We start from the raw sequence: 57,671 nt of genomic DNA, 5'->3' as shown, positions 1-57,671 counted from the left end.
GCCAGGATCGGCGCCACCACCGTGTTGAACGTGAAGGAGTTGTTCACGTTGGCGATCCGCTCCGGCCACATGGCCAGGCCGTCGTCGCCGGTGTTGCGGACGAAGGTGTTGGTGACCGTGGAGTTGGTCACGCCCGTGTGGAAGTTCACCCCGTCGGCGATCTGGTCCACGATCCGGCTGTTGCGGATGGTGAAGTTGTCCATCGGGCCGTCCATCCAGGCCCCGACCTTGGTGTTCTCCACGAAGACGTTGTCGATGACCGAGTTGCTCATCGCGCCGCCGAAGGCGTTCACCTGGTCGTTGTCGGAGCGCTCCTGCATCTCGCCGTGGATGTGCAGGTCGCGGACGACCACGTTCCGGCTCGGGCCGCCGGCCTCGTGCGGGCGGATGCCGCCCTGGTAGCCGCCGCCGGCCACGTACTTGCCGTAGATGCCGACCGCGCGGCTGCGGTCGGTGGGGTGGCGGCCGGTGAGCGTGGTGTACCAGGGGCCCGCGCCGCGCAGCGTGACGCCGTCCACCACCACGTGGTCCCAGAGCGTGTACGTGCCCTGCGGGATGTACACCTCGCGCCCCTGGGCCTGGCCGGCGTTGACGGCGGCCTGGAAGGCGGCGGTGGCGTCGGCCGTGCTGCCCGGGGTGGCGCCGAAGTCGGTCACCGACAGGGCGCCCGCGGGCCGGGGGATCGGGTCCGGCGCCACCTCGAAGTCGGCCAGGTCCACGGTGACCGGGGTGGCCGAGACGGTCTGCACCCGGATCTTGGTTCCGACGCCGTAGGTCGAGCCGAGCAGGGTGGAGGTCTCGTCGTAGAAGTGGTGCGGGTTGACGTCGCCCGGGTTGTTGTTGAACGGGTAGCCGCCGTAGTACCAGCCGTACTTGCTGGTCAGCGAGAGGTCCTTGAGCTTGGTGCCGTTCACCCGCAGGTCGGCGTTTACGGTCTGGCCGGCGCCGCCGTTGCCGTCCGGGATGCTGTACCGGACGGTCATCGCGTTGGCGGGGGCGGTGAGGGTGAACTCCACGTACTCGCCGGGGGCGTCCAGGGTGACCGCGCGGCGGCCGGAGGCCTCGGAGGGCAGGGTGCCGTAGATGCGGTTGGGGCCGATGACCGTGCCGTTGGTGACGGCGGCCTCGGCCTCGAACTCCTTGAACGGGACGGTCGCGCCGCGTCCTGGCACGTCCAGCGGGGAGAGGGTGGAGGTGGCCGCGAGCGCGCTGCCGGACAGCAGCGGGACGGCGACGACGCCTCCGGCGACGGTCAGCGCGACCGAGGTCAGGACCGCCGCCGTACGTCGGGCGCGCGCGGAGGGGTGGGCTGGGGGATGGACCGATGGCGTCATCGGCGGGACCCTTCCTGGGAAGAGCCGGGCAAGCCGCGTGACCAGGGACGCTTCTGATGACGCGAACCGGCGGGGGGTGTGACGCCGTCGGCGGGCCGGGCGCGCTCCGACCCGTTCGATGGCATCGAGTTGTCCACACCATAGGATGGCGAACAGAAGTCCGCAATATTTCTACTGGGTTTCGCAAAAGAACTGTCCGTTGGTGTCGTGTTACCTGCCGTTCTCGGCCTCCGGCGGACCCTGTCACCCCTTCACGCCCCTCTTTGCTCGGGGATCGCCCAGTTGTCAGGGTGTTGAGCTGGGCGAACGCCCACAGATGCGGTCAGTTACCGCAAGTTTGCGGAGCGAAAGCCGTAAGTTACGTCACGGTGTCGTCCCCGGCGGCCGCGGCGATCGCCGGAGATGCGACAAGCCGCGCAAGTCCCTGAATTTCCCTGCAAATCCGCGAATAATCGGGACTAGCTGGCAGGTCTTCACTGCCGGTCAAGGTTGCCAGTGCGAAGGAAACCGCCCTCCTTCGCCCAAATCGCCTCCGAGAACGCAAGCGGATTGCGTGAATCTGGCGTATGATTTGCGCTGTGACACGTCGACTTGCTGAAGTGGCGAAGAAAGTCGGGGTCAGCGAGGCCACCGTGAGCCGGGTTCTCAACGGCAAGCCCGGGGTCTCCGACGCGACCCGGGCCGCGGTGCTGACCGCCCTGGACGTGCTCGGCTACGAGCGCCCGACCCAACTGCGCGGCGAGCGCGCCCGCCTGGTCGGCCTGGTGCTCCCCGAGCTGGGCAACCCGATCTTCCCTGCGCTGGCCGAGATCGTCGGGGGCGCGCTGGCCCAGCGCGGCTTCACCCCCGTGCTCTGCACCCGGACGGCCGGCGGGCTGTCCGAGGCCGACTACGTGGAGATGCTGCTGGAGCAGCAGGTCTCCGGCGTGGTCTTCGCCGGAGGCCACTTCGCCGAGGCCGACGCCCCGCACGAGCACTACCACCGGCTGCTCGCGCTGGGCCTGCCGGTGGTGCTGGTCAACGCGGCCAGCGACAACCTGGACTTCCCCCGCGTCTCCACCGACGACGCGGTCGCCGTGGAGCAGGCCTTCGGCCACCTGGTCTCGCTCGGCCACGAGCACCTGGGCCTGGTGCTCGGCCCCGAGGACCACATCCCCTCGCGGCGGAAGCTGGCCGCGCTCCAGCTGGCCGCCGCGGCCGCCGGGATCGACCAGATCTCGGTGGAGCACGCCATGTTCTCCCTGGAGGGCGGGCAGGCGGTCACCAACCGGCTGATCAAGAACGGGGTCACCGGCATCATCTGCGCCAGCGACCCGCTGGCCCTGGGCGCCATCCGGGCGGTCCGCCGGCTAGGCATGTCCGTGCCGGAGGACATCTCGGTGGTCGGGTTCGACGACTCCAACTTCATGAACTGCACCAACCCGCCGCTGACCACGGTCCGCCAGCCGATCGAGGCGATCGGGCGGGCCGCGGTGACCCTGCTGGTCAACCAGATCGACGGGGCCGTGGTCACCGCAGAGGAACTGCTCTACGAGCCCGAACTGGTGGTCCGCGGCTCGACCGCCCCCGCCAAGGTCAGGGCCCTGGTGTAACGCCCGCCGTACCCGCTCGAAACCTGAGCCCGCGTCGCCTTGCGACGCGGGCTTTTTCGTGTTCCGGGGTCTGACCTGCGCCTTTGTTGCGGCATCGCGGACCCGTCGTAAGACTGTCACTTTTTTGCATCTTGAGTGACGGACTCTTGCTAGGCATTGTCTGTCTCTGTATGTTTCTCGCACCACTACACGAATCAATTCGGTAACCCAGCCTTCATCGAGCGGGACTCGGGGCTCGCTCACCGCAGCAGCGCAGAAGCAAGGAACAGGTGCTCTCACGGTGTCGTGGGCGACCACGGCAGGAGGGAATCATTGATGCAATCCCGAAAGATCGCGACAGTTGTCGCCGCGGCCGGTCTGGTGCTGGCCGCCGCGTGCGGCAGCGAGGAGCCCGCCGCCACCCCGACCGCCGCCGCGTCCGGTTCGGCCCCGGCCGCCAACGCGCCGGTGACGATCAGCGTGGGCTGCCAGCCGCCCAAGACCAACCCGAAGGAGCGCGCGCAGTGGGACGCCGACGTCACGGCGTTCCAGGCGAAGTACCCCTACATCACGATCGACAGCAAGGACGCCTTCCCCTGCATCGTTCCCGAGACCTTCCAGGCCAAGCTGGCCGGCGGGGAGATGGAGGATCTGTTCTACGTCTACTACACCGACGTCCGGAAGATCATCCAGGCCGGGCAGGCGGCGGACATCAGCCCGTACCTCAGCGAGGTTCCGTCCATCGGCCAGCTCCGCCAGGACGTGATGAGCATCTTCAAGGACGGTGACAAGGTCTACGGCATCCCGCGGACCAACTACGGCACCGGCCTGGTCTACAACCGCAAGCTCTTCACCGAGGCCGGCCTCGACCCGGAGAACCCGCCCAAGACCTGGGCGGAGGTGCAGGCCGCGGCCAAGAAGATCTCCGAGCTCGGCCCCGGCTACGTCGGGTACGGCGAGTACAGCGCCGGCAACACCGGCGGCTGGCACTTCACCTCCTCCATCTACGGCCGCGGCGGCGACGTGGTCAGCGCCGACGGCAAGACCGCGGCGTTCAACAGCCCGCAGGGCAAGGCCGTGCTGGAGAACCTGAAGACCATGCGGTGGACCGACAACAGCATGGGCACCAAGCAGCTGCACCGCTGGGAAGACCTGATGCGCATGATGGGCTCGGGCAAGCTCGGCATGATGATCGGCGCCCCCGACGTGGTGCAGGCCGTCAACAACGACTTCAAGGGCAAGTTCGAGGACTACGGGGTGACCGGACTGCCCGAGGCCGCCGCCTCGCTGTCCGGCGGCGACGGCTACATGTTCAACCCGAAGGCCACCCCCGAGCAGATCAAGGCCGGCCTGCTCTGGCTGGACTTCCGCTTCCTGACCCCGGGCCAGGGCCAGTTCAACTACGAGCGCGCGGCCAAGGACGGCATCCCGGTGGGCCTGCCCACCACCGACCTGTACGGCACCGCCGCCCCCGGCGTCGAGATCAACAAGCAGCGCGAGCAGTTCGCCAACGTGCCGGTCGCGCACTTCGGTCCGTACGTGGAGGCGGCCAAGACGGTCCAGTTCAAGCTGGAGCCGCCGAAGGCGCAGGAGATCTACGCGATCCTGGACACGGCGATGTCCGCGGTGCTGACCCGCCAGGACGCCAACGTCGACCAGCTCCTCTCGGACGCCGAGTCGAAGGTCAACAAGCTGCTGGCAGCGGGCTGACCTGACCGGAGGGGGCCGGCCCGCACACACCGGGCGGGACCGGCCCCCACACTCACGTCGAGAGCGGGAGCCTAGCGATGACGACTATGACCGTGAAGGGGTCACGGCGACGACCCCCCGGGGCGACACGGCGCTTGATAGGGCGGAACCTGACCGCGTACGGGTTCCTCAGCGGAGCTCTGATCTGCTTCGCCTTCTTCTCCTGGTATCCGATGATCCGGGAGTTCATTCTCAGCTTCCAGAAGACGAACTTCGTCAGCGACCCGACCTGGGTCGGCCTGGAGAACTTCCGTACCGTGGTCGAGGACTCCGCGTTCGTGGACGCCTGGCTGAACACCGCCACGTTCACCGGTCTCGCCCTGGTCTTCGGCTACCTGGTGCCGTTCGTCTTCGCCATCGTGCTGAACGAGCTGCGGCACGCCCGCGCGTACCTGCGGCTGGTGGTGTACCTGCCGGTGATGCTCCCGCCGGCGGTGGCGGTGCTGCTCTTCAAATGGTTCTACGATCCCGGCGCGGGGCTGTTCAACCAGGTCCTCGACGTGTTCGGGCTCGGCCCGCTGGCCTGGCTGGACTCCACCGACACCGCGCTGCTCTCCCTGGTCATCGTCTCGACCTGGATGAACCTGGGCACCGGAACCCTGATCTACCTGGCCGCGCTGCAGAGCATCCCGAGCGAGCTCTACGAGGCCGCCGAGCTGGACGGCGCCGGCCTGTTCAAGCGGGTCTGGCACGTGACCATCCCGCAGACCAGGCTCATCCTGCTGGTGATGCTGCTGCTCCAGATCGTGGCCACCATGCAGGTCTTCATCGAGCCCTACCTGCTCACCGGCGGCGGTCCGGAGAACGGCACCGTCACCGTGGCGTACCTCATGTACCAGTACGCCTTCAGCTTCGGGAACTGGGGCGGCGGCGGCGCGCTCGGCCTGATGCTCATGATCGTCCTCATCGTGTTCTCCGCCGTCTACCTGCGCGTCGCGCGGGACCGGGACTAGAGAGGAGGGGCAGATGTCCCATCGCACGCTGGAAAGCCCCGTCGCGACCAAGCCGGCTTCCCCTCCGCCGCGGCGCCCCGCCCGCGCCCGCAAACCCTCCAGGAGGCGGGAGGGCCCGCAGTTCCGCGGCCTGGTCTCCCCGCACACGCTGACCACCCCGCACGGCAAGGTCATCTACTGGGTGGTGCTGACCCTGGTGCTGGTCACCTTCACCGCCGCGTTCGTGTTCCCGCTCTACTGGATGTTCACCGGTGCCATGAAGTCGCCGGAGGAGCTGGCCCAGATCCCGCCCACCTTCTTCCCCGAGACCGTCAACTGGGGAGTCTGGGCGGAGGCCTGGGACCTGCTCGACCTGGGCCTGTTCCTGAAGAACACCCTGCTGTACGCGGCCGGGGCCTGGCTGTTCACGCTGGCCCTCGACGTGTCCGCCGCGTACGCGCTGTCCAAGCTGCGGCCGGTGCTGGGCAAGGCCGTGCTGGGGATGATGCTCTCCACCCTGATGATCCCGCCGACGGTGATCCTGCTGCCCGCCTACCTGACCGTGAAGGATCTGCCCATCCTCGGCTGGAACCTGATCAACACCCCGTGGGCGATCTGGCTGCCGGCGGTCGCCAACGGGTTCTTCATCTTCCTGCTCAAACGCTTCTTCGACTCGATCCCACGCGAACTGCTGGAGGCGGCCCAGATCGACGGGGCCTCGCCGCTGCGGATCCTGTGGTCGGTCGTGCTGCCGGTGTCCCGGCCGATCATCGGCGTGGTCTCCATCCTCGCCGTGGTCAACGTCTGGAAGGACTTCGTCTGGCCGCTGCTGGTGCTGCCGGACAGCGAGAAGATGTCGATCAGCGTCGGCATCTCTTCCCTTTCAGCGCAGATGCCGCAGAATGTCCTGATTGCCGCACTCTTCATCGCGAGCGTGCCGGCGATCGTGGTCTTCCTGATCTTCCAGCGGAGCATCATGGCCGGTCTCACGGCGGGCAGCTTGAAGGGCTGAACCCGCGCCGACCGCACCTTCAACCGTTTAAGGAGTTGTATCCAGCATGCCCGAAACGTGGTGGCGGGGGGCCGCGATTTACCAGGTCTACCCGCGCAGCTTCGCCGACGGCAACGGCGACGGAATCGGCGACCTCGCCGGCCTGCGGAGTCGCCTGCCGTATCTCGCCGACCTCGGTGTCAACGCCGTCTGGCTCACCCCCTGGTACCCCTCCCCGATGGCGGACGGCGGCTACGACGTCGCCGACTACCGCGACATCGAACCGTCCTTCGGCACCCTGGATGAGGCGGAGAAGTTCATCGCGGAGGCGCACGCGCTGAACATCAGGGTCATCATCGACGTGGTCCCCAACCACAGCTCGGACCGGAGCGCGTGGTTCCAGGAGGCGCTGGCGGCCGGGCCAGGTTCGCCGGAACGGGCCCGGTTCTGGTTCCGCGACCAGCCCGGCGACTGGAAGTCCATCTTCGGCGGCCCCGCCTGGACCCAGGTCCCCGACGGCCAGTGGTACCTGCACCTGTTCGCCCCGGAGCAGCCGGACTTCAACTGGACCAACCCGGAGGTCCACCAGGAGTTCCACGACGTGCTCCGGTTCTGGTTCGACCGGGGCGTGGACGGCATCCGCATCGACTCGGCGGCCGTCCTGGTCAAGGACTTCGAGGGTGGCGACCCCGACGGCTACACCGACCAGCCGGAGGTCCACGACATCTACCGGGGCTGGCGGCGGCTGGCCGACGAGGAGTACACCGACCGGATCTTCATCGGCGAGGTCTGGTTCCCCGACCAGGAACGGTTCGCCCGGTACCTGCGCCCCGACGAGATGCAGACCGCCTTCAACTTCGACTTCCTGGCCTGCCCGTGGGACGCGGCCGCGCTCCGCCGCTCGATCACCGAGACGCTGGCCACGCACATCCCGCTGGGCGCCCCGCCCACCTGGGTGCTCTCCAACCACGACGTGGCCCGGGTGGTCACCCGGTACGGCCGCGAGGACACCTCCTGGGACCACGGCGCCCGGCGCGACGGCGTGCCGTCCGACCTGGAGCTCGGCTACCGGCGCTCCCGGGCCGCCGCCCTGCTGGCCATGGCGCTGCCCGGCAGCGTCTACATCTACCAGGGCGAGGAACTGGGCCTGCCCGAGGTCGACGACATCCCCGGCGAACAGCGGCAGGACCCGATCTGGCAGCGCTCCGGCTTCACCATTCCCGGCCGGGACGGCTGCCGCGTGCCGCTGCCCTGGTCGGGCGAGGCGTCCCCGTTCGGCTTCGGCTCCGGCGGCACCTGGCTGCCGCAGCCGGAGGCGTGGAACAAGCTCACCGTCGAGGCCCAGTCCCAGGATCTCGGCTCGATGCTCACCCTCTACAAAAACGCCCTGGCCATCCGGCGCGAGCGGCTCGGCGACGGCACGATGACCTGGCTGGAATCCGGTCCCGGGGTGCTCGCGTTCACCCGCGAGTCCGGCCTGACCTGCGTGGTCAACCTCGGCCCCGACCCGGCACCGCTCCCGCCGCACCAGAGCGTGCTGCTGGCCAGCGGGCCGCTGGAGGGCGAGGACCTGCCCGCCGACACGGCGGTGTGGTTGTCCTGAACGCGGTCATCGAAGCCGCCGGGCTGGAGAAGACCTACCCCGCCCGGGACCGTGGGGGCACGCCCTTCCGCGCCGTGGCCGGCATCGGCCTGCGGGTCGAGCGGGGCGAGGCGTTCGGCTTCCTCGGCCCGAACGGGGCCGGAAAGTCCTCCACCATGCGCATGCTCGGCGGTGTCTCCGCGCCCACCGCCGGGACGCTGCGCATCCTCGGCCTGGATCCGGCGGCGCACGGCCGCCGGGTCCGGGCCCGCCTCGGCGTGGTGCCGCAGGACGACTCGCTCGACGTGCACCTCACCGTGCGGGAGAACCTGCTGGTGTACGGACGGTACTTCGGCCTGTCCCGCAAGGCGGTCCGGGAGCGGGCGGGGGAACTGCTGGAGTTCGCCCGCCTCACCGAGAAGGCCGACGAGCGGGTGGAGCACCTGTCCGGCGGCATGCGCCGCCGCCTCACCATCGCCCGCGCCCTCATCAACGACCCGGAGATCCTGCTCCTGGACGAGCCGACCACCGGCCTGGACCCGCAGGCCCGGCACGTCCTCTGGGACCGGCTCTTCCGCCTGAAACAGGACGGGGTGACCCTGATCCTCACCACCCACTACATGGACGAGGCCGAACAGCTCTGCGACCGGCTGGTCATCATGGACAAGGGTCTGATCGCCGACGAGGGCTCCCCGCGCGAACTGATCGAACGCCACATCACCCGGGAGGTCCTGGAACTGCGCTTCCCACCGGGCGAGCACGAGCAGGTGGCCGTCAAACTGGGCAGGGACGGCCTGCCCGAGCCGGAGCGGCTGGAGGTGCTGCCCGACCGGCTGCTCTGGTACGCCGAGGACGGGGAGACGGCGCTGGCCCGGGCCACCGCGGCCGGGGTGCAGCCGATCACGGCGCTGGTCCGGCGAGCCACCCTGGAGGATGTGTTCCTCCGCCTCACCGGCCGTTCGCTGACGGACTGATCACCATGTTCCGGGCGTTGCACTACTGGCTCTACCGGTATCGCCGGACCTGGCGGGGGACGATCGTCATCAGCGTGGCCAACCCGCTGCTCTTCCTGCTGGCCATCGGGGCCGGGCTGGGGGCCCTGGTGCGCGGGAGCGTGGACGGGGTTTCCTACCTGGAGTTCTTCGCGCCCGGGCTGCTGGCCGCGGCGGCGTTCCAGAACGCCTTCGTGGACGGGGGGTTCGCGGTGACCAGCGCGTCGCGGCGGGAGCGGATCTATCCGACCGCCGCCGCGACGCCGCTGGAGCCCGGAGAGATCTTCGGCGGCCATCTGCTCTTCATCACGCTGCGGCTGGCGCTGTCGGCGGCGGCCTTCGTGCTGGTGATGGCGCTGTTCGGGCTGGTCTCCGGGCCCGGTGTCGCGGTGGCGGTCGTGGGGGCCGCCACCCTGACCGGCCTGGCCCTCGCCGCGCCGCTGGCGGCCTGGGCGGTGACCGTCCGGGACATTCCCCAGCTCAACACCGTCTTCCGATTCGGCATGATGCCGCTCTACCTGTTCTCCGGCACGTTCTTCTCCGTCGCCCAGTTACCCGGGCCGATCCGCGCGGTGGTGCAGGTGATGCCGCTCTGGCACGGCGTCGACCTGTGCCGGACTCTCGCCCTCGGCACGGCGGCGCTGGGGCCGAGCCTGCTGCATTTGGGCTATCTGGCCGGTCTGGTGGTCGCGGGGGTGCTGGCCGGACGGGTCACCTTCCGGAGGTGTCTGCACACATGACTCCCACTCTTCCGCGAGCCGGGGGCGCGCATCTGCTGGTGGTGCGGAACCTCTGGGTGCACAAGGGCGGCAGCCCGTGGACGATGGCGCTGTTCTCGGTCTTCGAGCCGGTGCTCTATCTGCTGGCCATCGGGGTGGGCATCGGTGGTCTGGTCGGGCAGGTGCCGGGCGTGGAGGTGCCGTACGCGGCCTACATCGCGCCCGCGCTGCTGGCCACGGCGGTGATGAACAGCGCGCTGGAGGAGACCGGGCAGAGCGCGTACGCCAAGCTGGCCTTCGACCGGTTCTACCACTCGCTGATCGTCACGCCCATGACGGTCGGCGGGGTGGTCGCCGGCGAGGTGCTCTGGGGCATGCTGCGGGGGCTGATCACGGGGGCGGGCTTCCTGGTGGTGATCGCCGCCTTCGGGCTCGTGCAGTCGCCTTGGATCCTGCTCGCCGTGCCCGCCGGGCTGCTCATCGGTTTCGCCTTCGGCGCCGCCTCGCTCGCCGCCACCGGGTACATGCGGGGCTGGCACGACTTCCAGTACGTGCAACTGGTGATGTTGCCGATGTTCCTGTTCGCCACCACCTTCTATCCGGTGACCGTCTATCCGCCGGTGATCCGGGTGCTGGTGGAGACGCTGCCGCTGTATCACGCGATCGAGCTGGTGCGCGGGCTCGCGCTGGGCCGCCTGGCTCCGGGGCTCCTGCTGAACGCGGCCTATCTGATCGTGTTCGGGGCTCTGTTCCTGGTCTGGGCGCGGCGGCGGTGGGCGTGGCTGCTGGCTAGCTGAGCATGGCCGTGAACGTCCGTGCCAGCTCGGCCATGTCCGCGCGGCGGTAGGCGTGGCGGTTGAAGATCACCGATCCGGTGAGGGAGCCGTCCGGGGCCTCCCGGACCAGGAGTTCGGGTGGATGGGTGTCCGGGTCGTCCGGGGCCAGCGGCCATTCCATGATGGGGCCCGCCGGGATCGGGAACTCGGTGGACGGCAGGCCCGGCAGGCGGGCCGGGTGGCCCCAGCTCTCGAAGCGCACGTACGCCGGGTAGGGGACCAGTTCGTGTAGCCGGGCGAAGTTGTGGAACTGGTGGTCGTTGGCGGTCAGAGTGGCGTTCCGGACCTGGGCCAGCACGTCCCCGTCCGTCCTGACCCGGAGCAGGTTCCACCGGAACAGGCAGCCGATCGTGCTCTCGAACTCCGGGCGGGTACGTCCGGTGACGGGACTGGCCAGCACCACCTCCGGTGACCCTGACCATTCCCCCAGGGTCTGCGCCCAGGCCGCCGCCAACACCATTGCCGTTGTGGAGCCTGTGGCCCTCGCTCTCTTCCCTACGGCGTCGCCGGGAACCTCGAACTCGTGGGATTCCGCGGCGCAGAGGCGTACGTCGGGGGCGCGGCCCGGGAAGTGGGGGAGCACTTGAGGCGCGTCCGCGAGGGTGGCCGTCCAATGGGATCGGGTACGGGACCATTCCCGGCGCTCGAAGGCGACGAAGTCGGCGTACTGGGTGGCCGGGCGCAGCGGCGAAGGCGCGCCGTGGCCGAACGCGGAGTAGAGGACGCCGAGCTCCCGCAGCAGCACCCCCGCCGACCACCCGTCGAAGACCATGTGATGAGCGGCCAGCACGAGGATCGCCGGTGGAACTCCCGTGCTCCCTGCGTTCGGGCTTCCCGATTGCCTCGCTGGGCCTACGCTCCCGGGGCTTCCAGCGCCCCCCGCGCCGCCGGTGGGGCCGCAATCCCGGTAAAGGCCCGCACCGGCGGCGCGCTCCGCTGCCTCGTCTCTGCCGCCGGGAAGCAGGCGGATCAGAGCGGCGCGGAGTAGCGGCCCCCGGGTGATGTCGAAGGGGGTGCGGACGAGGTCGGCGGCCAGTGCGCCTGCCTCGTCCCGGTTGGGCGCCTCGTGGACGCTGAGCCGGATCTCGCCGGTGGGGTGGATGACGGCGCGGCCGTCGTGGAAGACCGTGCGCAGGGCTTCGTGGCGGTTCACCAGCTCGGTCAGGCACCTGGTCAGCAGGTCGGCGTCGAGCCCGGTCTCGACGTGTACGGCGACATGGACCGGGGGCATGTGCCGGGTCTCCGGCGTGGCGTGCATCCACCGCCACCAATGCTCCTGGACCCCACCAAGCAACCCCGGCTCCACCACATCCGGATTTTTCGTGAAATGTCGGGCCGTTGCGTTGTGGAGTTCGGTGGCCTGGCGTTCCAGGATGGGATGGTCGAAGGCCAGGGTTCCCGGGAGTTCGACACCGAACTCCTCCCCGGCGCGGGTGGCCAGCTGGCTGGCTTTGAGCGAGTCGCCGCCCAGTGCGAAGAAATCGTCGTCCCTGCTGTTCACCGGCACCCCGAGTACGGCGCTCCACAGCCGGGCCAGGGACTGCTGCTCTGCGGTCTCCAGTGCGGCCCCGGCCTCTCGGCGAGCGGTCGTGAACAGGTCGCGGAGTTCCCCTTTGACTACCTTGCCCAGTTCGTTGCGGGGGAGTTGGTCCACGAAGGCGTACCGGGTGGGGACCTCGTTGCGGGCGACGCGTTCCGACAGGAAGACACGGAGTTCGTCGATGGACGGCGGGCGATCCCGGCGCGGGACGATGGCCGCCGCGACCATCGAGCCCATGACGGGGTGGGGCACGCCCAGCACGGCGGCGTCGGCGACGGACGGGTGTTCGGCGAGGGCGGTTTCGATCTGGAGCGTGGAGATCTTGAGGCCGCCGGACTTGATCACGTCGGAGTCGCGGCCGACCAGGTAGAGGTAGCCGTCGCGGTCCAGGTAGCCGAGGTCACCCATCCGGGTCCAGCCGCGCCGGAACACCCGCGCGCTGGCCTGGGCGTCGGCCTGGGCGTCACCGTAGTAGGCGCGCTGGGCGGCGGGCGCCCGCAACCACACCTCGCCGACCTCACCGGGCGCGACCGGCGAGCCGTCCTCATCCGTGATCAGCAGACCCCCGGCCTCGGTGGCCCGCCCGACCGAGTGCGGACGCGCGGGATTGACGATCATGGTGGTCTGGGCGGGCACGGCCTCCGTGGAGGTGTAGTAGTTCACGATCGTGGCCTTGGGAAACGCCTCCGGCAGCGCGGCGGCCACGCGCGGAGGCAACGCGTCCGCCGAGGAACTGAGCAGCAGCACCGACGACAGATCGTGCCGCCGCCAGACCCCCGAATCGAGCAGGTTCGCCGCCATCGATGGCACCACGAAAACGGTCCCCACCCGATGCTCCTCGATGAGCGCGCAGCACCGCTCGGCGTCGAACGCCGCCATCACCAACGCGCACGGATGCGCCACCAACGCATTGACCAGCATCATCTGCCCCGCGTTGGTCCCAATCGGAAACGCGTGCAGGAAGTGCTCGGAGTGCGACAACATCCGGTACGCGGGATGCGGCCGATGCCCGTAAGCCAGGTTGGCGTGGCTGGCGGCCACCCCTTTCGGCCGTCCGGTCGTCCCCGACGTGTAGAGAATCTGCGCGAGCCCGTCCGGATCGATGACAGGTTCGGCGAAGCTCACGGACGAGTCCGGTGCTTCAACGAGGCTCGATGGTGGGGTTGGCCGCCAGGAGCGCTCTGAGACCTGGGCGGCACCGGTCTCGCCACCGGCTTCAACGGGGCTCGATGGTGGGGTTAGCCGCCAGGGCCGGTCGGAGGTCAGGTTCAAGAGTGGGTTTGGCCGGCTGGTGGCTGGGCCGGGACCGATCGGTTCGTCGAGGATCCAGCGGGCTCCGCAGTCCTCCGCCATCAGTTGCCGGGTGGCTTCCGACTGGCGGGCCGGGAGGGGTACGGCGACCCCGCCCGCGCGGAGTACGCCCAGGAAGGTCACCGCGTAGTCGGGCCAGCGGTCGTTACCGAAGAGCAGGCCGACCCGGTCGCCGGTGGCGAGCCCGCGCGCGAGCAGGTCCCGCGCGGTCGCGTCGGCCCCCGCGTCCCACTCCGCGAAGCTCAGGCTGGTGCCGTTGTCGCAGATCAGAGCCGGTCGTGCGGGTTGCTCGCGTGCTCTCGCCTGGAGCAGCCCGGGGAGGGTGACGGTCATGGCCTGCCTCTTCCGCAGCCGCGAATGATCGATCGGAGTAAACCATTCTGAACGAATCACCACAAGTATCTAGCAAATCGCTGCAATTTCTAGGCATACTCACGAAACAGGCGATCGTTGGGACGGTTCAATGGCATGCGTTCGGATCTCGATCCCGCAGAGTGGCATCTGGTTCAACGAGCAACTCGGCACCGCCGGGACAACCCACCACATGCCGTTCGGCCTGCGATTCACGGGCCCCCTGGACGTCCCGGCGCTACGCAGGGCCTGCGCCCGCCTGGTCGCCCGCCACCCCATCCTCCGCACCGCCATCCAGATAGCGGACGGCCTTCCCCACCTGACCGAAGGCCCGCCCATCCCGCTCTCCGAACCCACGACCGATCCACACCAGGAGGTTCGGCGGCCGTTCGGCCCGGCTGCGGGGTCGCCCGTCGCCTTTCCCGAGTCCGATTCACCCCAGGATGTTCCGCGGCTGTTTGGCCCGGCCCCGGGGGCGCCCGTTGCCTTTCCCGAGTCTGCGTCCGATTCGCGCCAGGAGGTTCGGCGGCCGTTCGACTTGGCTGCGGGGCCGCTGGCCCGGTTCAGTCTGTTCGGGGACGGGCGGTTGTTGGTGGTCGCTCACCACCTGGTCTTCGACGGTCAGTCCACGGACGTGTTCGTCGAGGATCTCGCGGCCTTCTACCGGGCGGAGGTTGAGGGCGGGGAGCCGGGGTTGGCGCCGCTCGGACCGGTGGAGGCGCCCGAGGTCGAGGAAGCCAGGGTGGGGGAGAGGCTGCCGGCCGCCCGGGCGTACTGGGCGGAGCGGTGGTTTGAGCCGGGCGAGGTGGTTTTGCCTGGCTTGAATCGGTTGGAGCAGGAGGTGCAGGTCGGGGAGGCGGTGGAGTTCCGGCTGCCCGGGGCGGTGCTGGGGGACGCCGCCGAGCGCCTTGGGGTGACCCGGTTCGAGGTGGTGGTCGCCTCGGTGCACGCGCTGCTCCGGCGGTACGGCAACGAACGGCCGGTCACCGCCCTGGACCTGGGAGTGCGCCCGCCCGAGGCGGCCGGGTGGATCGGTGTGTACGTCAACGAACTGCCGTTCGCCTCCACCCCGTCCCCGGCCATAGGTTTCGCCGATTTCGCCCGGCAGGTCCGGGCCGGGTTGCGGGAGCTGTACCAGGTTCGCGAGGTGCCGTTGGGACGGGCGGTGAGCGGCCTGCGGCCGGGGGTTTCGCTCGCCCCGATCTCTCTCACCTACCGCCGCCGTATGGCTCCACCCGAGTTTCCCGGCCTGGAGACCTCGGTTGATTGGGTGATCTTCAACCACACGGCCAGGAACGCCCTTCGCGTCCACCTCGTGGACGGCCCCGACGGGTTGGGCGTGATGTTCCAGTTCCCGCCCGCCTCGATCGCCCGTGCCGACGTGGAACGCATTGCCGATCACTGGCTGGCGATCCTCCACCACGTCACGAAATATCCGGATACGCCCCTGCGAGACCTGCCGATCGAGACGCTCCCGCAACTCCGGGACGACACCCCCTACCCGGCGGTCACCGTCCCCGATCTGTTCCAAGCCCAGGCAGCCCGCACCCCGGACGCTATCGCCGTCACCAGCGGCGACACCCACCTGACCTACGCCGAACTGAACGCCCTGGCCGACCGTCTCGCCGCCCGGCTCACCGACGCCGGAGTCCGCCCCGGCGACTTGGTCGCGCTCTCCGCCGAACGCTCAGAACGCATGGTCGCCGGTGTCCTGGCCTGCTGGAAAGCGCAAGCCGCCCACTTGCCGCTGGACCCGGCCTACCCCGCCGACCGCTTGTCCTACATCGCCGCCGACTCCACCGCCCGCCTACTGCTGACCGACCAGGGCACCCCCGTCACAGGCCTGCCGTGCATCCCACTCACCGACCCCGACGCCGGGCTCCCGATCGGTGGCGGAACTGATCCGGGCACCTGGGCCTCGATCGACCGTGAGACCGGGTCTGGCGTCGAGGGTTCGATCGGCGGTGAGGCCAGGTCTGGCGCCGAGGCCCGGATCGACGGTAGGGCCGGGCCTCGCGACCGGGCGTACGTGATCTACACCTCGGGATCCACCGGGCGGCCCAAGGGCGTCGAGATCGACCACGGTGCGCTGAGCAATCTGATCCTGGCCATGCGGGACCGGCTGGACGCCGGGGAGGCGGACGTCTGGCTGGCGGTGACCTCCCTGTCGTTCGACATTTCCGGGCTGGAGTTGTGGTTGCCGCTGGTCACCGGTGGCCGGGTGATCGTCGTGGGGGAGGCCGAGGCGGCGGACGGGGACGCGCTGGCGCGGCTGGTTGCCAGGCACGGGGTCACCCATCTTCAGGCCACCCCGTCCACGTGGCGGTTGCTGCTGGAGGCCGGGTTCTCGTTCGGCGGGACCGCGCTGGCGGGGGGCGAGGCACTGCCGCTGCCGCTGGCCGAGTGGCTGCGCCCGAGGGTCGGGCGGCTCTTCAACGTGTACGGCCCAACGGAGACCACGATCTGGTCGACCATCGCCGAGATCCCGCCCGCCCTGGAGCGGATTACCATCGGCGGACCGCTGGCCAACACCCAGCTACTTGTTCTGGACGACAGCCTCGATCCGGTCCCGGAAGGGGTGCCCGGCGAGCTGTACATCGCGGGCGCCGGGGTCGCCCGGGGCTACCTCAACCGCCAGGCCCTGACCGCCACCCGCTTCTCGCCCAACCCGTACGGCCCTGCCGGAAGCCGCATGTACCGGACCGGCGACCGGGTCCGCCTGCGCGGCGCGGAACTGGAGTTCCTCGGCCGCACCGACGACCAGATCAAGCTGCGCGGGCACCGCATCGAGCTGGGGGAGATCGAGTCCTGCCTGCTCGCCCACGCCAAGGAGGCCGCAGTGGCGGTCTGGGACGATCAACTTGTGGCGTACACGACGAGCGGGTCGCCCGAGCTCCGCCGCCATCTCGCCCGCACCCTGCCCGCGTACATGGTGCCCTCGATCTTCGTGGACCTGCCGGCCCTGCCACTGACCCCCAACGGCAAGCTCGACCGAGCCGCCCTGCCCCGCCCCGAACTCCCGGAACCCACCGGTCCCACGACCGACGGCTCCGCGCGGGCGGTGCTGGCCGAGATCTGGGCCGAGGTGTTCGGCCTGGACAACATCGACCCCGACGAGAGCCTCTTCGACCTGGGCGGCCACTCCCTGACCATCGCCCAGATCGCGGCCAGAATCCGGGACCGCCTGGAGGTGGAGGTACCGTTCTACGCCTTCTTCGACACCCCGAGCGTGAACGGCATCGCCGCCGTAGTGGCCGAACGCCGGTCGCCGTGAACGCGCTCTGAGCGCGCACAACTCAGCGAGCACACCCGGTTGAGCGCACGCAACTCAGCGAGCGCCCCCGGCTGAGCGCACGTAAATCAGCGGGCACCCCCGCCTGACCGCCCGTAAATTGCTGATATGACCGACTGGCGCGCCGTCGCCCACGAGCACCAGCCTTCCTGGGACTCCGATGACCAGGCCAGGGCCACTAGCGACACCGCCCACCTGGACGCCCTCGGCGTACGCCACAGCCCCGCCCCGGACTGGGACCGGGGACCCTACCAACCCCTCCCCGCCTACGGCGCCGAGTTCCCCGCCCTCGCCCTGGCAGTCACCCGCCCGGTACGGCTCACGCCCGCCCGCGACTGGCTGGCCGTGCTCACCTTCGCGGGCGGCCGGGAATGCCACCACCACACCGACATCCTCACCTTGCTCCACCCCCGCGACCCGGCGGCCCTGGAACGCCTGGCCGCGCTCTACCACGGCACCGCGATCGAGTTCCCCGAACCCCACCAGACCGCCGAATATCGCAGGAACCTCCACGACCTCCTCGGCGCCGACTGCCACCCCGACGGCTGGTGGAGCGAGGCCCGTTACGTGATCGACGTGGCCGATCTCCCCGCCCTCACCCATGAAAACGTGGAACTCCCAGAAGGCGAGAACATCCACCTCCTGCTCCTGAGCGCCAATTCGGACGAGATCTGACAGAGTTGAGGGGAGACCGGCGGGCCATCGGGGTGCCGCCGTCGGGCGGAGGTGGATGTGCTTGAGGCGGCCAGCCTGGTGGAGCTGTCCATGCACCGCCTGCGCGAGGACATCCTGAGCGGCGCCCTGCAACCGGGCGAACGCCTGATCGAAGAGCAGTTGACCCGCCGCTTCGGCATCAGCCGCGCCCCGCTCCGGGAGGCCCTGCGCCTGCTCGACCAGCAGGGCCTGGTGGAGCACCTGCCCCGGCGCGGCGTACGGGTGGCCCAGCTCTCCGAACGCGACGTGGACGAACTCTTCGGCCTCCGCGACGTCCTGGAGCAGTACGCGGTGGCCACGGCAGTCCCGGTCAGCGAACCCGACCGCCTGGCCGAACTGCAGGGCGCCCTGGACGCGATGGCGGACGCGGCCCGCGCCGGCGACCTGCGCGAGGAGAACGACGCCCACTGCCGCTTCCACATCGCCCTGGTCGGCCTGGCCGGGCAGCGCCAGCTGCTGCTGGCCTACCAGCCGGTGATCCGCAAGCTCCAGCTCTACATGGCCGCCAACCTGCGCCGGGAGACCGAGCACGTGGGCGACCCGTGGGACGGTGTCCGCCGCCACCGCAAGCTCTTCGACTCGGTCACCACCGGCGACGCCCCCACCGTCCTGGCGGTCCTGGCTGCCCACGGAGCACGTACCTACATCAGCTGAAATAACCCCTGAAACCCCGCGTTTACCGGCCGCGCCGGTCCCTGACACATAACTGTCGACAATCGACGGTATGGACCGCTTGGCCGGTTTGGCGTCGGGGGGCGCTGGTGTGGTGCTGAACCGGCCCCGACCCTGGAGGAGCCGGTCGTGCCCCAAGTCGACGCCGCCCCCTATCCCTTCACCTTCCAACCCGAGCAAACCGCCCTGCTCGTCATCGACATGCAGCGCGACTTCGTCGAACCCGGCGGGTTCGGCGAGACGCTCGGCAACGACGTCACCCTGCTGCAGAAGGTCATCCCCCCGTTGGCCCGCGTGCTGGCGGCCACCCGTACGGCGGGCATGACCGTGATCCACACCCGGGAGGGCCACCTGCCGGACCTGAGCGACTGCCCGCCCGCCAAGCTCAACCGGGGCGAGCCGAGCATGCGCATCGGCGACCCCGGCCCCAAGGGCCGGATCCTGATCCGCGGCGAGTACGGCCACGACATCGTCGACGACCTCAAGCCGCTCGACGACGAACTGGTCATCGACAAGCCGGGCAAGGGCTCCTTCTACGGCACCGATCTCGGCGAGGAGCTGACCAAGCGTGGCATCACCTCGCTGGTCGTGACCGGGGTGACCACCGAGGTCTGCGTGCACACCACCGTGCGCGAGGCCAACGACCGGGGCTACGAGTGCCTGGTCCTGTCCGACTGCGTGGGCTCCTACTTCGCGGAGTTCCAGCAGGCGGGGCTGGCGATGATCTCGGCGCAGGGCGGCATCTTCGGCTGGGTCGCCTCCTCCGAGAAGTTCCTGGAGGTGATCTGACATGACCACGGCAACCGAGTCGCGCAAGCTCCCCTGGTGGGTGTCCGGCGACACCAACGCCTTCTTCGGCCTCGGCTTCAACGTGCTGGTCAACGTGCTGACGCTGACCGCGCTCTGCATCGGCGTGCTGAACATCCCGCAGAACGACGTGTTCGGGATCATCCTCCCGGCGCTCGGCATCCAGCTGCTGATCGGCAACGTGTACTACACGTACCTGGCCCGGCGGCTGGCGAGGAAGGAGAACAGGGACGACGTCTGCGCCATGCCGTACGGGCCGTCGGTGCCGCACATGTTCATCGTGGTCTTCGTGATCATGCTGCCCACCTACCTGGCCACCAAGGACCCCGTGAAGGCCTGGCAGGCCGGTCTGGCCTGGTGTTTCATCATCGGCCTGATCGTGCTGATCGGCGCCTTCATCGGCCCGGTCATCCGTAAGTACACCCCGCAGGCGGCCATGCTGGGCACCCTGGCGGGCATCTCGATCGCCTTCATCTCGATGCGGCCGGCCGCCCAGATGTGGGAGGCGCTCTGGATCGCGCTGCCGGTGCTGGTGATCATCCTGGTCGGGTTCTTCACCGACCTGAAGCTGCCGGGCAACATCCCGGTCGGCCTGGCCGCGCTGCTGATCGGCTCGGCCATCGGCTGGATCGGCGGCTACATGAACCCGGCCGACGTGTCGGCCGCGGTCGGCGACATCGCCATCGCGCTGCCCACCCTCAAGCTGGACCTGCTGATCAACGGCCTGGGCGAGGTGGCCCCGCTGCTGGCCACCGCGATCCCGCTGGGCATCTACAACTTCACCGAGGGCATGACCAACGTGGAGAGCGCGGCGGTGGCGGGCGACAAGTTCAACCTGCGCGCGGTGTTGCTGGCCGACGGCACCGGGGCCGTGGTGGGCTCGGCTCTCGGCTCACCGTTCCCGCCGGCCGTCTACATCGGCCACCCGGGCTGGAAGGAGGCCGGCGGCCGTACCAGCTACTCCATGGCCAGCGGCGTGGTCATCGCGCTGCTCTGCTTCCTGGGCATGTTCGGGCTGCTCAGCGCGCTGCTGCCGACCCCGGCGATCGTGCCCATCCTGCTCTACATCGGTCTGCTCATCGGCGCCCAGGCGTTCCAGGCGGTGCCGCGGGTGCACGCGGTGGCGGTGGTGATGGCGATCATCCCGAACATCGCGTCCTGGGCGGCCACCCAGATGAACAACGTGATCGCCGCCTCCGGGGTGGCGGTCACCGCCGAGCAGATCGGGGCCGCGGGCACCGTCTACCACGGCACCGTGTTACTCGGCGGCGGCGCCATCCTGGCCGGTCTGGTGCTGGGCGCGGTGGTCGCGTTCATCATCGACCGCAACTTCTTCTGGGCGGCCGGGTACGCGCTCTTCGGCGCCGCGCTCTCGTTCATCGGCCTGTTGCACGCGGAGAAGGTGGGCTGGAACGTGGGCGGCCAGATCAGCCTCGGGTACGTCTTCGCGGCCCTGGTGCTGGCCGGGTTCGGTTTCTGGCACTCCCGTACCAAAGTGACGAAAGAGACAGTGGAGGCAGTCGACGCCTAGGCCATAAACTCGCCGGGTAATCCCGCTGAACGTAGGCAGGCACCATGGACCCGCTCCAGGCGTCCGATCCCCCCGCGATCGGGGGATTCCAGCTGCTCAACCGGCTGGGCTCCGGGGGCATGGGGCGGGTCTATCTGGGGGTCTCCCCGGCCGGGGAGCGGGTCGCGGTCAAGGTCATCAACGACGGCCTGCTGGACGACCCGCACGTGCGGGAACGTTTCGCCGCCGAGGTGCAGGCGCTCAAGACCGTCTTCGGTCCCCGGGTGGCCGCCCTGGTCAGCGCCGCCCCGGCGGGGGAGCGGCCGTGGCTGGCCGTGGAGTACGTGCCCGGCCGTACCCTGCACGACCACGTCACCCGGCACGGCCCGCTGGAGACCAGGCTCACCGCCATCCTGGGCGCCTCCCTGGCCGAGGGCCTGGCCACCATCCACGCCGCCGGGCTGCTCCACCGTGACCTGAAACCGCACAACATCGTGCTCGGCGGCGACGGGCCCACGGTGATCGACTTCGGTCTGGCCGTGCTGACCGAGCGCAAGCACGTGCTCACCCAGACCGGGGCGATCATCGGCACCCTGGTCTGCATGGCCCCCGAGCAGGTCAAGGGCGAACGCCAGCCGACCACCGCCCTGGACGTGTACGCGCTGGGCGCCACCCTGGTCTACGCGGTCACCGGGCGATACCCGTACGACGCAGACAACGCCGCCGCCCTGGTCTACAAGATCATCTCGCCGGAGATCCGGGCCGACCTGACCGAGGTGTCGCCCGGCCTGGCCGACCTGCTCCACCGCATGCTGGCCGTGGACCCCGCGGATCGCCCGCTCCTCCCGGAGGTGACCGCCGAGCTGGTCCGGCTGGCCACCGCCGAGACCACCGCCACCGAGGCCAGGCAGGACCTGGTCAAGGCCACCTTCCACGCCGCGCCGCCCAAGGCCGTGGATCGCTCCAGAGCCGTCAGCCGCTGGCCGTTCGTCGGCCGCCGCGCCGAGGTGGCGCGCCTGGAGGAGCTGCTGACCGCCGGAGCCTGCGGCGCCGTGCTGCTGGACGGCCCCTCCGGCGTCGGCAAGACCCGGCTGGCCGAGGAGTTCCTCGCCTACGCCCGCGCCCTCGGCCACGGCACCGCGCAGGTGGCCGCCACCGCCAGCGCCTCGGTGGTGCCGCTCTCCGCACTCGCCCCGATCCTGCCCGAGGGTCCAGGCCTGGGCGACCCGCACGCGCTGTTCGACGCGGTCCGGGCCCGGGTGGCCGGGCAGGCGGGGGCCGGGCGGTTCGTGCTGGCCGTGGACGACGTGGACCTGCTCGACCCGACCTCGCTGGCGCTGCTCGGCTACCTGCTGGCCGACGCCCGGCTCTTCCTGATCGCCACCAAGCGCCGCGAGGCCGAGATCCCGGACACTCTGGACGCGCTCTGGCGGCGCGGCGACGCCGTCCGTCTTGAGCTCGGCCCGTTGGACCGGCAGGGCGTGGAGACCCTGCTCCACCTGGCCCTGGGCGGTCCGGTCACCGCGGGGGCCGCGCACGCGTTCTGGACCGCCAGCCTCGGCAACGCGCTCTACCTGCGGGAACTGGTGGAGAACGCGCGCCGCGAGGGTACCCTGACCGAGGCCGACGGCGTCTGGCGGCTGAACGGCGGGCTCAGCCTCGGCTCCGGGGTGACCGGCCTGGTCGCCGAGAGCCTGCGCGACCTGGACGAGCCCGCCCGCGAGGTGGTGGAGCGCTTGGCGCTCTGCCAGCCGCTCGGCCTGGACGATCTGCTCGTCACCACCGCGCTGCCGGTGCTCACCCGGCTGGAGAACCTCGGCGTGATCCGGCTCCGCGAGGACGGCCGCCGCCAGGAGATCCTGCTCGGCCACCCGCTGCACGCGCAGGTGCTCCGCGAGTCCATCCCCCGGCTGCGGGCCCGCGCTTTGCTGCTCGCCCAGGTGGCCGCGGTCGAGGAGCACGGCGCGCGGCGGCAGGGCGATCCGCTGCTGCTCGCCTCCTGGCGGCTGGACGCCACCGGCACCGCCGACCCCGAACTGCTGGCCCAGGCCGCCCTGCTCGCTCTGCACGGCCACGACGTGGGCCGGGCCGAGCGGCTCACCCGAGCCGCCCTGCGGCACGGGCCCAACAGCAGGGCCGCGCTGCTGCTCGGCGAGTCGCTGGGCGAGCAGGGCCGGCACGCCGAGGCGGAGGAGGTGATGGCCGCCGCCTTCCAGGACGCCCCCGACGACGAGGCCGAGCAGATCGCGCTGATCCGGGCCACGAACCTGTTCTACGGCCTGGGCCGCGCGGAGGACGCCTTCGCCTGCCTGCGCGAGGCCCGCGAACGCGGCGGGCCCGACGCGGAACCCGGAGTGGCCGCCATCGAGGCGCTGCTGCTGTCGGCCACCGGCCGGGCCGCCGAGGCGCTGGACCGGATCGGGGAGACCCCGCCGGAGGGCCCGCCCCGCCGCCGGGTGCTCTGGCTGCGCTCCCGGGGCCTGGCATTGGCCGGTTCCGGCCGGGTCGAGCAGGCGGTCGAGGTGGCCAGGCTGGCCTTCGACGAGCACGTCCGGCTGGACGACCGGCTGGCCGTCTACCATCCGGCCGGGCAGCTGATCACGCTCTCCGGCGCGCTGCTGGAGGCGGGGGAGTTCGACGAGGCGGAGCAGGCCGCCAGGGAAGGCCGCAGGCTGGCCACCGTGGACGAGGCCGGCTCGCTGGCCATGTGGTTCCCGTGGAACCTCGGCTCGGCGCTGCTGGCCAGGGGCCGCCCGGAGAGCGCTGCCCGGCACTTCCGGGAAGGGCTGGCGCTGGCCCGCGCGTTCACCCATCCGGTCGCCGAGCTGTTCCAGCTGGCCGGTCTGGTGCTGGCCGCCGCCCAGCTGGGCGCACCGGGGGACCCCGACCTGGTGCGCGCCTTCGAGGAGCGGGCGCTGATCCCGATGGACCACTCCGACGTGGACCGGGCCCGCGCCTGGCTGCTGGTCGCCAACGGCGACACCGCCGCGGCTTGCGACCTGCTGCGTGACGCCGCCGCCGGGCACCGGACGGCGGGGCGGGTCACCGCGGCCGTCGCCGTCCTGCACGACCTGGTCCGGCTGGGCGACCCGGAGCCGCTGGCCACCTGGGAGCTGCCGATGGAGGGCCGGTACGCCGCCGCCCGCGTCGGCCACGCCAAGGCCCTGCACGCCCGCGACCCACAGGTGCTGGCCACGGTGGCCGGGCGGCTGCGCGCGCTCGGCGCCGACCTGGCCGCCGCCGAGGCGCTGGTGGCCGCCGCCGGTCTGGAGAACGATTCCCGGCAGGCGGCGAGGCACCTGCTGGCCGCCGACGACCTGGTGGCCTGGTGTGAGGGGGCACAGACCCCGGGGCTGGCCGGGGCCACCTCGTTCAGCCGGGCCGAACGTGACGTGGCCCGGCTGGCGGCGCAGGGCCGTACCGCGCCGGAGATCGCCGAGCGGCTGGTGCTGCCGCTCGACTCGGTGAGCAGGGAGCTGGAGAGCGTGTACTACAAACTGGGCCTGACCACCCGCGAGGACCTGGCGGCCGTGCTGGTCGCGGAGCGGGCATGACTCCGGAGCAGGTGGGTTTGGTGACCCAGAGCGTGGTCGCGCTGCGGTCCCGGTTGGCCGAGGTGGCCGACGACTTCTACGCCCGGCTGTTCGAGCGGCATCCGGACCTGCGCGCGATGTTCCCCGCCGAGCTGACCGCACTGCGGCGCAAGTTCGCCGACGAACTGGAGCTGATCGTCCGGGCCATCCCCGACTTCGGCGGGTTCGTGGACCGGGCGCGCGGGCTGGGCTCCCGGCATGTCGGGTACGGCGTGCGGGCCGGCCACTACACGGCCGTGCGCCCGGTGCTCCTCGAGGCGCTGGCCGCGGCCCTCGGGGACCGGTGGCACGACGAGCTCGCGGTGGCCTGGCACAGCGCGTACGACATGATCACCGAGGTCATGCTGATGGGGGCCGTTCCCGCGCCGCCCCGGATCGGGAGCTGACGCTCAGGTCCGGTGCCAGCGCGCCTCGGCGAAGCAGTACACGGCGAACAGCACCAGGCCGCAGGCGACCAGGACCAGCAGCCAGGGCCCGAGGGGCGTGGTGGCCAGCGAGCGGAGCGCGCCGTCGATGCCGGCCGCCCGCTCCGGATCGTACGCCAGGGCGGCCTGGACGATCAGGCCCCCGGCGGCGACGGCGATCACGCCCCGGGCCAGGTACCCGGCCTTGCCCAGCCTGACCACCGAGGCGCGGGTACGCGGGCCGGAGACCCGCATGTCACGCATGAACCGTTCCGTCCAGCCCTCGTACATCCAGTACGCGCCGAGCGCGGCCACCCCGAGGCCGAGCAGCCCGGCCAGCAGCTGACCGGCGGGCAGCTCCAGGAGTAACCGGGTCGCGTCCCGCGACTGGTCGTCGGTCGAGCCGGCGCTCTTGCCGGCCAGCAGCAGGGCGGTGATGGAGAACACCAGCGCGGCGTAGACGACCGCCCTGCCGGCCGACTCTGCGCGCTCCCACCGGCCGGGGCGCCCGAACAGGGCCTCGCCGAGCTGCCAGAGGGCCAGCGCGGCCAGCCCGGCCGCCATGATCCACAGCAGCGTCTCGCCCAGCGGGCGCGCGGCCACCAGGTGGATCGCGCCGCTCTTGTCCGCCTCCCCGCGCCCGGAGCCCAGGCCGACCTGGAGGGCGATCAGGCCGATCAGCGCGTACAGCACACCACGGGCGGCGAAGCCGATCCTGGCCAGCCGCTCCAGCACCGGGTGTTCTGTCACGCTCCTGGCCGCTCCGGCGACCTGTCTGACGGGGTTCGCGCTCACCATCTGCTGCCTCCTTCGACCGCGCCAAACCCCACTGCTCACCGGCGCTGTGGCCAAACCTGGCACCTGGGCCAAAGGTAAAGAATGTCCGCTTTTCTTGGGGTGTGAGCGGAAAGTGGCTTAATGTCCGGTTACTAAACCGTGACCCATCCCCTATCCCCAGGAGATCCCCCATTTCCAGCATTGCGGACAAGCTGCTCAACGCGGCCCGGCAGGAGCTGGGCTACAGCGCTGATCACGGACAGAAGAGCAAGTACGGCGCCTGGTACGCCACCGCCACCGACACCTCCCCGAGCCTGGCCAAGGCCCCCTGGTGCGACAGTTTCGTCTCGTGGGCCGGTCAGCAGGCCGGTCTCACCACCTCGGTCGGCAAGTTCGCCCACACCCCCGACCACCAGGCCTGGTTCAAGGCCCAGCACGCCTGGTCCGGCAGCGCCGAGCGCGGCGCCGTCGCCTTCCTCAAGAAGGACGGCCAGGTCGGCATCGTGGAGCAGGCCACCGGCGGGCGTGTCACCACCATCGAGGCCCTGCACGGCGCGGTGCAGCGGGTGACCCGCCCGGAATCCGCCTTCACCGGCTACGGCCTGCCGCGCATGGTCCAACTCCCCCTCTACAAGGGCACCACCACGGCGTCCTACTTCTGGGACGACGGCTCCGGGCGCAACGGCGACACCGGCCACCCCGCCTCCGGCAAACCCATGCAGAAGGGCCTGGCCGCCAGCCCCAGCTGGCCGATGGGCACCGAGGGCTACGTCGTCCACAACGGCAAGAAGGCCCCCTTCTTCGTCGGCGACCGCGGCCCGGGCACCCCCTCCAGCAGCGGCGTCATGCTCGACCTGGACGGCAAGACCTTCGCCGAGCTCACCGGCGGCACCTGGAACCACGGCAACCTGACCGTGACCGGCAACGGCGGCGCGGGCCACATCAAGGTCGACTACGTCATCACCAAATGGGGTGCGGGACTCGGCAAGAAGGGCGCCCCCCTGCCCTTCTCCACCGGCGCCTACTCCGTCAACGACAAGTCCGCCCCCGCCCCGCCCACCCTGAAGTTCCCCACCGCCGAACCCGGCAAGGTGGCCCAGATCTGCGCCATCACCCCGGCGAAGGCCTCGGGCACCTCCACCGTGGCACCCGAGGCGCCATTGGTGGCGCTGTCCGACGCGGTGTCCGAGGCCGTGGCCACGCCGAGCCTGCGCAACACCGCCTCCACCGTCCCCCAGCCACTAGTGCCGGTCTCCGTGGTGCTGGCCCTGCTGCTGCTCTTCGTGGCCGGAGCCGCCGCCGCCTACCGCTACACCCGCCCCCGGGGCGCGCACCGGGCCTGAACGGCATCCTGCCGGCCCAGATCATGTCCGACGGGATGCCTGGTCCTGAGCGGCCAGGCATCCCCGCTCAATCGGACCGTGGCTCCCCGCGCTCCACTGGCTTGCCGAGTGCTCGCGACCACTCGTTGAGAGAGCCGTCGTACAGCCTGACGTCATCGCGGCCGATGAGCGAGAGCCCGAAGATGAGGCCGGTGGCTGAGACGCCCGCACCGCAGTAGGCCACGACATCTCCCTCCCCCTCGGGGAGCAGGTGCGCTTGCGCCGCTTGACGGATCTCGTCACGAGGAACGTAGCGGCCGGTGTCGACGTCCGCGGTCGTCGGCCACGGGAGGTTGACGCTGTTGGGGATTCGGCCGTACACGCTTCCGTGCGTGGCGACCTCGCCGACGTAGAACTCCCGGGGTAGGGCGTGCACGAGCTGACCGGCACGCACTGAACGGCTGATCTGCTCGACTTCTGTGTGATCAGCCACAAGCTCGGTGCGCTCGCGGGGCTCGAAAACATGCTCCTGCGGCTTCTCGGGGCCGGTGGCGACCGGATGGCCGTCGGCCAGCCACCCTTGGAAGCCGCCGTCTAGCACGCTCACGTCGTCGAACCCGTAGTAGCGGAACAGCCACCACAGTCGGGTCGCCCAGATCTGCCAGCCCTCGGAGTACACGACGAGGTGCCGGCCAGGCCCGACTCCGAGTGCGCCCGCCGCGGCGGCGAAGGAGCCGGCGCCGGGCAGCCCGAACTGACGTCCATCGTCGGCGGTGACGGAGAAGTCACCCGGCAAGTCGGCGAACACCGCGCCCGGAACGTGCCCTGCCAGATACCGATCGTGATCGGGCCGCGCGACATCGTCGACGTAACGTACCCGGACGTCCGCGATCACGAGGTCGGGGTCGTCGAGTACGGCAAGCAGTCCCTCGCCACTGATGAGCTGTGGATATCGGGCCATCGGAGTGCCTTTCTCATCGATCGGACGCGGACACGGACGTCCACCGATCCGTAGGCGTCCATTCCTGTACTCTGTTGACCTAAAGGATATACATGAAGTGCCAAGTGTATGTACTTGATGGCAGTCGTACACGCTGGCCCGGCGACTGTCGCTGGGTCAGCTTCGTTGAGTACTCGGAGAACGCATGACCCGACCGATCCTCGTCAACGGCTTCAAGGCCGCGATGGTCACGCACACGAGCGCGGGCCTGTGGCGGCATCCAGACAGTCGAGCCCGCCGTTACCGTGAGCTGGACTTCTGGATCGAGACCGCTCGCACACTCGAGCGCTTCGACTTCGACGCGTTGTTCATCGCCGATTCGCTCGGCGCCGCCGACGTCTACCAGAACTCGCCGGATCAGGCGCTGCGTGAGGGGCTGCAGACGCCCTCAGCCGATCCGAGTCTCGCCATCTCCGCCATGGCCGCGGTGACCGAGCGCCTGGGATTCGGCCTCACCTTGAATACGTCGTTCAACCGGCCCTATGAGCTCGCGCGCCGGTTGAGCACCCTCGACCATTTCACCGACGGACGCATCGGCTGGAACGTGGTGACAGGACTTGTGCCCAGCGCGATGGCAGGGCTCGGGATTGATCCAGCCGTGAGCCATGACGAGCGTTACGACATCGCCGAGGAGTTCATGGAGGTCGTCTACCGGCTCTGGGAGGGAAGCTGGGCTGACGACGCCGTGATCGCCGACGTGGCGAGTGGTGTCTACGTCGAGCCGCGCAGAGTCCGTCCAATCGAGCACCACGGCCGGTACTTCGACGTCACCGGGATCCACCTGGCCGAACCCTCGCCGCAACGCACCCCGCTGATCTTCCAGGCCGGCAGCTCCGCGCGCGGGAAACGATTCTCCGCGCGCCACGCCGAAGTCGTGTTCGTGAGCGCCCAGCGGCCCGATGTGCTGCGGCGAACCGTCGACGACATCCGTGCGCAGGCCGCCGAGGCCGGACGCGATCCCGGCAGTCTCCGTTTCATCTCGACACTCACGGTGGTGACGGGCGAGACCGAGCGGGAGGCCCAGGCCAAGCACGAGGAATACCTGCGACTGACCAGCGTCGAGGGCAACCTCGCGCGACTGGCGAGCACGATTCAGGTCGACTTCGGTGCGGTCGATCTCGACGAGCCGCTCGAATTCGCGGAAACGCCGGGCATCCAGAGCGTGCTGGCCAACTTCACCAAGCTCGATCCCTCCCGCCGCTGGACGCCACGACAGGTCGCCGAGTACATGGCGCTGGCAGGATTCGGACCCTTCGTCGTCGGCTCCCCTGCGCAGGTGGCCGACGAGCTCGAACGGTGGTGCGAGCAGGCCGGAATCGACGGGTTCAATCTCGTCGACATCATCCCGGGGCAGTCCTTCCGCGAGTTCGGCGAACTGGTGATGCCCGAGCTCGTCGCTCGAGGCCGCCGCCCCGATCCGGCCTCGGGAAAGACGGGTCTGACCCTACGAGAACGGATCTTCGGGGGCGGCATGGCACGAGTGCGCGACGACCATCCTGCCGCGCGGCACCGCTACCCGGACGACGACGCCATCGGGTGAGCCCCGCGCGCGACCGCGGCTGGGTGCGGGGCCCGGAGACGGGCCCCGCGGCGACCTGACAACCGCTCCCGGAAGGTGCCGAACCCGGGGTCCGGGGTGCTCACCAGTCCGCGTCGACGAAGCTCCGGGATCAAGTGCGCACAGACGGCGGTCAGCGTCACACCCGGGAGGGGATCAGCGACGTTGAATCCGTCGACACCCGCGAGGTGAGTCCACTCCTCGATCCGGTCGGCTACCGTCCCCGGAGATCCGACGATCACCGGACCCCCACCCCCGATGGCGACGAACTCGCCGATGGCACGGGGTGTCCACACGCATTCCGGATCCAGTCGGGTAAAGACGTCGACGATCCCCTGAATCGCCGGCACTCCGCCGTTGGCGGCCTCGGCCTTGAGCGGCTCGTCCGGGTCGAGCTGGCTCAGGTCGATACCGAGGAGCGCGCTGTACCGGGCGAGCGCGCCTTCGTGGCTGGCATAGGCGAGATACTCCTCGCGATAGGTCCGGGCGGCCTCCGCGTCGGTGGGCGCGACGACGAACGTCGCGTTGGCCAGGAACACGGCATCGGTCGGGGATCGTCCGGCTTCGGTGAGGGCTTTCCGCCCACGCTGCACCTGCCGAGCCACGAGGGCCGGATCGTGCGCGCTCAAGAAGACCCCCTCGGCATGACGACCGGCGAACCGTAGCCCCCGTTCGGAGCTCCCGGCCTGGAAGAGCACAGGGGTGCGTTGCGGCGACGGCTCGACCGGGCCGACGTCGGGAATGCGGAAGGCACGGCCGGCATGGGCGACCGGGCGGACCCGTGCCGGATCGACGTACACCCCGCTGTGGGTGTCGCGCACCACTGCGTCCTCGTCCCAGCTCGACTCCCACACGCCGTACACCGCTTCCATGAACTCCTCAGCGATGTCGTAGCGCACGTCGTGCGCCGGCAGCGCTCCCAGGCCGAGGTTCCGGGCGCCGGAGTCGAGCGCCGAGGTGACGATATTCCAGCCGATGCGCCCTCCGCTGAGGCGATCGAGGGTCCCCATGGTGCGAGCCAGCGCGTAGGGCTGGACGTAGCTCGTGGACATCGTCACGGCGAGGTCCAGCCGGGTCGTCACGGCCGCCATCGCGGCGACGATCGGGATCGGGTCCGCGGCAGGCGTGCCAAGTCCGTCTCGCAGGGCCGGGTCCACCCGCCCCTGGTACACGTCGAGCACACCGGGAGCGTCGGCGAAGAAGACCCCGTCGAATCCGCCGTCCTCCAGCTGACGTGCGAGCTCGATGGCGTAGTCCAGGTCGCCGTAGCGATGGGCCTGGCTGCGCGGATTACGCCACAGTCCTATTCCGGTGTGCCCTGGGGTGGCCTGCTTCAGCGCGAACAGGCGCAGCCGATCGCTCACGTGCCCGATCCTGTGCGCACGAGGTGGCGGATGACGGCGTCCCGGGCTCCGACGAGATGGGTGCGCATCATGTCCGCGGCCGCGTCCGCTTCATGGCGGCCGAGGAGATCGGTGATCTCCTGGTGCATGCGGGCGGCGGCGCGCCAGTGGTCAGGGTCCGAGGAGCGCGACGGCAGTCCGGACAGCAGGGCGGAGAGCCGCACCAAAGTCGTGATGATGACATCGTTGTGGGAACAGTCCCACACCGCCGCGTGCCATCGGTCGAAGACCTCGAACGGCGGCTGGCCGGCATCGACGAACCGCTCGCCCTCCTCCAGCAGGTCACGCAACCGCAGAAGCTCGTGCGGCAGGATGCGGTGCGCCGCGAGCCGTGTCGTCTCCGGTTCGAGGATGATGCAGGCCTCGTACGCGTTCGTCACCTCTTCGAGCGTGCGGGACGGCACTCGCATGCCACGCGACGTCCGTTCGAGCAGGCCATCCTGCTCCAGCCGGAGGAACGCCTCCCGGATCGGGGTGCGCGAGATGCCGAAGCTCTCGGCGAGGCCGCCCTCCGTCAGTACGTCGCCGGGCACGTGGTCGCCACGGAGAATTCCCTGCTTGATGAGGTCATAGGGCTTGGTCGCAGCGCCCGGCCCATCGACTTCGACCACTGTGTACGCATCTCCCCTCGTGCCGAAATGTGAGAGTTCAAGTATACAGCCGCGCTCAGGTGTATGTACTATAAGCTGTATTCCCTACCAAAATAGGAGACAACACGTGTCCACCAGTGAACTGGCAGTCAGGAGTCCTTGGGCCTGGCGCACGGTCGACTTCGTCGTCACGGCCGTCCTCGCTGTCGCCTTCGGCGTCATCTTCTGGGGATGGGACCACCTCTACGGCCTCGCGTTCCCCCTCTTCGTCGCTTTCCCGCCCACGATCAGCCTCATCGGAGGCGTCTGGACGATCGCCGCGGTCGTCGGCGCCGCCATCGTGCGGCGGCCAGGAGCGGCCCTGCTCACCGAGGTCCTCGCCGCCGCCGTGGAACTGCTGCTCGGCAACCAGTTCGCAGTGATCGCCCTGGTTTCCGGCCTGCTCTACGGCGTCGGCATCGAGCTCGTACTCGCCGCGTTCCGCTGGAAGCGGTGGGGCCTCCCCATGCTGGCCCTCGGCATCGCGTTCGGCGCCTTCCTCCAGTCCTTCTGGGGCGTCAACCTGTACCACCCCACCTGGAGTCTGGGGTGGAAGATCGCAAATGGCGTCGGCGGCATCATCTCGGCAGCCGTGATCGGCGCGGGCCTCGGGTGGGTCATCACCCGGGCTCTGGCGCGCGCCGGGGTGCTCAACGCCTTCCCGATCGCCCGCGAGGTCAGCCAGGTCGCGGCAGCGGCGCCTGCCCAGTGACCACGCTGCTCCATCCCCAAGGGGTCCGAGTGCGTTCCCTCACGTGGACCCCTTGGGGTGCGTCGCCTGTCCTGGACGCCGTCGATCTCGTCATCGAACCGGGTGAGCGCGTGCTGCTCACCGGTGCCAGCGGCTCGGGCAAGTCCACTCTGCTGCGAGCCATCGCCGGGGCCCTGGAGAACTACGCGCCCGGTGATCTCAGCGGGAAGGTGCTGATCGGCGGCCAGTCGCCGGCCGAGAGGCATGGCGGCGCGGGACTCCTCCTGCAGAATCCGCGCGATCAGGTCGTGGCCGGCAGCGTCGCACGCGACGCCGCGTTCGCCGCGGAGAACATCGGACTGAGCGGCGACCCGCTCCACGCACTCGTCCGAGGCAACCTCGCATCGGTCGGACTCGGCGGGCTCCCGCTCGACCGGCGCTCCACGCATGTCTCCGGCGGGCAGGGCCAACGCCTCGCACTCGCCGGCCTTCTCGGCCTGTCTCCCGAGGTACTCCTGCTCGACGAGCCGCTCTCGATGCTCGACCCGGCCGCCGCCCGCGCGGTACAGAGTGCCGTGCTGAGCCTCGTCGACACGCTCGGCGCAAGCCTCGTCGTGGCCGATCACGACCTCGAAACCTGGTGGCCCCACGTCGACCGCGTCGTCGTCCTCGAGCACGGCCGCGTCAGATACGACGGAACACCGGGAGGCGTACTCACAGCTCTCGCCGGCCAGGAAGAGCTCTGGCTACCCGGTCTCCCCCCGCCACCCACAACCGAGATCGACTGGACAGCGGCGCCCAGGCCACGGGCTGTCCCAGGCGAGGAGATCCTCGTCGCGGACGAGGTCTCGTATCGAGACCGTGACAGCCTGCGCCTCCCTCAGGTCTCCATTCGGCTCGAACTGGGGCGCGGCCACGCGCTCATCGGGCCGAGCGGCTCCGGGAAGTCCACCCTGCTCAGGCTGGTCGCGGGGTGGTACCCGCCGACGACCGGGGCGCTACGACTGGCCGACTGGGTCCAGGCCGGGACCCGCCGGCCACCGCACCGCTGGAACTCCCGCCGCCTGGCACAAACGGTCGCGCTCGTCGGTCAGGTTCCATCGCAAGGGTTCATCGCATCGACCGTCATCGACGAGTTGCTCAAGACCCGGAGGCTGATCGGCCGGCTGCGCGACGGAGACGAGGCACGGGCGGTGGCATTGCTGGACTCGGTCGGGCTCGGAAGCGCAGGCAGCCGCCACCCGCAGACCCTCTCCGGTGGCGAGCAGCGCCGTCTCGCGGTCGCCGCCGCGCTGGTCGCCGAGACACCGGTCCTCGCACTCGACGAACCGACCGTGGGCCAGGACCGGGCATCCTGGGCCACCGTCGCCGGTGCCCTACGCCATGCCGTCTCGTGCGGCAGCGCGGTGCTCGCGGCCACGCATGATCGGCGCCTGGTCGAGCAGCTCGACGCCGTCACCCGGCTCGCACCCGCCGGCACCACCCCGGAGGACATCTCATGACCGCAGGCTTCGACTTCCAGGGCACCGCGGAGCGCCACCGGCCACCCCTCGGCCAGGTCAACCCGCTCGTCCTCGTCGTGGGGATCCTGCTGCCCGCCCTCACGAGCCTCGCGATAACGACGCCCGCCTCGGCCACGGTGAGCGTCCTCCTGCTCCTCGCCCTGCTCCCGCTGCTCCGCAGCCCCCGGCGATCGATGCTGCCGCGACTCGTCCTGGCCGGCTACCTGATCCTCACGATCTTCTGGAACAACTGGTACTTCGGCGGCCAGGATGAGGTTGCCTCAGCGGTCGCCGCCGCCAGGGTCTTCTGCGTGGCGATGCCGGGTCTCCTCCTTTCGGCACACGTGCGCCCCTTCGAGCTCGGCGACGCGTTGATCCAGCAACTGCGACTCCCGCCCCGCCCCGTGCTGACGATCGTCATGGCGCTCCAGCGCACCGCACTGCTCACCGAGACCTGGACCGAGATCGGTCACGTACGGCGGTCACGGGGGCTGGGCGGTACCGGTGTTGCCGGCCGGGTACGAGAACTGGCCGGACGCTGCGTCGTCTTCCTCACCATCGCCCTGCGGAGCGCCACCGACCTCGCCGTCGCGATCGAGGTGCGCGGGATGCTCGCCTGGGAAGCTCGTGGCGTCGCCCGAGGCCACTGGCAGCGCTCCCGGTGGACCAGACGCGATTCCTGCGCCTTGGCGCTGGTGGCTTTGTTCAGTGCGGTACCTGTCGCCACCGCATTCCTCTGACCAACCGCACGTCAGCCCTTTTTTCGACGGCGGTTCCGCTTCATCGTGCTGGAGACCCGCTTGAGTATGCGGTCCCAGTCGGAGCCGAAGGGATTGTCGGAGACCAGGTAGGTCCAGGTGGCGCTGGGCCGTTTCAGGCCCTGGCCGTCCAGGGGGCGGTCCGGGTCGTAGGCGTCGAAGGACGCCAGGGAGCGGCGTTCGATCTCTTCCAGGAGCTTGCGGTAGGCGGGGACGGCCTCGCGGTTGAACTCGTCGATCGGGTTGAGGCGGCCCAGCGCGCGCAGGTGGATGCCCTCCCGGAGGTCGGCCAGGAAGCCGAGGTGCTCGGTCCAGCACTGGTCCAGGTGGAACAGGACGATCTGGCGGGCGACCTCGGCGACCTGCTCCTCGGAGGTGGCGGCGGCCAGCTCGGCGTACCGCTCGGGGCGGGCCTCGGACAGCGCCTCGGCGCCGGCCTCGCCGTACAGGATCTTGTCGCGGTGCTCCAGCAGGCGGCCGCGCTGCTCCTCCAGGACCCGCGTGTAGCGCCAGGTGTTGCGGTGGATCTCGGTCTGCACGCCCTCGGCCACCCGCTGGGCGTGGCCGGTCAGGTAGGCGGCGTGCCGGTCGCGGATCCGGCGGTCCTTGTCGGGGGCGGGCAGCGACTCCTCCGGTGCGTACGCGGTGAGCAGTTCGTCCTCCCCGCTGACGAAGAAGACCGAGCCGCCGGGGTCGCCCTGCCGCCCGGCCCGGCCGCGGAGCTGGTTGTCCAGGCGGCTGCTGGTGTGCCGGGCGGTGCCGATCACGTAGAGCCCGCCGAGTTCGGCCACGCCGTCGGCGCCGAGGCGGATGTCGGTGCCCCGCCCGGCCATCTGGGTGGAGACCGTGATGGCGCCGCGCTCGCCGGCCTTGGCGATGATGGCCGCCTCCTCGGCGTCGTTCTTGGCGTTGAGCACCACCGGGTTCAGGCCGCGCTCGCGCAGGTGGGCGTCGAGCTCCTCCGACTCGGCCACGTCCAGGGTGCCGATCAGGATCGGGCGGCCGGTGGCGTGCTGCGCCGCGATCTCGTCCACCAGCGCGATCTCCTTGTCGATCGTGGTGGCGTAGACGCGGTCGGGCTCGTCCTCCCGTACGCACGGCTTGTTCGGCGGGATGACGGCGACCTTGAGGGTGTAGAACTCGCGGAGGTTCTCGCCCACGGCCACCGCCGTGCCGGTCATGCCGCAGATCTTGGGGTAGCGGGTGAGCAGGCCCTGGATGGTGATGGAGTCGAGGATCTCGCCGGTCTCGGTGGGGGCCAGCTTCTCCTTGGCCTCCACGGCCGCCTGGAGCCCGTCCGGCCAGCGCTGGAGCTGGGCGACCCGGCCCCGGGAGGGGTTGATCAGGTGCACCCTGCCCTCCCTGACGATGTAGTCCACGTCCCGGGTGAGCAGGGCGTGGGCGTGCAGGGCCAGGTTGACCTCGGTGACCGTGGCCGCGTGGTCGTACAGCGAGATGCCCAGGGCCTTCTCCACCGTGTCGGTGCCCTTGGCGGTGAGATGGACGGCCCGGCCCTCGTCGTCGATCTCGTAGTGGTAGCCGCGGGAGAGCCGCCGGACCAGCGCGGTGATCTCCGGCACGGTGCCACCCGGGTCGGCGGCCCCGGCCAGCACCAGCGGCACCCGGGCCTCGTCCACCAGCACGGAGTCGGCCTCGTCCACCAGCGCCACATTGGGCACCGGCTGCACCAGGTCGGCAGGGTCGGTGCGGAGCCGGTCCCTGAGCAGATCGAAGCCGATCTCGCTGACCGCCGCGTAGGTGATGTCCCTGGCGTAGGCGGCCCTGCGCTCCTCGGGCGTGGAGCTCTCGGCGATCCAGCCGACCGACAGGCCCATCGCCGTGTAGAAGGGTTCCATCCACTCGGCGTCCCGCCGGGCCAGGTAGTCGTTGACCGAGATGGCGTGCACCTGGTCGCCGCGGAGCGCGAACCCGGCGGCGGCCAGCGCCCCGGCCAGCGTCTTGCCCTCGCCGGTGCCCATCTCCGCCACATGCCCGGCCAGCATGGCGAGGGTGCCGGTCAGCTGCACGTCGTAGGGCCGCTCGCCGATGGTGCGGCGGGCGACCTCGCGCACCGCCGCGCAGAACTCGGCCGTGAACGCGGCGCGCCCGCTTTCGGTCGCCACCGCGCGGAGCTCCTCAAGGGTGAGCTCCTTCATCCGCGCCTCGTGGGCGGCGGCCTCGGCGGCCGTGCGCGCGAAGGGCGCCAGGTCCACGCTTCCCGGCTTCTCCAGGAAACGCCTGATCAATTGAGGTAGAGAGGCCACGCCCGCTCCAACGAGCCGCACGAGTAGATCGGTTCCAGACATAAGCCCGGAAGATCCGATGCTAGCCGTACCAGGACCCTTGCGTTTTGACTGATTATCCAGTCAGTCTATGGAGATGAACGATATTGCCGCACGGCTGGGCCGGGTGGGCCTGCCCGAACCGGTGTCCGCGCTGGCGGCACGCCGCTGGGACGTGATCGTGGTGGGCGGCGGGCACAACGGCCTGACCTGCGCCGCCTACCTGGCCAGGGCCGGAAAGTCGGTGCTGGTCCTGGAGGCCAGGGAGCGCCTGGGCGGCGCCTGCACCCTGGAACGCCCGTTCCCCGACGACCGGTACGTGATCAGCCCCTGCGCGTACGTGATCGGCCTGCTGGACGAGACCGTCATCCGCGAGTTGGACCTGCACCGCCGCGGCCTGGAGGTCTACCTGGCCGACCCGCAGCTCTGGGTCCCGTTCGAGGACGGCACCGCCTTCGCCCAGTGGCTGGACCCCGACCGCACCGAGGCGGGCCTGCGCGAGCTGGGCGTCTCGCCCAAGGACATCGCCGGGTACTTCGCGTACGAGGAGATGTTCGACCAGATGCGGATCAAGCTCAGGAAGGGCCCCAGGGACGCCTGGGCCGGCGCCTCCCCGAGCCGCGCCGAGCTGGAGGAACTCCTGGGCGGCGACCCGTTCATGATCGACGTGCTGTTCCGCGCCTCCATCGCCGAGGTCCTGGACGAGTACGTCTCCGACCCCCGCCTCAGGGACGCCCTCTACGGCCAGGGCATCATCGGCACCTGGGCGGGCCCGCGGGACCCCGGCACCGCCGCGGTCAAGCTCATGCACTTCATCGGTGAGGTGGAGGGCCAGGGCGCGGTCTGGGGCTACGTCAAGGGCGGCATGGGCATGATCAGCTTCGCCATCGCCGACGCCGCGCGGGAGGCGGGCGCGGTGCTCGCGGCCGGTGTCCCGGTCGCCGAGGTGCTGCCAGGGGAGGGCGTCCGGCTGGACGACGGCACCTTCATCCCCGCCGCCGTGGTGGTCAGCAACGCCGACCCCAAACGCCTGATGACCATGGTCCCCGAGGCGCCCGAGGACTACCGGCGCCGCATCGACGACTGGGACATCCGCAGCCCGGTGGTGAAGTTCAACGCCGCCCTGGACCGCCTGCCGTCCTGGACCGCCGCGCCCGGTGAAACCTTCATGGCGCGCGGCGTGGTCAACGCGATCAGCACCCTGGACGAGGCCCAGCGCGCCTTCGAACGGTGCGCGGCGGGGGAGCCCGCGGTCGGCTTCGGCGAGATCTACGTGCAGACCGGGCACGACCCGACCCCCGCTCCCGAGGGCAAGCACCTGATGAGCGTCTTCGGGCAGTACGCGCCGTACGGGATGGACTGGGACATCCGGCGCGACGAGGTGGCCCGCCAGTTCATCGACCTGATCGGCCGGTACGCCCCCGACTTCGAGGACTGCCTGAACAGTTACGAGGTGCTCGGCCCGCCCGACATCGAGGCGCGGGTGGGGCTGACCGGCGGCCACATCTTCCAGGGCGAGGTGCGCCCGGACCAGATGTGGGAGAACCGGCTCACCCCGCGCACCCCGATCCCCGGCGTCTACCTCTGCGGCGCCGCCACCCACCCGGGCGGCAGCGTGATCGCGCTGAACGGAAAGAACGCCGCCGAGGCCGTGATAGCTGACACGATCTGACAGGTATGCCCGGCAGACTCTCCCGCATGACGACGAAAGCCACTCTCATCGCCGTGACCCTTGACTGCGCCGAGCCCCGGCGGCTCGCCGAGTTCTATTCCAAGATCACCGGGTTCGAGGTCCAGTACGCCGAGGACGAGTACGCGGGCATCGGCGACGGCACGACCATGTTCTTCTTCCAGCGCGTCCCCGACCGCAAACCGTCCTCCTGGCCGGGCCCCGACAAGCAGATGCACCTGGACTTCCGGGTGCCCGACGTGGCGAAGGCGGTCGCTGAATACCTGGAGCTCGGCGCCACCAAGCCCGAGTTCCAGCCCGGGGACGGCTACGTCACCCTCGCCGACCCCGAGGGCCACCTGTTCGACGTCTGTCCGCCGCGCGAAGAGTAAAACCCGGGTAACGGCACGGAAATCTGGACCCTAAGCTAAACGGGTGACCCTCGACATCCGCACCCCCGGCCGGTGCCCATGACCTGGCTGGGAATCTCCATCGCCCTGGTCGGGGCGTTCGGATACGCGTTCGGCGCCGCCATCCAGCAACGTGAGGCGGCCGCCCTGGGGGCCACCCTGCGCCTGGTCCGCCGCCCGCGCTGGTGGGTGGGCGGCATCATCGGCTTCACCGGGGCCAGCCTGCACGCGCTGGCCCTCAGCCTCGCGCCGCTCATCGTGATCCAGCCGGTCAGCGTGGCCACGCTGGTCTTCGCGGTGGTGCTGGCCGCCTGGCTGCACGGCCGCCGCCCGCACCGGGCCGAGATCACCGGCTCGATCGCGGTGGCGGCCGGGCTGCTCGGCCTGATGCTGCTGGTGCCCACCCACAACGTGAAGCCGGTGCTGACCACGCCCGAGGCGATCGGGCTGATCGTCGTGGTCTTCACGTTCACCGCGATCTGCTTCGGGGTGGCCCGGGTGCTGCGCGGCCCCGCCAAGGCGCTGGCCATGGCGCTCGGGGCCGGCTCGGTCACGGCCACCGTGTCCACTTTCGTCCGGGTGGTGGGCGGCGGCCTCGGGGGCGACTTCGCCAAGCTGCTGCACTGGTTCACGGCGGCTATCCCCGTGCTGCTGATCTGCGCCGTGGTGCTGCTGCAGAAGTCGTACGCGGTGGGGTATTTCGGGATCGCGTACGCCGGGGTGCAGGTGGTGGATCCGGTCACCTCGGTGCTGGCCGGGGTGCTGCTGCTCGGCGAGCCGGTGCCCACCGGGGCGGGGCACCTGATTCCCGCCGCGCTCGCCGCCGCCGTACTGATCGCCGGCACCATCACCCTGAGCCGCCTGACACCGGATCACACCAAGGCCGCGACCCCCGCCCCCGAACCGGCCGCCGTCTAGCTCAGCGCGGCGGTTCCCAGCCGAAGACCGGGTCCATCTGGCGCAGCGCCGCCGTCGGGCCGAGCCGCCCGGCCAGCGAGATCATGCCGTTCCTGGCGGCCACCGCGACCGGGTTCCGCCACGAGGTGAGGCGGCAGATCGTCCGGGACCGCCGCACGATCGCGGTGGTCCTGGCCAGCCGGGCCGCCGAGTACGCCGGAAGGTCGTCGGCCAGGTGGGCGAGGGTGACCGCGTCCTCGATCGCCTGGCACGCGCCCTGGCCGAGATTGGGCGTCATCGCGTGCGCGGCGTCGCCCAGCAGCGCCACGTTGCCCTGGTGGAAGGCGGGCAGCGGCGTCTCCAGCGAGTGGATGTCGTGCCGTAACACCCGCGCTGGATCCGCCCGGGCCAGCAACTCGGGAATCGGGTCATGCCAGTCCCCGAACCGCTTGGCCAGCTCAGCCAGCTCGTCCGGCGCGCTTCCGCCCGGCGGGACCACGGCGGTCGCGTAACAGTAGACCTGATCGTCCACCAGCGGCATGACACCGAAGACCTGCCCCGGCCCGCCCCAGGACTCCGACGCGGTGACCCCACTACCGGACGCGATCAGCCGCCAGCTCGTAACCCCCGCGTACACCGGCCCCGGATGATCGGGAAACAGCTGTGCCCTGACCCGCGAGTTGATGCCGTCCGCCGCCACCACCAGATCAGCGGCGAGCTCTCCCCGGCTGGTCCGCACCGTGGCGGTGCCGGGTGCCACTGACTCGACCGTGGTGTTGAGCTGGATGGTGCCCTCGGTCAGCCGGGCGGCCAGCAGTTCCACCAGGGCCGAGCGGAGGAGCAGCACGGTCGGGTCACCGTAGCGGGCGGTCGCGTGCTCGGCGCTGGTCCGGGAGAGCCAGCGGCCGTCGGCCTTCCTGATCCCGGCCTCGCCCTGCATGGCGGCCAGCTTCCGCACGCCGTCGCCCACCTCGATCGTGTCGAGCGCGCGCAGCGCGTTGGGCCCCATCGCCAGCCCCGACCCCACCGGTTCGATCGACGGCGCCCGTTCCACCACCGTCACCTGCCAGCCCTTGCGCTGGAACGCCGCGCTGGCGGTCAGCCCGCCGATACCCGCCCCGATCACGACCACGTGTGCCATGGCCCGCCCCTCTCACTACATCTGTAGTGCCACTGTACTACACGTGTAGTATCAGCGGAATGACGAGTCAGCGGGCGGCGCTCATCGGGGACACGGCCATCGCGATCCTGGCCGAACGGGGCATGCGGGGCCTGACCCACCGCGCGGTGGACGAGGCGGCCGGGCTCCCCACCGGATCCACCTCCAACCACGCCCGCACCCGGGCGGCCCTGCTGGAACTCACCCTGGCCCGTCTGGCCGACCTGGAGGAAGCCAACTTCCAGCGCACCACCCCCGGCCCCGACTTCGTGGACTCCATGGCCGACGCCCTGCACCACGCCATCACCATCGACCGCGCCCACACCATCGCCCGCTACGAACTGGCCCTGGAAGCCACCCGCCGCCCCGAACTCCGCAAGCTCTACGACGCCCTCGGCCACCGCTTCCGCACCACCGCCATCACCCTCCTCACCGCCGCCGGCTCCCCCGACCCGGTACGCCACGGCCACCAACTAGTGGCCTACGCCGAGGGCCTACTCTTCGACGCCACCGCAGGCGCAGGCCAAACCCCCACCAGAGACGACCTCCACAAGGCGTTCACGGAAATCCTCGCGGGCATCCTGCCCGGTTGATGTGCATTACCGCCGTAGCCCCAGCTTGCCTGGGGTGCAAACCTCGGGCATTCGTGTCACATGCAGAGAACGACGCACTCGTATGCGTAGGTCAAGGGTTCGATTCCCTTAGGCGGCTCCCTAGGGCACCCAACTTTATCTGTGATTGAGATGTCTGGTATCTGCTGGCACCCCATCTTCCGTTATCAGCTAGAGTTCGCCCATCGCTGTGCGAGCGGCGTCGATGAAGCGCTCTAGCTGAGCTCTATATTCTTGGCCAGCATTGTCGAATTTGATACGTGCCTCAGGCACTCCTTGTATGACGTTCCAGAGCTCACGGTTCGCATCGGTTGCAGCTTCCAAGAGTGCCTCTCCTGCCTGGGCAACTGGAGTTGGCCCTTCTAGGGCGACCACTCGAGCATCTCGCATCAATGGATCGAAGGCATTACGTAGTTCGGCGCGGAGTGCATCGAGACGGATGAGCCGCTCGTTCGGGTCGGATACTTGCACATCGACGCCACCCAACCGCCAGTAGAGTTCGGCGATGATGTGAGCTCGCTCAATGAGAGCCAGATACGCCGCTCTACGGGTTTCGCGTAGCTGAAGCCGATATTGGGCCCGCTCCGATGCTTCAGCCTGAACCCTCGCGGCACGTGTGTTCCCCTGGCTGGTAACCCATCCAGCCAGTACCGCAGTGCCGCCGGTGAACACCGCTACCCACACCGTGCTGTCCATGGTGGCTCCTTGCACGTCCGACGCCGTCTTTACACCTTGAACGTTTGCAGGCTGTCTTAGGTCCACCGAGAAACCGAAATCTCACCATCCCGTCGTTCGCGCGAGCGAGTGCACCTGGCAGGCGGTCGAGGGCGTTTACCAACACCGGTACTAACAACGGCTCTGGATAGCGGTGGACCGGCATGGATGTCATGAAGGCCCAGCAGCAGGTCAGGAGACAGGTGCGGACAGGGCTGGATGCTGTTGGCTGACTCGTAGTGTGTAGGTCAAGGGTTCGATTCCCTTATGCGGCTCCCCATCTGACCAGTGCGTTCCCGTCCGGGAGACGCCCTGTGATCGTTTCCCGTCGCAATCCCCGTTGCACTTCTGATGGCGCTCCTCGCGTGAGGTGCCTTGTTATAGAGCGCCACCTGGAATCGTCGTGGTAGAGCGTCGGCCTAGGACAAGATCAATCCAGAATGTTTTCCCGATGCGCTTGGCGGCGTCGCGGGCGGGGTCGCCACGTGCGTGTAGCACTGGGTGACGCGGATGCCGAGTGGCCGAGAGCCGTCTTGCGCGCCGCCTGGCTTGCTTGCGTCATCCTCGACGGCACGGTGATCCGCATCGTCGCCTGGCCGACGAGCGGCCGTGCTATTCGGGCGTGCACCAGCCGCGACATGAACATCCAAGTCTGGCCGATCCGGCAAGCCAGCTGGTGTGGGCCTCGCCCGCTCTGTCCTGCGCCACGCACTATCTGACCGTGGCGCGCGCAGTGGGCTTGATCGATGCCGTGACCTCAGTCGGCGTGGAAACGTTCACGGACAAGGGTAACGGGGCGTCGGCGGCACGATCCGCGCGCCATTCAAACGCTGCCGGCACTGGCCGTGACTGTCCCACCACCAGTGGGTGGTCAACCGCACCCATACCCGCATCCGCGCCCTCGGCGAACGCGCTGTAGCCACTTCGAAGAACTGGAACATCCTGACCAGGCTGCCGTGCTGCCCTCATCGCCACACCCCGATCATCCAGACCATCCTGGTCCTGCAAACCATCGGAGACGCCAGGTACTCGGGATGAAGGGCTCACTCGCTGCACCGTCTCTCTGACGGGTTTTCGCTAGCCGCATTGGTACTTATGAATGAACCGATTTTTCGGCGGAGCTGTCCGCCCCGTATATCCAATAGGGAGTGCGCCTAGGCGTATGTGCTGTAAAGGTGCCTTACTCGGAAATGCAACACAACGATGTCGTGATCTAGGTAGCCTGAAACGCGTAGCTGCTCGGCCGCCGTCCCCGATGGTCGAATGGGATCTCTCGGTTAGGTTCGGCCGAACCCACCGGCCAAGGCACATCCGTGGGGTTGGCTCACTTTCCGGCCAGGGGGAGGATCCTCTGACGGCGCCGAACAACCTCCTGAAGGAGGACGGGAAAATGCTGAAGACCCGTCAGGAAATAACGGAAACCGAGAGAGCCGCCAACGCTGCCGTTGCCTATGACGAGTATTTCAGGTGGATCGATGAGAACCTTTCGAGCGAGATTTGGCTAGCTGTCAGAGAACGCCTGGAAAGCGGCTTCAGCGGAGGGTTCACCAAATTTAAATGAGAAGACGGAAACCGCTGATCGCAATAGCGGTCCTGATATTCGTAGTGGTATCGGTTGCCGGATGCAACTGGCAAAAATCGGAGACGGTGGACAAAACACCACTGCCTGCCGTGGCCGCCCCGCCCTATATCTGTGACCACATACCGTTGCAGGCAGTGGAGTTGGCGACGGGCCTACATGATCCGCTCGTCCGAGACGATCTCCAGCTGTCCGACCGCGATGGTTCCTGCGCCGTCTACGAGCCCACCGGGGAGAAGTGGAAGGTCATGGAGGTGTTGCTGAGCTCGGTGACCTCGGTGGAAGACATCGATGAAGAAGTCGCTCACGGTGCGAAACGCCTGCAGCAGATCGTCCCGGGCTGGGATGGTTACTACTTCTCGAAGCCATACGGGAACGGCTCCGATCATGCAGGGTACACGCGTGCGGTGGCGACGCTGATGCGCGGCGACACGTCGCTGGTCGTCGAAATTATTCGAGGCCCCCAAGGGCGTGACACAGCGGCGGATGCGGTGGCGTTGATGAGGCTGATCGGTCCGAAACTAGCCGCTGGGGTGGGTACACCGTCGTCTTCGCCGACAAAGGAAGGCTGACCGGATGGCGCAACTGGTTCCCAATCCGCTGCACGTGGCGCTTCAGGACACGATTCAGACTGTGGTAGCGCTGATTCACGCGACCGAAACAGATCTCGGGCGGCCGTGCGAAGTCTTTCGTTCGGGCAAAGTCTGGACCGGACCAGCCGCCAAGCTGTTTGACGGGCAGCTGGCCCAGTTGCGCGCCCGCGTTCACACCTCAGGTGATCGTATCCTCGCCGACCTGCACTACTCCCTGTCCCGCACTCCCAGCCAAGTGACCCAGGAAGAGGCCAGAACCATCAGCGCCCGGTACAACCTGCCATAACCCTGAGCCCGGATACGTGTCCAGGTCGTCAGGCGCCGGTGGTCAGGCGGGATCGGTGGGGTGGCCATTCTTCGGCGAGGAGGCTGAAGTAGGCGGTGTCGCGCCAGGTTCCGTCGGGGCGGGGGCGGTGGCGGCGGAGGGTGCCTTCGTAGGTGCCGCCGATGCGGCGGATGGCGGTTTGGGAGCGTTCGTTGAGGTTGTCGGTTTTGAGTTGGACTCGGTTGTAGCCGAGGACGTCGATCGCGTGGTCGAGGAGAAGGATCTTGCAGGCGGTGTTGATTCCGGTGCGCCAGTAGGCCCGGCCGTACCAGGTCCAGCCGATCTCGATGCTCAGGTCGAAGCCGGGCACGTCCAGGTAGGTGCTCCAGCCGATGGCCTGACCGTCATGGATCACCGCCAGCGGGACCGAGTGCTGGTCGTCGATCAGCATGGTCGCCACCGCGGCCAGTTCCGCCTCGGTGCGCGGCGTCGCCGCGGGCATCCACCGCCACACCTCGTCGTCGTCCCCACCGGCCTTGAACAGGTCGGGCACATGGTCGAGGGTGAGCGGCTCAAGCCGTACCAGAGGGCTTTCCAGTACGACGGGGGAGGGCATCGTGGCGGTCATGGAGGTCAGCGTAGTTAGTTCTTGTCCGGGGGTGCGAGCGGCTTTACCCGCCGTCCCTCCGCCGAGTCGGCGATCAGCTCGGCCAGCCGCCTGAGCTGGGTCTCCTCCTTCCTGGCACTGCTCACCCAGTGCGCCGCGGCCTTGCGATAGGACCACGCCTGACCCTCGAACCAGGCCCAGGCCGCCTCGTTGGCGCGGAACCGCTCCTCGTGCTCGGCCGCGAAGCGCCCGGGCTCCGTCTGCTCGTAGGAGTAGATCCTCGACCGGTCCTCGCTGCGTCGCTCGAACGCGGCCACCCCCGCCGGGTGCACCACGCCCTCCTCCAGCAACTCCCGGAAGCGCGTGATGTTGACCGCGCTCCACACGCTCCGCGCCTGCCGGGGAGTGAACCTGATCTTGTACGAGCTGTCGTCCACGCTCTTGCGCACGCCGTCGATCCATCCGAAGCAGAGCGCCTGGTCCACCGACTCCGGCCAGGTGATGCCGGGCTTGCCGGTGGAGGTCTTGTAGTACCCCACCCATAACTCCGTGGTCTCGGCATGGTGAGCCGCCAGCCAGTCGTAGAACTCCTCGGGGGTCGTGAAAAACAAGGGCTCCATGGTCGACAGACTAACGTTCGACAGACATACCGTCTGGTCGGTACGCTGCCGGGTGTGAACCTACCCGGGCTCGATCTCGACCGGCTGGCCGCCCACCTGGAAGGCCTGGGCCTGACCACGGGCCCGCTCACCGCCGAGATGATCCAGGGCGGCAAGTCCAACCTGACCTACCTCGTCCGGGACGCCACCCGAACCGTGGTGGTGCGCCGCCCCCCGCTCGGCCACGTGCTGGCCACCGCCCACGACATGGCCAGGGAGCACCGGGTGCTCACCGCCCTCCAGCACACCCCCGTCCCCGTGCCCCGGACGTACCACCTCTGCCAGGACCACGATGTCATCGGCGCCGACTTCTTCGTCATGGAGTACGTCGAGGGCGGCCAGCCGCCGGTGACGCCCGAGCTCACCCGGCACCTGACCGAGGTGCTCGCCGGACTGCACGCCATCGACCCCGCGACGATCGGGTTGGGCGACTTCGGACGCCCCGAGGGGTTCCTCACCCGGCAGGTCGCCCGCTGGAAGCGCCAGCTGGACGCCTCGCGGAGCCGGGAGGTGAAGGGCATCGACGAGCTGTACGCCCGGCTGGCCGGGGCCGTACCGGAGTCGGGGCCGGCGGCGATCGTGCACGGCGACTTCAAACCGGGCAACACCCTGGTCAGGGACGGTCAGGTCGTAGCCGTGCTGGACTGGGAGATGTCCACCCTCGGCGACCCCCTCACCGACCTCGCGCTGTTCCTCCTGTACGGCGACTTCGCCGCGCTCGACACGGGCCCGGCTGCCGGCGACCCCGGCGACTCCAGGGAACTGGCCGCCCACTACGCCGAAGTGTCCGGCCGGGACGTCTCCCGGCTCGGCTGGTACGTCGGCCTGGCCTGCTTCAAGCTCGCGGTGATCGCCGAAGGGATCCACTTCCGCTACACCCGGGGGCTCACCGTGGGGGAGGGCTTCGCCGATGTCGGGACGAACGTGACGCCGCTGGTCGAGCACGGTCTGAGGGAGGTCGACGATGGATTTCGGGTATGACGCGACGACGCTGGAACTGGCCGGGCGGCTCACCGCGTACATGGAGGAGTGCGTCTATCCGGCCGAGCCGGTGTTCGAGGAGCAGGCCAAGGCAGCAGGATGGAGCCCGCCGCCGGTGCTGGAGGAGCTCAAGGCGGAGGCCAAAGCGCGAGGGCTCTGGAACCTGTTCCTGCCGAGTGCGGGCCTGAGCAACCTCCAGTACGCGCCGCTGGCCGAGATCATGGGCAGGTCCCCGGCCATCGCGCCGGTGGCCACCAACTGCGCCGCCCCCGACACCGGGAACATGGAGGTGCTGGCCGAGTTCGGTTCGGAGTGGCAGCGCAAGGAGTACCTGGAGCCGCTGCTGCGCGGCGAGATCCGCTCCGCGTTCGCGATGACCGAACCCGACGTCGCCTCTTCGGACGCGACCAACATCGCCACCTCGATCGTGCGGGACGGCGACGAGTACGTCATCAACGGCCGCAAGTGGTTCATCACCGGCGCGATGAACCCCAACTGCAAGATCTTCATCGTGATGGGGCAGACCGATCCCGACGCGCCCTCGCACCGGCGGCAGAGCCAGATCCTGGTGCCCAGGGACACACCCGGTCTCACCGTCCGGCGGGGCATGTCCGTCTTCGGGTACGACGATTCCGATCACGGGGGGCATGCGGAGCTGGTCTTCGAGGACGTACGGGTGCCGGCCGGTCATCTGATCGGCGAGCGGGGCGGCGGCTTCGCCATCGCGCAGGCCCGGTTGGGGCCCGGGCGCATCCATCACTGCATGCGGCTGATCGGGATCGCCGAGCGGGCGGTCGAGATGATGTGCCGCCGGGCGCTGGCACGGAGCACGTTCGGCAAGCCGATCGCCCAGCAGGGAGTGGTGCAGGACTGGATCGCCGAGTCCCGGGTCAGAATCGAGCAGCTGCGGTTGCTGGTGCTCAAGACGGCCTGGCTGATGGACACGGTGGGGAACCGCGGGGCGCACACCGAGATCCAGGCTATCAAGATCGCCACACCGATCACGGTGGAGTGGATTCTGGACAAGGCCATCCAGGTGCACGGCGCCGGCGGGATCAGCCAGGACTTCCCACTGGCAGCGTTCTGGGCGGGAGTGCGGAGCCTGCGGTTCGCGGACGGGCCGGACGAGGTGCACAAACGGTCTCTCGCCTATCGGGAGCTGAAGAAGTACATGGGGTGATTGACGTGGATGCTTCCGAGATAAAGACGCGGGTCCAGAAATTTCTGGACAGCCACGCTCCGGCTGAGGACCCTGTCGCGTTCCTGCGGGCGCGGTTCGACGCCGGGCTGGCCTGGGTGAACTATCCGCCAGGGCTGGGCGGTCTTGGCGCGCCCCGGGATCTGCAACCCCTGGTCGACCAGTTGCTGCGCGGCACGCCGGACAACAATCCCGGGCGGAACGGGATCGGGCTGGGCATGGCCGCCCCGACCCTGCTCTTCCACGGCACCGAGGAGCAGAAACAGCGGTTCCTCCGGCCGCTCTGGACGGGGGAGGAGATCTGGTGCCAGCTGTTCAGCGAGCCCGGCGCCGGGTCGGATCTCGCCTCGCTGGCCACCCGGGCGGTGCGCGACGGGAACGAATGGGTGATCGACGGCCAGAAGGTGTGGACGTCGTCGGCGCATCTGGCGCGGTGGGGGATCCTGGTCGCGCGTACCGATCCTGATCTGCCGAAACACCGGGGGATCACCTATTTCATCTGCGACATGCACGCGCCGGGAGTCGAGGTGCGCCCGCTCCGGCAGATCACCGGCGAGGCCGAGTTCAACGAGGTGTTCCTCACCGGCGTACGGCTCGGCGACGAGCTGCGGATCGGGGCCGTCGGGGACGGGTGGAACGTCGCGCGGACCACGTTGATGAACGAGCGGGTGGCCATCGGGAGCATGACCCTGCGGCGGACCGCCGTCGGCATTCTCGCCGAGACCTGGCGGGAGCGGCCCGAGCTGCGTACCCACGACCTGCATCAGCGGCTGCTCAAGCTCTGGGTCCGCGCCGAGGTGACCCGGCTGACGGGGGCTCGGCTGCGGGAGCAACTGGCCGCGGGGGAACCCGGGCCGGAGGGGTCGGGGATGAAGCTGCTCTTCGCCCGGCTGCACCAGGAGGCGTTCGGGCTCGAGGTCGAGCTGCTCCGGGACGAGGGGCTGGAGTACGACGACTGGAGTTTCCGGCGGTCGGACACCGTGGACTTCCTGGGGCGGGGGCCTGGTTACCGGTATCTGCGCGCCAAGGGGAACTCCATCGAGGGCGGGACCTCGGAGATTCTCCGGAACATCATCGCCGAACGGGTGCTGGGGCTGCCCGCCGAGCCTCGGGCCGACAAGGACCTGCCGTGGAAGGATCTGCCGCGATGACCAGCCTGCTCTATGGCGAGGTTGAGGAGGAACTGCGAGGGGCGGTCCGGGAGGTGCTGGCCGACAAGGTCTCGCCTGCCGGAGTGCTGGCCAGGGTGACGGGGGCGGAGCCGTACGATCCGGGGCTCTGGAAGGTGCTGGCCAGGGACGTCGGGGTGGCCGGGCTGCTGGTGCCCGAGGAACTGGGCGGCGCTGGGGCGTCGGCTCGGGAGGCGGCCGTGGTGCTGGAGGAGTTGGGGCGGTCTGTCGCGCCTGTGCCGTTCTTCAGTAGTGCGGTGCTTGCCACTCGGGCGTTGTCGGTGTGTGACGGTGAGGTCGCTCGGGCGGTGCTGGAGCGGTTGGCGGCGGGGGAGGTCACGGCTGCGCTGGTGGTGCCCTGGGCGTCATCCCCCTACCGGGCTCTTTCCGATATTTCGGGACATGCTCGGGGGGTGGTGGGGGCCGAGGTGGCTGACATCCTTCTCATTCCCGTACGGGATGGGCTTGCGGTTGTGGACGCCGATGATCCGGGGGTTACCGTTTCTCCGGTCACCTCATTGGATCTCACCCGTCGGGTGGCCACCGTCTCCTGGTCGGATTTTTCCGGCCCCGTCGCGAAATGTCGTGATATTCGGGATGTTTTGGTGTTCGGTGCTGGTCTGCTGGCTTCCGAGCAGCTGGGCCTGGCCGAATGGTGTCTCACGTCGACCGTCTCCTATCTCAAGGAGCGGACCCAGTTCGCGCGTCCGGTGGGCTCGTTCCAGGCGTTGAAGCACCGGCTGGCCGATCTCTGGCTGGAGGTGGTGGGGGCCAGGGCGGCGGCCCGGAACGCGGCGGCGCACCTGTCCGCGAGCTCTTCATTTGCCGAAATTTCGGTGGATGCGCGGGTCGCGGTGGCCGTCGCTCAGGCGCATTGCGGGGCGGTAGCCGTACAGGCGGCCGAAGAGTGCATTCAACTCCACGGCGGAATCGGAATGACCTGGGAGCACCCCGCGCATCTCTACCTGAAGCGCGCCAAGGCCAACGAGATCGCCCTGGGCACCCCCGCCGACCACCGGGACGCACTGGCCACCCTGGCGGACCTGCCCGGCCCCGCCTGATTCACCCGGCTTCGGGGCGCAGCGAGGCCAGCAGCAGATCGGCGAAGTAACGGCCCACCGCCGCGCCGGAAAGCGTGCCCTCCGGGCTGTACCAGGTGCCGAGGTGATGGACCGAGCCGAAGAAGAAATCCACCACCATCTCCGCGGGAATGTCCGACCGGAACGTTCCCTCCCGCTGTCCCTCGATCACCAGATCGCGGAAGCGCTCGTGGTAGCGGCGGCGTTCGGCGCGGACGACCTTGCGGGTTTCCGGGGACAGCTGGTGGTTGGAGCGGAAGAAGATCTTCGAGTCGTCCAGGTTCTCCACGGTGGTGGCGACCACGTCCATCGCCGCGGCGTACAGGCGGGTCTCGATGGGTTCGTCGCCTTCGGCGAACCGGGTCAGCCGCTCCATCTGCATGCGGAGCACCCGGCCGTAGATCTCGTGCAGCAGATCATCTTTGGAGTCGAAATAGTGGTACATGGCGCCTTTGGTGACTCCGGCGGCCGCCACGATCTCCTGTACGGAGGTGCCCTCGAAGCCCCGCTCCGCGAAGAGGCGGGTCGCCACGGAAAGCAGTCGCTCCCGCACCGGCTCGTCGACCGAGGACGCTGTGCGCGCCATTGGGACCTCCTTCATCGGCCACCAAGCATACCGACTGGTCGGTCAAGAGGGTGGAGTCGCCGCCTTGACGGCAAAACCGATCCGGGATGGCGGGAGTGTGTTAATTACATCACCTTTGAAGCCTGGAACTCCCGGTTGGGTACAAGTTAGGCAATGCTGGCCTAAAACAGTGGAGCCAAGCGTGCCAAGTGGGTCGATTTATGTCCCAAAGGATGCAAAGTTCACAGGGAACTCCCCCCAGAACCTGTATCTGACCTTCTGGATGGCAGGCCGGAAGAACCGTCTCCGGGTCAGAGCCGCCATCGCCGCCGTGGGTTTCGTGATCGGTAACGTGCTTGCACCCAGGTTCGGCTGGTCCAACCCCTTCCTCGCAGGGCTCCTGCTCGGCGCCGCCGCCGGTGGGGTGGATCTGCTGATCGCCTGGCGAGCCCATGAGCGCACCGCCGTCTGGCGTGGCAAACGCCGCGGCGAGGTCCGTACCGGGCGCCTGCTCCGGCTCATGCTCAGCCGGTCCGGCTACCGCGTCATGGACGGCCGCGCCGTCCCCGGAAAGGCCTCCATCGACCATCTGATCATCGGCCCCAACGGCCTCTGGATCGTCGACAACGAAGCCTGGGGCCCCGACACGGTCGTCGCCCGGTACGGCGGACGCCTCTTCTTCAACGAGAAGTTCGGCACCACCGTCGCCAAAGGGCTCATCCAGGCGGCAACCGCACTAGCGGACCTCCTGACCAAGGAAACCGGCATTCCGGTCTCCGTCGCGCCGGTCCTGGCGCTGCACGGCTGCCGGATCGAGGGTTACCGGGGGATCGTCGCCGGCGAGGGGCTGACGGTCGCCTATCCGCGAAAGGTGGCCCGCGTGGTCCGCTCCGAGGTCGGCACCCGCCTCTCCGCGGAGCAGATCGATCTGCTGGCGCGCACCGCGGCCCGCATCCTGGCCCGCCCGAGCCCGACCCGGATCACCTGAGCCAGGGAACGTTCCGATCTTCGGGGCCCTGCGGCCGTCACGCGTGGGTGCCGCCGTCGGTGGCTTCGATGAAGGCCGCGAGCTGGGCGATATTTCGGCATTCGTGCATGGGGACGACGGTGCCGTAGGCGGTGGCCACCGAGTCGCCGCTGTCCCACTGGTCGCGGGGTTCCGGGTTGAGCCAGTATGCGTGGCGGGCCTGGGCAGTCAAGCGGCGCAGGGTGTCCAGGGCGGGCGGCTGGTAGTTGGAGCGCGCGTCGCCCAGGATGAGCAACGACGTCTTCGGACCGATTGCGGTGCCGTACCGCTCCTCGAATCGCCGGAAAACGGCACCATAGTTGGTCCTACCGAAGCGGGATATATCAGCTTCGGTGGTCATCCGCGTGATGGCGTCGAGCACGTCCGCCCCCGGGGCGAAGTACTTGGTGATCTCGTCCACGGTGTCCACGAAGGCGAACGCCCGGACCTTCGTGAACTGCTCGCGGAGAGCGAAGGTCAGCAACAGGGTGAACTGGGAGAACCCGGCCACGGAATCACTGGCGTCGCAGAGCACCACCAGTTCCGGCTTGTGCGGTCGTTTCGGGCGGAGCACGGTGGTCAGCGGCACCCCGCCCGTGGAGAGCGAGGCCCGTACCGTACGCCGGAAGTCCAGCCGCCCCCGGTGACCGCGCTTCTGCCTGATGGTCAGCCGGGTCGCCAGCCGCCGCGCCAGCGGATAGACCTCCCGCCGCAACTGCGCCAGCTCGGCCTTGGTCGCCCGCAGAAAATCGAGCCGATCCACCGACGGCCGCACCGACGACCGTGCGATCCGCTCGATCCCCGACTCCTCGGCGATCCGCCGCCGCACGTCCGCCGCCACGGCCTCCTCGAACTTCCGGATGTTCCCCGAGATCCGGTCCCGGGCCACCTTCTCCGCCAGCCCGCCCCGCTCGGCGAGCAGTTGATCGAGCATCCGCGCCGTCAACGTCTCCGGCGAAAGCGTCCGCAACACCTGATAGGAAAACCACGACTGCCGCCCGGCCCCCGCCGGAACCCGCCCGAACCTTCCCACCATTCCGCGGACGAACTCCCGGAACGCCGGCCCGTCGGCATTCCCCATCAGGAACCCCTGCAAAACCTGCCGCAGTTCTTCGACAGACGATTTCTCGTCGTACTCCGGCCCTTGCTCATCCGCTCCGGAAACCCCTCCGGAAACGACAGCGGGAAACCAAAGATCAAACAGCACGTCGAACGCCGGCCGATGAGCCACCCGCTTGACCAGCGTCGCCGCGTACGCCTCCCGCAACGTCTCCCGCTCAAGCAGATCGACAACCCCGAGGGCCCGGGCCGCGTCCAGCCCTTCCGCCACCGAAACCGGCAGGCCGGCCTCCCGCAACGCCCCCACGAACGCCACATGCCGGTCGGTCAACCTCACGGGAGCCCGAGTTCCTTGGCCGCACGCGTCTGGTCCGAGCGGTGCTTCACCACCACTCCCAGCGTCGCCGAGATCGTCTCCTCGTCGAGTTCGGCACGCCCGAGCGCGACCAACGTCCGCGCCCAGTCCACGGTCTCCGCGATACTCGGCGACTTCTTCAACTCCAGACTCCGCAACGTGGCGACCGTACGGGCCAACTGCTCCGCAAGCGTCTCCGCCAGCTCCGGCACCTGGGAAACCACGATGTCCCGCTCCCGCTCCGGGGTCGGATAGTCCAGGTGCAGGTACAGGCACCGCCGCTTCAACGCCTCGCTCAGCTCTCGCGTGGTATTGGAGGTGAGCACCACGTACGGCCGCCGCACCGCCGAGATCGTCCCCAGCTCCGGAATCGTCACCTGAAAATCCGAAAGAATCTCCAGCAACAACCCTTCGACCTCGACATCGGCCTTGTCCATCTCATCGATGAGCAGAACCGTCGGCACATCACTCCGAATGGCCTTCAGTAACGGCCGTTCCAACAAGAACTCTTCCGAAAAGATGTCCTCCCAGGCGTCCCCCTCCGCCTGGATTCTCAACAACTGCTTCTTGTAATTCCACTCATAAAGCGCTCGTGCCTCATCCAACCCCTCATAACACTGCAACCGCACCAGCCCGGCCCCCGTGGCCATCCCCACGGCCTTGGCCAACTGCGTCTTCCCCACCCCCGCAGGCCCCTCCACCAGCAGAGGCTTCCCCAGCGCCCCCGCCAGGAACACCGACGTCCCCACCGCCTCATCCGCCAGATACCCCACCCCCCCAACCGCTCCCGAACCTCAGCAGGCCCCCCAAACCAACCCATCCCACGCCACCCTTCCCTAAACCGAACGATGTTCTACTGTAACTCGTTTTGACCACCCAGATCAGTGCGATAACCTCTAAGAGCTCTCGCGCCGCTAGCTCAGTCGGTTAGAGCAGCTGACTCTTAATCAGCGGGTCCGGGGTTCGAGTCCCTGGCGGCGCACTTCAGAAGAACCCTGGTTCACATATTGTGAGCTGGGGTTTCTTTGTTGTAGTCGATTCGGATGAGTCGGGGAATCGGCTGGAGAGCAATCGTCAAGATCTGTGGATCAGGTTCTTCTAAGCGGCGGCGGATGAAGCCTGATCCTCGGGCCGTTCGACGAGTTTGCCGTTGACGAAGGTCGCTCCGGCCCGGACCAGGGCGACCAGGTGGGGTGCGTTGACCGCACGCCAGAGGGCCTGGGCCGACTCGATCAGCTTGAAGGCCATGGCCAGCCCGGCGGCCCGTGAGCCCGGCCCCTTGGTGACCTTGGTCCGGTGCCGGACCGTGGCGAACGTCGATTCGATCGGGTTGGTCGTGCGCAGATGCACCCAGTGCTCGGCCGGGAAGTCGTAGAAGGCGAGCAGCTCGTCCAGGTCGTCGATCACCTTGGCCGCAGCCTTGGGATACTTGGCGCCGTAGGCGGCCCGGAACTCCTTCACCGCGACCCGGGCGTGGTCCTTGTCCTCGGCGTTCCAGATCTCGGCCAGGGCCTTCTTCGCGCCGGGATGCGCCGACTTCGGTAGCGCCCCCAGTACGTTCGCGATTTTGTGAAACCAGCACCTCTGCTCTCTGGCCTGCGGGAACACCTCCCGCAGCGCACCCCAGAAGCCGAGTGCGCCATCACCGACGGCCAGCACGGGCGCGTTCATGCCGCACCGCTTGCAGTCGCGCAGCAGGTCGGCCCACGACTCGGTGGACTCGCGGTAGCCGTCGGTCAGGGCGATGAGCTCCTTGCGGCCGTCGGCGCGGACTCCGATCATCACCAGCAGGCAGAGTTTGTGTTCCTCCAGCCGGATGTTGACGTGGTGAAGTCGGGCCGGAGCGCCGTGCAGGTGTTTCCACCGGCGGGTTTCCCCGGCCCGCTTCCCGAACCGGACGTGCGCCTCGTCGACGCATCCGGCTCTCCGCAAATCAGGCTGGGTCTGTGCTGTTGTTCCTCATGCGACGTTCGGCCACGGTGAAGGGATCTTGCCTCCTCGATAGCGGTAGCGGGTTGTCTGCACCGCGCCGGGGTTGAACATGATCACGTCACCGTCAGCGGGCCACCATCCGTTTCCGCAGTAGCGTCGGCGGAGTTCCTTCCAGGTAATTCCAGGGTGTTTGCGTCGTATCCAGCGGATGACCTGTCGCCAAGTGAAGGCACGCAGGTAGCCGAAGGCGATGCTGGACACCCCGGGCCGGAAGTGGTCGGTCCAGCCCCGCAGCACCGGATTGAGCTGGCGCAGCAGGGCTTCGAGCGGCAGGTTGATGCTTTGGCGGCACCGGATCTTCACCTTGCCGATCACGGCTGTGAGGGCCTTGCGTGAGGGGTAGGTGTAGACGTAGCGCCGGTTGGTGCCTCGTTTTCGGCGACGCTGGATGTGCCAGCCGAGGAAATCGAGGCCCTCGTCGATGTGGGTGATCAGGGTTTTCTCCTCCGCCAGGCGCAAGCCCATCGTGGACAGCACCCCGGCGATCTCCTCCCGTAGAGCCTCCGCGTCGGCCTTGGTACCCGACACGACCAGGCACCAGTCGTCGGCGTATCTGGCCAGCCGGTAGTTCGGCAGACCATGACGGCGACGGGTGAGCCGGTCGTTGCGGCTCACTCCCGGCCCACCCGGAGCCTGAGCGATGTACTCGTCCAGGACGGACAAGGCCACGTTGCTGAGTAGCGGGGACAGGATCGACCCTTGCGGGGTTCCGGCGTCGGTCTCTCGCAGCCCGCGATCCTCATCGAGGATCCCGGCCTTGAGGAACGCCTTCCCCAGAGCCAGAACGCGTTTGTCTCTCACCCGCGCACGCACCCGACCCATCAGGGCGGAATGCGAGATCTCGTCGAAACAGGCCTTGATGTCGCCTTCCACGACCCACTCATACGAGCGGGAGGTGAAATGGCGTATCTCGGCCACCGCGTCATGAGTCCGACGGTTCGGGCGAAACCCGTAGGAACACGGGAGAAAATCCGCCTCAAAGATCGGCTCCAGCACCAGCTTCAAGGACGCCTGGACCACCCGGTCCCGAACAGTGGAGATCCCCAGGCGGCGACGTTTCGTCGTGCCCGGTTTCGGGATCATCCGTTCTCGCGTCGGTAACGGGCGGAAACTACGGTCCTTAATCCCGGTCCGCAGCCGGTCGAGAAACACCTCAACCCCCACCTCAGCCTCCACGTAGTAGGCGGTCTGCCCATCCACGCCGGCCGTGCGCGCACCCTTGTTGCCCCGCACCCGATCCCAAGCCACCAACAGGAAGCCGGGATCGGCGACGAGATTGAACAGATCATCGAACCTGCGATGAGGGTCATCACCGGCCCAACGATGCAGCTTGGTCTGGATCTCCAGTACCCGGCGCTCAGCCATGAGCAGAGCGTGTTCCAGTTCGTCGGTATTCACCGGCGCACTCCTGGTCTTCCAGCACTTCGGCTGCTGACTTGCTGGTCCCCTTCGCCCTGTGACCGGCTTTCCCGGCCTCCGCGACGGGTCGTTACACCCGCGACTACTACGAGACCTCCGCCCCACCCAGCGCCCACAGCGGACGACGCGCCTGCCCGTTCCCGTGCTGGCCGCACGAGACTGGGGCGGCACCGGATGGTTCCCACGTTCACCGCATCACCGATCGACGGGGTCGGCGTCCAGCTCTGCCCCAGCGGTATCGCCACGACTACGCCGTGGGCCTTCACCGTGGCCTCCTGCCGGAAGGCATCCATCCCGGCACGGAGTTCCCGTCCGGCGTTGCGCCGAACGGTGCGCACCGCAACCCAGCCCAGATCCGCCAGGTTCGAGCTGGAGGGCCGATTGAGGGGCTTTAAGCACTGGTTTCTCACGTACGCCTTTCCGTCTCGCTAGCCGAACCCGCGCCGTCTGGCAGTGCCAGCACGTCTCGGCGTTGTCAGGGCCGCTTCCCACCCCTCCCGGCGTCTCCCGGGTCAGGCTGCCCTCAGCTTCACCCGGCTGCCACGACAGCCTGAGTGGTGGAGGTCTTCCACCTCCACTCGGTCATGCAGCGCTTCGTGGCGCACGATGCCGTCGGCCCACAGGTAGACATAGTCGACACCGGACAGGTCACGGGCGGCGAAGGCACGCTGCTCGTTCTTCCACTGCTCGGTCAGCTTGGTGATGACCGGCGCGGACAAGCCCGCGGTGGAGCCGGGGAAGTGGCCCAGGGCTGGTACGAAGTCCCCGCTGGACAGGCCGTGCAGGTAGAGCAGCGGCAGCACCTCGCTGATCTTCGGGGTTTTACGCGCCCACGGCGGCAGGATCGCCGAGGAGAAGCGCCG

Annotated in this window: 47 protein-coding genes, 1 tRNA gene and 2 pseudogenes (1 of these 50 running past the window's edge); 33 read left to right on the top strand and 17 right to left on the bottom strand. The window is 69.1% G+C overall.

The features are described from left to right. Nucleotides 1–1,334 carry the 5' portion of a discoidin domain-containing protein gene (locus KIP79_RS24145; protein WP_214107189.1) on the bottom strand. It extends 1,546 nt beyond the left edge of the window, so only the first 1,334 of its 2,880 coding nucleotides appear in the window; its start codon is at nucleotides 1,332–1,334; its stop codon lies beyond the left edge, outside the window. A 599-nt stretch (nucleotides 1,335–1,933) separates the two neighbouring features. On the opposite strand from KIP79_RS24145, the gene KIP79_RS24140 reads away from it, so the two are divergent. From KIP79_RS24140 to KIP79_RS24105, 8 genes are all read left to right on the top strand, one after another. Further along, nucleotides 1,934–2,926, top strand: coding sequence for a LacI family DNA-binding transcriptional regulator (locus KIP79_RS24140; RefSeq protein WP_443611858.1), 993 nt, complete (start codon nucleotides 1,934–1,936; stop codon nucleotides 2,924–2,926). A 315-nt stretch (nucleotides 2,927–3,241) separates the two neighbouring features. Further along, entirely contained in the window at nucleotides 3,242–4,615 is a 1,374-nt protein-coding gene (locus KIP79_RS24135; RefSeq protein ID WP_214107187.1) for an ABC transporter substrate-binding protein, read from the top strand. Between the two features lie 134 nt (nucleotides 4,616–4,749). Then, nucleotides 4,750–5,607 (top strand): carbohydrate ABC transporter permease, encoded by an 858-nt coding sequence (locus tag KIP79_RS24130; RefSeq protein ID WP_250213736.1) that lies wholly within the window; start codon nucleotides 4,750–4,752, stop codon nucleotides 5,605–5,607. 13 nt (nucleotides 5,608–5,620) lie between these two features. Beyond that, the gene (locus KIP79_RS24125) at nucleotides 5,621–6,598 is read left to right on the top strand and encodes a carbohydrate ABC transporter permease (protein WP_214107185.1); all 978 of its coding nucleotides are present in this window, start codon (nucleotides 5,621–5,623) and stop codon (nucleotides 6,596–6,598) included. Nucleotides 6,599–6,644: 46 nt separating this feature from the next. Beyond that, a complete protein-coding gene (locus tag KIP79_RS24120; RefSeq protein WP_214107184.1) occupies nucleotides 6,645–8,180 on the top strand; it encodes a glycoside hydrolase family 13 protein in 1,536 nt (511 codons plus the stop codon). Further along, nucleotides 8,168–9,133, top strand: coding sequence for an ABC transporter ATP-binding protein (locus tag KIP79_RS24115; protein ID WP_308169858.1), 966 nt, complete (start codon nucleotides 8,168–8,170; stop codon nucleotides 9,131–9,133). Before KIP79_RS24120 ends, KIP79_RS24115 begins: the two co-directional genes overlap by 13 nt. A gap of 5 nt (nucleotides 9,134–9,138) precedes the next feature. Then, nucleotides 9,139–9,891 carry an ABC transporter permease gene (locus KIP79_RS24110; protein ID WP_214107183.1) on the top strand — a complete coding sequence of 251 codons (753 nt, stop codon included), beginning with the start codon at nucleotides 9,139–9,141 and terminating at the stop codon, nucleotides 9,889–9,891. Continuing rightward, on the top strand, nucleotides 9,888–10,667 hold the full coding sequence (locus KIP79_RS24105; protein WP_214107182.1) for an ABC transporter permease: 780 nt from the start codon (nucleotides 9,888–9,890) through the stop codon (nucleotides 10,665–10,667). The genes KIP79_RS24110 and KIP79_RS24105 overlap by 4 nt, the downstream gene beginning before the upstream one ends. Here the strand turns inward: KIP79_RS24105 and KIP79_RS24100 are convergent. Then, nucleotides 10,660–13,890: an AMP-binding protein gene (locus KIP79_RS24100; RefSeq protein WP_214107181.1), complete on the bottom strand. Its 3,231-nt coding sequence runs from the start codon at nucleotides 13,888–13,890 to the stop codon at nucleotides 10,660–10,662. The genes KIP79_RS24105 and KIP79_RS24100 overlap by 8 nt on opposite strands. 130 nt (nucleotides 13,891–14,020) lie before the next feature. Between KIP79_RS24100 and KIP79_RS24095 the strand changes: the two genes are divergently transcribed. The 7 genes from KIP79_RS24095 to KIP79_RS24065 all read left to right on the top strand — a co-directional run bounded on the left by KIP79_RS24095 (nucleotide 14,021) and on the right by KIP79_RS24065 (nucleotide 24,882). Beyond that, nucleotides 14,021–17,182: a non-ribosomal peptide synthetase gene (locus tag KIP79_RS24095; RefSeq protein WP_214107180.1), complete on the top strand. Its 3,162-nt coding sequence runs from the start codon at nucleotides 14,021–14,023 to the stop codon at nucleotides 17,180–17,182. Nucleotides 17,183–17,308: 126 nt separating this feature from the next. Further along, nucleotides 17,309–17,875: a hypothetical protein gene (locus KIP79_RS24090; RefSeq protein ID WP_214107179.1), complete on the top strand. Its 567-nt coding sequence runs from the start codon at nucleotides 17,309–17,311 to the stop codon at nucleotides 17,873–17,875. A gap of 51 nt (nucleotides 17,876–17,926) precedes the next feature. Next, entirely contained in the window at nucleotides 17,927–18,568 is a 642-nt protein-coding gene (locus tag KIP79_RS24085) for a GntR family transcriptional regulator (protein ID WP_214107178.1), read from the top strand. Nucleotides 18,569–18,715: 147 nt separating this feature from the next. Further along, the gene (locus tag KIP79_RS24080) at nucleotides 18,716–19,375 is read left to right on the top strand and encodes a cysteine hydrolase family protein (protein WP_214107177.1); all 660 of its coding nucleotides are present in this window, start codon (nucleotides 18,716–18,718) and stop codon (nucleotides 19,373–19,375) included. 1 nt (nucleotide 19,376) lies between these two features. Next, nucleotides 19,377–20,924: a permease family protein gene (locus KIP79_RS24075; RefSeq protein WP_214107176.1), complete on the top strand. Its 1,548-nt coding sequence runs from the start codon at nucleotides 19,377–19,379 to the stop codon at nucleotides 20,922–20,924. 44 nt (nucleotides 20,925–20,968) lie between these two features. Further along, complete coding sequence (locus KIP79_RS24070) at nucleotides 20,969–24,457, top strand: serine/threonine-protein kinase (protein ID WP_214107175.1); 3,489 nt, start codon at nucleotides 20,969–20,971, stop codon at nucleotides 24,455–24,457. Continuing rightward, nucleotides 24,454–24,882, top strand: coding sequence for a globin domain-containing protein (locus KIP79_RS24065; protein ID WP_214107174.1), 429 nt, complete (start codon nucleotides 24,454–24,456; stop codon nucleotides 24,880–24,882). Before KIP79_RS24070 ends, KIP79_RS24065 begins: the two co-directional genes overlap by 4 nt. A gap of 3 nt (nucleotides 24,883–24,885) precedes the next feature. On the opposite strand, the gene KIP79_RS24060 is transcribed toward KIP79_RS24065, so the two are convergent. Continuing rightward, entirely contained in the window at nucleotides 24,886–25,698 is an 813-nt protein-coding gene (locus tag KIP79_RS24060; protein WP_214107173.1) for a DUF1206 domain-containing protein, read from the bottom strand. A 101-nt stretch (nucleotides 25,699–25,799) separates the two neighbouring features. Between KIP79_RS24060 and KIP79_RS50155 the strand changes: the two genes are divergently transcribed. Beyond that, a complete protein-coding gene (locus tag KIP79_RS50155; RefSeq protein WP_372453656.1) occupies nucleotides 25,800–27,020 on the top strand; it encodes a CHAP domain-containing protein in 1,221 nt (406 codons plus the stop codon). 67 nt (nucleotides 27,021–27,087) lie between these two features. Here KIP79_RS50155 and KIP79_RS24050 read toward each other — a convergent pair whose 3' ends face one another. Beyond that, nucleotides 27,088–27,960 (bottom strand): sulfurtransferase, encoded by an 873-nt coding sequence (locus tag KIP79_RS24050; RefSeq protein WP_214107172.1) that lies wholly within the window; start codon nucleotides 27,958–27,960, stop codon nucleotides 27,088–27,090. Nucleotides 27,961–28,144: 184 nt separating this feature from the next. Here KIP79_RS24050 and KIP79_RS24045 point away from each other — a divergent pair, with 184 nt between their 5' ends. After that, nucleotides 28,145–29,539 (top strand): LLM class flavin-dependent oxidoreductase, encoded by a 1,395-nt coding sequence (locus tag KIP79_RS24045; protein WP_250213735.1) that lies wholly within the window; start codon nucleotides 28,145–28,147, stop codon nucleotides 29,537–29,539. Here the strand turns inward: KIP79_RS24045 and KIP79_RS24040 are convergent. After that, complete coding sequence (locus KIP79_RS24040; RefSeq protein WP_214107171.1) at nucleotides 29,512–30,921, bottom strand: NtaA/DmoA family FMN-dependent monooxygenase; 1,410 nt, start codon at nucleotides 30,919–30,921, stop codon at nucleotides 29,512–29,514. The genes KIP79_RS24045 and KIP79_RS24040 overlap by 28 nt on opposite strands. Further along, a complete protein-coding gene (locus KIP79_RS24035; RefSeq protein WP_214107170.1) occupies nucleotides 30,918–31,571 on the bottom strand; it encodes a GntR family transcriptional regulator in 654 nt (217 codons plus the stop codon). The genes KIP79_RS24040 and KIP79_RS24035 overlap by 4 nt, the downstream gene beginning before the upstream one ends. Before the next feature lie 106 nt (nucleotides 31,572–31,677). On the opposite strand from KIP79_RS24035, the gene KIP79_RS24030 reads away from it, so the two are divergent. From KIP79_RS24030 to KIP79_RS24020, 3 genes are read left to right on the top strand one after another with little or no spacing between them, the layout of a single operon-like run. Next, on the top strand, nucleotides 31,678–32,301 hold the full coding sequence (locus tag KIP79_RS24030; protein WP_214107169.1) for an ECF transporter S component: 624 nt from the start codon (nucleotides 31,678–31,680) through the stop codon (nucleotides 32,299–32,301). A gap of 29 nt (nucleotides 32,302–32,330) precedes the next feature. After that, complete coding sequence (locus tag KIP79_RS24025) at nucleotides 32,331–33,782, top strand: ATP-binding cassette domain-containing protein (RefSeq protein ID WP_214107168.1); 1,452 nt, start codon at nucleotides 32,331–32,333, stop codon at nucleotides 33,780–33,782. Beyond that, nucleotides 33,779–34,522, top strand: coding sequence for an energy-coupling factor transporter transmembrane component T family protein (locus KIP79_RS24020; protein ID WP_214107167.1), 744 nt, complete (start codon nucleotides 33,779–33,781; stop codon nucleotides 34,520–34,522). Before KIP79_RS24025 ends, KIP79_RS24020 begins: the two co-directional genes overlap by 4 nt. Nucleotides 34,523–34,533: 11 nt before the next feature. On the opposite strand, the gene secA2 is transcribed toward KIP79_RS24020, so the two are convergent. After that, nucleotides 34,534–36,804 carry an accessory Sec system translocase SecA2 gene (secA2, locus tag KIP79_RS24015; protein WP_308169857.1) on the bottom strand — a complete coding sequence of 757 codons (2,271 nt, stop codon included), beginning with the start codon at nucleotides 36,802–36,804 and terminating at the stop codon, nucleotides 34,534–34,536. 115 nt (nucleotides 36,805–36,919) lie between these two features. Here secA2 and KIP79_RS48560 point away from each other — a divergent pair, with 115 nt between their 5' ends. The 3 genes from KIP79_RS48560 (at nucleotide 36,920) to KIP79_RS24000 (ending at nucleotide 39,819) form a co-directional block, all read left to right on the top strand. After that, nucleotides 36,920–38,494, top strand: coding sequence for a phytoene desaturase family protein (locus KIP79_RS48560; RefSeq protein WP_214107165.1), 1,575 nt, complete (start codon nucleotides 36,920–36,922; stop codon nucleotides 38,492–38,494). A gap of 26 nt (nucleotides 38,495–38,520) precedes the next feature. Next, on the top strand, nucleotides 38,521–38,883 hold the full coding sequence (locus KIP79_RS24005; RefSeq protein WP_214107164.1) for a VOC family protein: 363 nt from the start codon (nucleotides 38,521–38,523) through the stop codon (nucleotides 38,881–38,883). Nucleotides 38,884–38,961: 78 nt separating this feature from the next. Then, complete coding sequence (locus KIP79_RS24000) at nucleotides 38,962–39,819, top strand: DMT family transporter (protein ID WP_214107163.1); 858 nt, start codon at nucleotides 38,962–38,964, stop codon at nucleotides 39,817–39,819. Between the two features lies 1 nt (nucleotide 39,820). Here KIP79_RS24000 and KIP79_RS23995 read toward each other — a convergent pair whose 3' ends face one another. Continuing rightward, nucleotides 39,821–40,939: an FAD-dependent monooxygenase gene (locus KIP79_RS23995; protein WP_214107162.1), complete on the bottom strand. Its 1,119-nt coding sequence runs from the start codon at nucleotides 40,937–40,939 to the stop codon at nucleotides 39,821–39,823. A gap of 59 nt (nucleotides 40,940–40,998) precedes the next feature. Here KIP79_RS23995 and KIP79_RS23990 point away from each other — a divergent pair, with 59 nt between their 5' ends. After that, the gene (locus KIP79_RS23990; protein ID WP_214107161.1) at nucleotides 40,999–41,550 is read left to right on the top strand and encodes a TetR/AcrR family transcriptional regulator; all 552 of its coding nucleotides are present in this window, start codon (nucleotides 40,999–41,001) and stop codon (nucleotides 41,548–41,550) included. Between the two features lie 189 nt (nucleotides 41,551–41,739). Here KIP79_RS23990 and KIP79_RS23985 read toward each other — a convergent pair whose 3' ends face one another. Next, nucleotides 41,740–42,264 carry a hypothetical protein gene (locus tag KIP79_RS23985; protein ID WP_214107160.1) on the bottom strand — a complete coding sequence of 175 codons (525 nt, stop codon included), beginning with the start codon at nucleotides 42,262–42,264 and terminating at the stop codon, nucleotides 41,740–41,742. A gap of 1,408 nt (nucleotides 42,265–43,672) precedes the next feature. Here KIP79_RS23985 and KIP79_RS23980 point away from each other — a divergent pair. From KIP79_RS23980 to KIP79_RS23970, 3 genes are read left to right on the top strand one after another with little or no spacing between them, the layout of a single operon-like run. Further along, nucleotides 43,673–43,843 (top strand): hypothetical protein, encoded by a 171-nt coding sequence (locus tag KIP79_RS23980; protein WP_214107159.1) that lies wholly within the window; start codon nucleotides 43,673–43,675, stop codon nucleotides 43,841–43,843. Beyond that, nucleotides 43,840–44,433: a hypothetical protein gene (locus tag KIP79_RS23975; RefSeq protein ID WP_214107158.1), complete on the top strand. Its 594-nt coding sequence runs from the start codon at nucleotides 43,840–43,842 to the stop codon at nucleotides 44,431–44,433. Before KIP79_RS23980 ends, KIP79_RS23975 begins: the two co-directional genes overlap by 4 nt. Nucleotides 44,434–44,437: 4 nt before the next feature. Then, the gene (locus KIP79_RS23970; RefSeq protein WP_214107157.1) at nucleotides 44,438–44,740 is read left to right on the top strand and encodes a hypothetical protein; all 303 of its coding nucleotides are present in this window, start codon (nucleotides 44,438–44,440) and stop codon (nucleotides 44,738–44,740) included. 28 nt (nucleotides 44,741–44,768) lie between these two features. Here KIP79_RS23970 and KIP79_RS23965 read toward each other — a convergent pair whose 3' ends face one another. Both KIP79_RS23965 and KIP79_RS23960 read right to left on the bottom strand, forming a co-directional pair. Then, a complete protein-coding gene (locus KIP79_RS23965; protein ID WP_214107156.1) occupies nucleotides 44,769–45,347 on the bottom strand; it encodes a GNAT family N-acetyltransferase in 579 nt (192 codons plus the stop codon). A 14-nt stretch (nucleotides 45,348–45,361) separates the two neighbouring features. Further along, nucleotides 45,362–45,946 (bottom strand): YdeI/OmpD-associated family protein, encoded by a 585-nt coding sequence (locus KIP79_RS23960; RefSeq protein WP_250213733.1) that lies wholly within the window; start codon nucleotides 45,944–45,946, stop codon nucleotides 45,362–45,364. A 54-nt stretch (nucleotides 45,947–46,000) separates the two neighbouring features. Between KIP79_RS23960 and KIP79_RS23955 the strand changes: the two genes are divergently transcribed. From KIP79_RS23955 to KIP79_RS23940, 4 genes are read left to right on the top strand one after another with little or no spacing between them, the layout of a single operon-like run. Further along, nucleotides 46,001–46,966: a phosphotransferase family protein gene (locus KIP79_RS23955; RefSeq protein ID WP_372453655.1), complete on the top strand. Its 966-nt coding sequence runs from the start codon at nucleotides 46,001–46,003 to the stop codon at nucleotides 46,964–46,966. Then, nucleotides 46,950–48,146: an acyl-CoA dehydrogenase family protein gene (locus KIP79_RS23950; protein ID WP_214107153.1), complete on the top strand. Its 1,197-nt coding sequence runs from the start codon at nucleotides 46,950–46,952 to the stop codon at nucleotides 48,144–48,146. Before KIP79_RS23955 ends, KIP79_RS23950 begins: the two co-directional genes overlap by 17 nt. Nucleotides 48,147–48,151: 5 nt before the next feature. Beyond that, nucleotides 48,152–49,315 (top strand): acyl-CoA dehydrogenase family protein, encoded by a 1,164-nt coding sequence (locus tag KIP79_RS23945; protein WP_214107152.1) that lies wholly within the window; start codon nucleotides 48,152–48,154, stop codon nucleotides 49,313–49,315. Further along, nucleotides 49,312–50,394 (top strand): acyl-CoA dehydrogenase family protein, encoded by a 1,083-nt coding sequence (locus KIP79_RS23940; RefSeq protein WP_214107151.1) that lies wholly within the window; start codon nucleotides 49,312–49,314, stop codon nucleotides 50,392–50,394. The genes KIP79_RS23945 and KIP79_RS23940 overlap by 4 nt, the downstream gene beginning before the upstream one ends. 1 nt (nucleotide 50,395) lies before the next feature. On the opposite strand, the gene KIP79_RS23935 is transcribed toward KIP79_RS23940, so the two are convergent. Continuing rightward, nucleotides 50,396–50,998, bottom strand: a complete 603-nt coding sequence (locus KIP79_RS23935; RefSeq protein WP_214107150.1) for a TetR/AcrR family transcriptional regulator — start codon at nucleotides 50,996–50,998, stop codon at nucleotides 50,396–50,398. Nucleotides 50,999–51,260: 262 nt separating this feature from the next. Between KIP79_RS23935 and KIP79_RS23930 the strand changes: the two genes are divergently transcribed. Next, complete coding sequence (locus KIP79_RS23930) at nucleotides 51,261–51,965, top strand: nuclease-related domain-containing protein (protein WP_250213732.1); 705 nt, start codon at nucleotides 51,261–51,263, stop codon at nucleotides 51,963–51,965. 37 nt (nucleotides 51,966–52,002) lie between these two features. Here the strand turns inward: KIP79_RS23930 and KIP79_RS23925 are convergent, their stop codons facing one another. Both KIP79_RS23925 and KIP79_RS23920 read right to left on the bottom strand, forming a co-directional pair. Next, nucleotides 52,003–53,379: a vWA domain-containing protein gene (locus KIP79_RS23925; RefSeq protein ID WP_214107148.1), complete on the bottom strand. Its 1,377-nt coding sequence runs from the start codon at nucleotides 53,377–53,379 to the stop codon at nucleotides 52,003–52,005. Beyond that, nucleotides 53,376–54,170: an AAA family ATPase gene (locus KIP79_RS23920; RefSeq protein ID WP_214107147.1), complete on the bottom strand. Its 795-nt coding sequence runs from the start codon at nucleotides 54,168–54,170 to the stop codon at nucleotides 53,376–53,378. The genes KIP79_RS23925 and KIP79_RS23920 overlap by 4 nt, the downstream gene beginning before the upstream one ends. A gap of 135 nt (nucleotides 54,171–54,305) precedes the next feature. Between KIP79_RS23920 and KIP79_RS23915 the strand changes: the two genes are divergently transcribed. Further along, nucleotides 54,306–54,379, top strand: a tRNA-Lys gene (locus tag KIP79_RS23915). Nucleotides 54,380–54,495: 116 nt separating this feature from the next. Here the strand turns inward: KIP79_RS23915 and KIP79_RS23910 are convergent. From KIP79_RS23910 to KIP79_RS23900, 3 genes and pseudogenes are all read right to left on the bottom strand, one after another. Continuing rightward, nucleotides 54,496–55,224, bottom strand: a pseudogene (locus tag KIP79_RS23910) (IS256 family transposase); the annotation flags it as partial. A gap of 132 nt (nucleotides 55,225–55,356) precedes the next feature. Further along, complete coding sequence (ltrA, locus tag KIP79_RS23905) at nucleotides 55,357–56,787, bottom strand: group II intron reverse transcriptase/maturase (protein WP_214107146.1); 1,431 nt, start codon at nucleotides 56,785–56,787, stop codon at nucleotides 55,357–55,359. Between the two features lie 626 nt (nucleotides 56,788–57,413). Continuing rightward, nucleotides 57,414–57,671 (bottom strand): annotated as a pseudogene (locus KIP79_RS23900) (transposase); the annotation flags it as partial.

Origin of the sequence: Acrocarpospora catenulata, assembly GCF_018476525.1 — a bacterium.
Taxonomy (GTDB): domain Bacteria; phylum Actinomycetota; class Actinomycetes; order Streptosporangiales; family Streptosporangiaceae; genus Acrocarpospora; species Acrocarpospora catenulata.
The sequence above is the reverse complement of the archived record's forward strand: the minus strand, read 5'-3'. Positions and strand labels throughout refer to the sequence as shown.

Coding starts and splice junctions, on each gene's coding strand:
- KIP79_RS24135 (WP_214107187.1), top strand. CDS start 3,242: ATGCAATCCCGAAAGATCGCGACAGTTGTCGCCGCGGCCGGTCTGGTG.
- KIP79_RS24125 (WP_214107185.1), top strand. CDS start 5,621: ATGTCCCATCGCACGCTGGAAAGCCCCGTCGCGACCAAGCCGGCTTCC.
- KIP79_RS24120 (WP_214107184.1), top strand. CDS start 6,645: ATGCCCGAAACGTGGTGGCGGGGGGCCGCGATTTACCAGGTCTACCCG.
- KIP79_RS24110 (WP_214107183.1), top strand. CDS start 9,139: ATGTTCCGGGCGTTGCACTACTGGCTCTACCGGTATCGCCGGACCTGG.
- KIP79_RS24105 (WP_214107182.1), top strand. CDS start 9,888: ATGACTCCCACTCTTCCGCGAGCCGGGGGCGCGCATCTGCTGGTGGTG.
- KIP79_RS24100 (WP_214107181.1), bottom strand. CDS start 13,890: ATGACCGTCACCCTCCCCGGGCTGCTCCAGGCGAGAGCACGCGAGCAA.
- KIP79_RS24095 (WP_214107180.1), top strand. CDS start 14,021: ATGGCATGCGTTCGGATCTCGATCCCGCAGAGTGGCATCTGGTTCAAC.
- KIP79_RS24090 (WP_214107179.1), top strand. CDS start 17,309: ATGACCGACTGGCGCGCCGTCGCCCACGAGCACCAGCCTTCCTGGGAC.
- KIP79_RS24075 (WP_214107176.1), top strand. CDS start 19,377: ATGACCACGGCAACCGAGTCGCGCAAGCTCCCCTGGTGGGTGTCCGGC.
- KIP79_RS24070 (WP_214107175.1), top strand. CDS start 20,969: ATGGACCCGCTCCAGGCGTCCGATCCCCCCGCGATCGGGGGATTCCAG.
- KIP79_RS24065 (WP_214107174.1), top strand. CDS start 24,454: ATGACTCCGGAGCAGGTGGGTTTGGTGACCCAGAGCGTGGTCGCGCTG.
- KIP79_RS24060 (WP_214107173.1), bottom strand. CDS start 25,698: ATGGTGAGCGCGAACCCCGTCAGACAGGTCGCCGGAGCGGCCAGGAGC.
- KIP79_RS24050 (WP_214107172.1), bottom strand. CDS start 27,960: ATGGCCCGATATCCACAGCTCATCAGTGGCGAGGGACTGCTTGCCGTA.
- KIP79_RS24045 (WP_250213735.1), top strand. CDS start 28,145: ATGACCCGACCGATCCTCGTCAACGGCTTCAAGGCCGCGATGGTCACG.
- KIP79_RS24020 (WP_214107167.1), top strand. CDS start 33,779: ATGACCGCAGGCTTCGACTTCCAGGGCACCGCGGAGCGCCACCGGCCA.
- KIP79_RS48560 (WP_214107165.1), top strand. CDS start 36,920: ATGAACGATATTGCCGCACGGCTGGGCCGGGTGGGCCTGCCCGAACCG.
- KIP79_RS24005 (WP_214107164.1), top strand. CDS start 38,521: ATGACGACGAAAGCCACTCTCATCGCCGTGACCCTTGACTGCGCCGAG.
- KIP79_RS24000 (WP_214107163.1), top strand. CDS start 38,962: ATGACCTGGCTGGGAATCTCCATCGCCCTGGTCGGGGCGTTCGGATAC.
- KIP79_RS23995 (WP_214107162.1), bottom strand. CDS start 40,939: ATGGCACACGTGGTCGTGATCGGGGCGGGTATCGGCGGGCTGACCGCC.
- KIP79_RS23990 (WP_214107161.1), top strand. CDS start 40,999: ATGACGAGTCAGCGGGCGGCGCTCATCGGGGACACGGCCATCGCGATC.
- KIP79_RS23985 (WP_214107160.1), bottom strand. CDS start 42,264: ATGGACAGCACGGTGTGGGTAGCGGTGTTCACCGGCGGCACTGCGGTA.
- KIP79_RS23980 (WP_214107159.1), top strand. CDS start 43,673: ATGCTGAAGACCCGTCAGGAAATAACGGAAACCGAGAGAGCCGCCAAC.
- KIP79_RS23975 (WP_214107158.1), top strand. CDS start 43,840: ATGAGAAGACGGAAACCGCTGATCGCAATAGCGGTCCTGATATTCGTA.
- KIP79_RS23970 (WP_214107157.1), top strand. CDS start 44,438: ATGGCGCAACTGGTTCCCAATCCGCTGCACGTGGCGCTTCAGGACACG.
- KIP79_RS23965 (WP_214107156.1), bottom strand. CDS start 45,347: ATGACCGCCACGATGCCCTCCCCCGTCGTACTGGAAAGCCCTCTGGTA.
- KIP79_RS23960 (WP_250213733.1), bottom strand. CDS start 45,946: ATGGAGCCCTTGTTTTTCACGACCCCCGAGGAGTTCTACGACTGGCTG.
- KIP79_RS23950 (WP_214107153.1), top strand. CDS start 46,950: ATGGATTTCGGGTATGACGCGACGACGCTGGAACTGGCCGGGCGGCTC.
- KIP79_RS23940 (WP_214107151.1), top strand. CDS start 49,312: ATGACCAGCCTGCTCTATGGCGAGGTTGAGGAGGAACTGCGAGGGGCG.
- KIP79_RS23935 (WP_214107150.1), bottom strand. CDS start 50,998: ATGGCGCGCACAGCGTCCTCGGTCGACGAGCCGGTGCGGGAGCGACTG.
- KIP79_RS23930 (WP_250213732.1), top strand. CDS start 51,261: ATGGCAGGCCGGAAGAACCGTCTCCGGGTCAGAGCCGCCATCGCCGCC.